This is a genomic window from Corynebacterium sp. KPL2680, assembly GCF_040225675.1.
GTDB classification, from domain to species: domain Bacteria; phylum Actinomycetota; class Actinomycetes; order Mycobacteriales; family Mycobacteriaceae; genus Corynebacterium; species Corynebacterium rhinophilum.
On the sequence record NZ_JBEHFM010000013.1, the window covers coordinates 1 to 56,499 of the forward strand.

The following is a 56,499-nucleotide window of genomic DNA, read 5'->3' on the forward strand; positions in this document are numbered from 1 at the left end:
GGCCAACAGACCAATCAACACACAACCATGCACACAAAAATAAAAAATAAGTACATTGGCACACTATTGAGTTCTCAGACATCGTCACCACACAACAGCTACATGCTCTAAAGCATGGAACTCGTTGCGAGTAAAAAGTTATTTTTTGTCAGGGCCTGTTTTCCTATCGCCGCTTCAGCCAGAAACAAATTCTTGTCTCTGTGGGGCGCTGTCGGTCGCGCTGACTCGTATTAAGTTACACACCGCTTTAAACTTTCACAAACTCGCTGGTCACTCCTGGTTTCGAACGCATTTATCTCATGCCAAGCCAGCCCGCAAAGCCTTTCCTCCACAGGCTGCTTATGCGGCGTGCATATATCGGCAGAGTTACGGCCCATACGGCGTAGATGCCAAGGCTTATAAACATCCCCACCGCGGCCGAGATATAGCCTTGGGCGAAAAGCCATAACAGTGCTGCGATACCGAGGAGGTACGCGACTAAAACTCCAAGGGTCCTCTTCTCTAGGAACTCGAGGTACATAAGTCCCGGGACGGTGACGCCCGCGATGGCGGTCATGCCGGCGGCGACCTCGATTGTGTTCCCCCAGAAGGAAAGGGCTAACCCTACGGCGGCGCAACCAAGGATGAGGATGAGCCCCGTCATTGCGGTCATGGAAGCCCAGCGCCGACGCGTGCCGCCGAGGGTGACATAATCCCTGAGCGTATCCCGCAATATGCCCATGGGCTGGCTGATGAAAACGGCGGAGAGTGACCAAGCAATGAAAGCGATGAATTCCATCGGTTCCCACAGCGTGCTCATTAGCGAAAGCACAACGTTGATGGCTAAGAATACGACGACCATCAGCCACATGCGGACCTGGCGGCGGTATACAGCCTGCGCGTCGAGCGTCGGCGGGAAACGCCCAAGCTTGGATGCAATTCCCAAAGGGGTCGTCGAGTACCCCGTCCTGGTTGGGGTTGGTTTCCGCCACAGCGCCCATGCCAAAGCCGCCGCATAAACAGCCAACGCCCACCAGCCCTGCCGTGCAGCCGCTCCTGCCATGGCCACAACAGCAAAAACCGTGACGATAATCCGGCGGTGTTCATTCCATATCTGTGAGCTCAGGCCAAGTACTTGGTATTTATCAAAACTGGGTTGATACGTCAGGATGGGCACAAGGGGCAAGAGCAAGGTGACAGTTCCCCACTTTTCGCCAAAAAGTACAGGATAAAGCGCAATGAAGAATAGGACTGTTACCCAGACCCATTCCGTTGTGTGCCATAAGAGTTTCATGACTGCTCCTCCAATGCTCGGACAGCCTTTTCAAGTGATACCTCTGCTACCCGGAGATGATGTTCGTTGGCATAGCGGAAGACGGGATCGGGCGAGGTAGTGCGGGCATCGACAAGCACTTGGTCTCCCAGGCTGGTTGAAGCGCGCTCCAATACCGGCAGGTCAAGGGCGGAAACGGCCGCGGAGATGGCCTCCTCGGGCCCGCTGATTTCCAGGAAGGAATCAACAAATTCATCCACTGGACCGCTGATAGGGCTCTCCCCCATGAGGGAAATAGTGTCCAACAACCCCTCTATTTCATTGAGGTGATGGGTGGATACCACGATGGTGCGACCGTGCTCTTCCCGGAGGACCTGGTAAAAGAGTTCGCGCCGTGGCAGGTCGAGACCCAGATAAGGCTCGTCCAAAAGCATTATTTCGCAGCCAGAGGCAACGGCGAAAACAAATCCCAATGCCGATTTCTGTCCACGCGAGAGCGCGGAATACGCCTTATTTGGGATGTCGAAGCCGGCGATGAGGTCGTCATATTGCTCCGCATTCCAGTTGGGCCATCGCGCCTGGCCGACGGCGCCGAGCTTCTTGCTACCCCACGAATCCGGCAGCGGATTGTCGATGCCCATGAGGATTACCCGGTTGAGTACGGATTGGTTATCAAAGGGCTGGCGGTCGAAGACCGTGATGCGACCGGATTGAATTTGGCCGGCAATTTTTCGCAATAAGGTGGTCTTGCCAATTCCGTTGCGGCCCACCAAGCCATGGGTAAGACCTGCGGAAAAGGTGAAATCGCGGGTAGTAATCATGAGTACATTCCTCTGCTTTCTGCAACCCGATCGAAAAGGTCATGGAGCTGGGCGCGGTTGTAGCCCAAGCGAACTGCTTCATCGACAAGCGGGGCCATATATTCCGCGGCAAAGTCGCCTCGCCTGCGCTCGCGGATGGCACGCGATGCACCCTCGGCCACAAACATGCCGATGCCCCGCCGCTTTTCCAGCACCCCTAGGTCCACCAAGAGGGTGATCCCCTTCCGCGCGGTTGCGGGGTTGATGTTGTGGAAATCCGCCAACTCATTGGTGGAAGGTGCCTTATCGCCCTCCGCCAGAGTGCCGTCCACAATGGTGTCTTCCACCAAGGACGCAATCTGCCGAAAGAGCGGCTGCGTGGAGTTATCCATCATCACCTTCGGCTCGTTAGTTACTTAGTTAGTTGTGTAACTAACCATATAACACACTTGCCGACGCCGCAATGGTCACCGAAAACTTTTCATTTGCGGCCAATATGCTGGGAATTAGCGAATTGTGATCGACGTTTCGGGGTGAATAAGGCACACTGGAGGTAACAAAGAATTTTATTTAGAACAATTAGAACGGAACTTAGGAGCCATGCTTGAACGCACACTTGTCTTTGTCGATGCCTCATACCTGCTCGCGAGCTTTTATAACTCCTGGGAAACGGGGGCCCGCGCGCAGCTAGAAATCGATCTGCCCGAGGTGGTCAGCACCATGGGCGGAATGATCGAGGAGCAATTAGGCAACCCGATTCAACGCCAATACTGGTACGACGGAATCCCGGATACCGGTCCGCACCGCTACCAACGCGCCCTTCGCACCTGCGAGGGCGTGCAATTGCGCACGGGACAACTCATTGAATGGGGCGAGCGACGCACCCAAAAGGGCGTAGACACCCGGCTCGTGGCCGATATGGTCATGGCCGCCGTGAAGAACCAGTTCACCGACTTTGTGCTGGTCAGCGGCGACGCGGACATGATTCCCGGCGCGCAGACCGCCGTGGACAATGGCATCCGCGTGCACCTGTACGGGTTTGGCTGGGATTCCATGTCCGCAGCGCTGCGCCATACGTGCGATTCCACCACCATCTTGGATCCGCGCGAGGACTTCGCGGATTCCATGGAGCTGCAGGTCCTCGAGGGACCGCTTCCCCCAGTGGTCCGCGATGCAGCGCAGAAGGCAGAGGAAGCAGAAGAGGAGCTTCCAGGAGCCGAGCACTGCGACGAGTGCGAGGAGCCCTCCGAGGTGGAAACCGCATTCGGCACCCCGGAAAAGCCGACGCCGGCGCCTGCCCCAAAGCCTGCGCCGCCTCAAAGCGCACAGCAGGCCGCAACCCCAACCCCACAAGAGCAAGACAAGCCCACTGCAGAAGCGGAGAAGGGCCCTGCCGAAGAGGCCGAGGCTACCGATCAAGCAGCACCAAAGCCTGCGCCGAAGCCGTCAATGATGGCACCGCGGCGCAAGCTGCGCTCGAAGTACGTCCCGCTGCCAGAAGAGGTCTGGAGCTCTGCCGGGTTCCAGTCCCCATTCGATGTGGGCCAGCAGTACGCATCGTGGTGGTTTGATAATGCCGCCAACTCAGAGCAGCGCGACCAAGCCCACTTACTGTCTGGCGGCGGATTACCGCCGGAAATCGACCGCCCGCTGCTGCAGTTCGCCTGCGAAACCCTGCATGAATACACCCTGACGGAAACCCAGCGCGTGAACTTGCGCGATGGGTTCCACTCAGGAATCCGCGGCGTGCTAATTAATATCCGCCGCGAGAATTAATCCCCGGATTCGATTTCCTTCTTCTTGGCCATATCGGCGCGCAGCGCATCTAGCCGCGCGCTGGCCTTCATGTCGTTGCCGGCCGCTTGAATCTCACTCATGCGGTCGCCACCGGTTGCCTGCTGCAACTCTTGTGCACCAAGCGCATCGGCATAGCGCTTTTCAATCTTGGAGCGGACGGAATCCAGGCTCGGCACGGAATCATCGGGCTTGAGCTCGTTCATGGAATCGAGTGCTTCCGCATTCTTTTCCTGCATTGCGGCCTGATCCGCCTGCGCTTCCAACTGGCTCACCTGTGCCAGCTGCTCCTTGAGTCGGGCCTCGGATTGTTTTTGCTGGTTCTTGGCTTGTTCAGCCGCCTGCTCCGCCGCCGCGTGCTGCTGCTTGACGTCTTCTAGTTCCTGCTCCACCGCGACGAGCTGGGAAGCCACTACCTCAGCGGCTTGGTTGTACTCATTCGCCTTCTGGGGGTCCTCAGCGGAATCCGCGAGCTCCAAGGCGCGCTCGGTTTGGGATTGGTAATCCTGCTGGGACTTCACCAGGCGGTTCATCTGCATTTCCAACTGAGACTTGTGCCCGATGATCTCTGCCGCATGATCCGAGATTTCCTGGTGCTGTTCCTTGGCGGCCTTGACCGCCTGCTGGATTTGGACCTTTGGATCGGCGTTCTCATCAATCTTTTGATCGAGAGAACTCATCACGTACTTCCAGCCCTTGCTGAAGGGGTTAGCCATCACTATCTCCTTTGGTCATAAAAAAGACGCTTTCTAGCGAGTTTAGCGATACTCACCAGAAAGCGCCGTGGAAGCTCTGAAAATTCAGATTCTATGCCTGCTGTGCGTTCTGCTCTTCAACCTGGCGGCGAACCTCAGCCATGTCCAGGTCTTTGACCTGCTTGAGCAGATCCTCCAGCGCTGCGGGCGGCAGTGCGCCAGCCTCGCGGAATACGAGGATGCCATCACGGAAGATCATCAGGGTAGGAATGGACTGAATCTGCAGCGCGGATGCAAGGCCCTGGTTTGCCTCGGTGTCCAGCTTGGCAAAGGTAGCATCGGTGTGCTCCTCGGATGCCTTCTCGTAGACAGGAGCAAAGCGCTTACATGGGCCGCACCAGTCCGCCCAGGCATCGACAAGCGTAATGCCTTCGCCGGTTACGGTCTGTTCAAAGTTCTCTTCAGTGACGTCGATAGTAGCCATACTCGTTGTAACTCCTTTACATTGTGGTTTATTCCCCACCGTACCTAAATTCCTCCCTTGCCTGATACCCCTAGGGGGTATAGCATGGAAGCATAAGCACCGAGAAAGGATGATAGTCATGGCAACGAAGAACTACACCGTAGAAGGAATGAGCTGCGGACACTGCGAAATGTCCATCCGCGAAGAGGTAGGCGAAATCGCCGGTGTTGAGGCAGTTTCTGCAGACCACACCACCGGCGCAGTGTCTGTCTCCGGTAGCGATTTCACCGATGAGCAAGTGGCAGCCGCCGTAGCCGAAGCCGGATACACCCTTAAGTAGGCGAATACTATGTCACACGTTGATCTCGGGGTCTCGGGCATGACCTGCACGTCCTGCTCTTCCCGGGTAGAACGAAAGCTCAACAAGGTAGACGGCGTTGAGGCGAGCGTAAACTTTGCCACCGAATCCGCCTCTATTGAGTTCGATCCGGAGACTTCTACGCCCGCGGATCTGATCAAGGTCGTCGAAGGCGCCGGATACAGCGCTTTCGATATGTCCGGCAGCGATGACGGCGACCAGGACGGGGACGCAGACGCAGAGGGCACGCCGGTTGATGATGCCCGCGCTGCCGAACAACAGAGCCTGCTGCGGCGCACCATCATCTCCGCGGTATTGTCCGCCCCCATCATGGTTGTCTCCATGGTGCCCGCCCTTCAGTTCCAGAACTGGCAGTGGGCCTGCGCCATGCTGGCCACCGTCGTCTTCATCTTTGGTGGCGCCCCCTTCCACTCCGCTACGTGGACCAACCTGAAGCACGGCTCGTTCACCATGGATACCTTAATTTCTATGGGCACTTCGGCCGCATACCTGTGGTCCCTGTACGCGCTATTCTTTGGCAACGCCGGCGAGCCCGGCATGACCATGAGCATGTCGTGGTCCTCCAGCTCGGCCGAGATGGACCATATCTACTTTGAGTCTGTGGGAATGGTCATTACCTTCCTGCTCCTCGGCCGCTGGTTCGAGGTCAAGGCCAAGGGACAATCGTCCGAGGCGCTGCGCACCCTGCTGTCCATGGGTGCGAAGGAAGCCTCCGTGCTGCGGGATGGCAAGGAAAAGCGCATCCCCATCTCCCAATTGCAGGTGGGCGATGTCTTCGTTGTGCGCCCGGGCGAAAAGGTTGCCACCGATGGTGAGGTCGTCTCCGGCAATTCCGCCGTGGATGCCTCCATGATCACCGGTGAATCCGTCCCGGAAGAGGTGGGCGTGGGCGATACCGTTACCGGCGCCACCATTAACGCTTCCGGCAAGTTGGAGGTCAAGGCCACCCAGGTGGGCGAGGACACGGTCCTTTCCCAAATGGCCACCTTGGTCACCAACGCGCAAGCCTCCAAGGCACCCGTGCAGCGCCTGGTGGACCGCATCGCGCAGGTCTTTGTACCGATAGTGATCGGCATTTCCGTCCTCACGCTGCTGGTACACCTCATCTTTGGCGGCGTGGCGCCGGCGTTTATCGCCGCCGTCTCCGTGCTGATCATCGCCTGCCCTTGCGCGCTGGGCCTTGCCACCCCGACCGCCATCTTGGTCGGCACCGGCCGCGGTGCCCAGCTGGGCTTGCTCATCAAGGGCCCGGAGATCCTCGAGTCCACCAAGCAGGTCGATACCATCGTGATGGATAAGACCGGCACGGTGACCGCCGGTGAAATGTCCGTTACGGCCGTGCATGGCGATGTCCTCGAGTACGCAGCCGCCGTCGAGCGGAACTCCGAACACCCCATCGCCCAGGCCATTGCGCGCGAGCGCGACGTGGAGCCCGGCACCGACTTTTCCACCAGCACCGCTGGCGTGGAAGCAACGGTGGATGGGGTCCGCGTGGGCGTCGGCAAGCCGCGTGGGGACCTAGGCCAGTACGCTGAGGCCTTCCGCAAGGCAGAGGGCGCGGGCGCTACCCCAGTGGCGGTGTACCTCGACGATGAGCTCGCTGGGCTCATTGAGGTCCGGGACACCGTCAAGCCCACCTCCGCTGAGGCCGTAGAGCAGATGAAGCAGCTGGGCCTAACCCCGCACCTGCTGACCGGCGATAATGAGGGCGCGGCCAAGCGCGTGGCAGAGGAAGTTGGCATCACCGAGGTCACAGCCGGCGTGGTTCCGGAGGAAAAGGTCGACGTCATCAAGAAGCTCCAGTCCGAGGGGCACAATGTGGCGATGGTTGGTGACGGCGTCAACGATGCCGCGGCCTTGGCCCAGGCGGACCTTGGCTTGGCGATGGGCGCCGGTACCGACGTTGCCATCGAGGCCTCCGATATCACGTTGATGAATGGGGACCTGCGGTCCGCAGCCGATGCCATTCGCCTATCCCGCCGCACGCTGCAAATCATTAAGGGCAACCTGTTCTGGGCCTTTGCCTATAATATTATTCTCATCCCCGTGGCGGCCTTTGGCCTGCTGAACCCGCTATTTGCCGGCATTGCAATGGCGTTGAGCTCCGTATTCGTCGTCTCCAATTCCCTGCGTCTCCGGAAATTTTCCACCCAGCGCTATGATTAGCGCATGCTCAGCCGCAATGAACGATTAGACCGGCTTCCGGTCACCAGCAAACACAAGCGCCTACTCTTGGGCTCCGGCCTAGGGTGGGCGCTCGATGCTATGGATGTCGGGCTCATTTCCTTCATCATGGCCGCCCTGGCCGTGCATTGGGATTTGAGTAGCACCCAAACCTCCTGGCTCGCCTCTGTTGGCTTCCTCGGCATGGCTCTGGGCGCGACATTCGGCGGGCTCCTTGCGGATAAATACGGCCGCCGCCACGTCTTCTCCCTCACCCTCTTGGTCTATGGCCTGGCCACAGGCGCTTCCGCCCTGGCCGGTGGGCTGACCATGCTTATCATCTTCCGCTTCATCGTCGGGCTGGGCTTGGGCGCGGAGCTGCCGGTCGCCTCCACACTCATCTCCGAATTCTCACCGCGCCGCATCCGCGGGCGCATGGTAGTCCTCCTCGAGGCCTTCTGGGCGCTCGGCTGGATCCTCGCCGCGCTCATCGGCACCTTCATCGTGGGCGCCGGCGAAAACGGCTGGCGCTGGGGCTTTGCCGTGGGTCTCATCCCCGCCGCTTATTCGGTCTACGTGCGCCTAGGCTTGCCGGAATCGGTGCGCTTCCTCGAATCCAAGGGCCGCCACGGCGAGGCCGAAGAGGTTGTGGCGTCCTTCGAGGAGGCCGCCGCGGGCCAGCCGCTTGACGATGTCCACCCAGAACCCACTGCCTCCACCGAGACCTCCATTTGGGGTCGGGGTTTGCGCCGCCGCACGGCGGCCCTGTGGACCATTTGGTTTTGCGTCAATTTCTCCTATTACGGCGCCTTCATCTGGATCCCGTCCCTGCTGGTTGCCGATGGGTTCTCGCTCGTAAAATCTTTCAGCTTCACCCTCATCATTACCTTGGCACAGCTACCGGGCTACGCCACCGCCGCCTGGCTCATTGAGGTCTGGGGCCGGCGAGTCACCCTCGCCGTGTTCTTGGTCGGCTCCGCCGTCTCGGCCGGGCTCTATGGCACCGCAAGCTCCGAAGTATTCATCATCATCGCCGGGTGCCTGTTGTCCTTCTTCAACCTCGGCGCCTGGGGTGCTCTTTATGCGATTGGTCGGGAGCTCTACCCCACCGCGCTGCGCGGTCGTGGTACAGGTGCCGCCGCCGGTTTTGGTCGCATCGCCTCCATCGTCGCACCGCTCGTTGTGCCGCCACTCATCGCGGCGACCGGCGCTGGATTCCTTTTCGTGCTCTTTGCGGCTGCCTTCGCCATCGCCGCCACAGCTGCATTTACTTTGCCTGAGCTTAAGGGTGAGGCCCTTGCTCGATAAATTAGCCCTTAGCGCGTGGATTGGCGTCATGGTGGCGCTGACCACCCTGAAAGCTTTCTTCCAGATTGGTTACCTGTGGAAGCCCGAAAACCAGCGCGTCCGCGAGCTCCATTTAGTTCCCCTCGATGAATTTTCCGGCAATAGTTGGTTTGCGCCGCTTTTCGAATACGCCGGCAATACCGCCTTCTTCATCCCCTTCGGGCTTTTGATATTCACGCTGTGCCGTTCCGTGAAGGTATCGGCTGCCTGGGGATTCGCGCTGAGTTTAACCCTGGAGACGGCCCAATATGTTTTTGCCCTAGGCCGCACAGATATCGATGATCTGCTCTTTAATACCCTCGGCGCGCTCATCGGTGCAGCGATCGCTCACTGGGGCGGGCAACGCTTCTTCCCGGTATGGCGGTGGCTTTCCTTGGTCGCGGCCGCGGTCTTTATCGTGCTGGTAATTCTGGGTCCCCGCTTAGGGGACCCCGCGGCCGTCGTGGACCTATAAGTCCTTTATCCGTGCGCCATGTTGACGAACTTGGAGTAGTGCAGCTGGTGGGCCACCTGAACCGTGTCAATGGGCCCGCCGCGGTGCTTGGCCAAAATAATATCCGCTTCTCCGGCTCGCTCGTTATCGCGGTCTTGCGAGTCTGGGCGGTATAGCAGCATCACCATATCGGCGTCCTGCTCCAAGGAACCGGACTCACGCAAGTCAGCCAATTGCGGCTTCTTGTCATTACGGGCTTCAGGTCCACGGTTCAGCTGCGAAATGGCAATCACCGGCACCTCAAGTTCCTTGGCCAATAGCTTGAGCTGGCGCGAGAACTCCGAGACCTCTTGCTGGCGCGACTCCACCTTTTTACCCGAAGACATCAGCTGGAGATAGTCCAAAACAATGAGGTCGAGGCCATGCTGCTGCTTGAGCCGGCGGGCTTTCGAACGGATCTCCATCATCGTGAGGTTCGGGGAATCATCAATGAATAGCGGCGCATCTTGAATGCGGTTAAGCGTGTCATCGATCTTCGCCCAATCCTCCGTGGAGACGCCACCACTGCGCATATCGGTGAGCTTGACCTCAGATTCCGCGGAGAGCAGGCGCATCACGATCTCCGAGGCTGACATTTCCAAGGAAAAAATGACGGAGGACTTGCCGTGCTGCAGAGAGCACGAGCGAATGAAATCCATCGCTAGCGTGGACTTACCCACACCGGGTCGCGCCGCCACGATGATCATCTGGCCTGCGTGCAAGCCATTGGTGAGCTTATCCAAGTCAATGAAGCCTGTGGGCACGCCCAATTCAACGCCGCCCGCCTGCTGTAGCGCCGCCAACTCATCAATGGTGGGATCAATCAGATCACCCAGCACGCGGTAGTCCTCAGCGGTCTTGCGCTGGGCGATGGCAAATACTTCCTGCTGGGCTCGGTCGATCACCGATTCGATCTCGGCATCCTCTGTGCCAGAAAATCCCAGTTGGACCACGCGCGTACCGGCATCCACAAGCCGGCGCAGGACGGCCTTTTCCGCCACGATTTCCGCGTAATAGCGGGCATTGGCCGCGGTGGGAACGGTAGCCAAAAGGGTGTGTAAGTAGGGCGCACCACCAACGCGTTCGAGGTTATTAAACCTATCCAGCCGCGAGGAAAGGATAAGGGGGTCGATGTCTTGCCCCGCCGCGTAGAGGTCCAGCATGGCACCATAAATTAAGGCGTGGGCCGGATAATAGAAGTCATCGGGTTCGAGCTCTTCAATTACCTCCATGACCGTATTGGGGCTGAGCAGCATAGCGCCCAATACGCCCTGCTCTGCTTCCCGGTCCGACGGCGGCTGGCGATACTCCTCGTAGCGCTGCGGTTGATCCTGTTGGTACCGCGGCCGGCGCGCTACGGCATTATCCGGCGCCGGTGGTTCCGGCGGAAGCTGTTCATCATCGAAGCTCGCGTTGGTCATGTGTCCCCCTTGGTGTCCGTAAAGAGACCGTGCGTAACGCTGTCCAAGTGTAGACGAGCTCCCGGACACTACCTGCCTGGGCATAACTCCCACAGTTATCCACAGGTGCTTGTGGAATTACCTGGTAGGCCGATCGTTGCATTTCATTTGCCGAGGTCACGACTGTGGATAACTTGGCATCACTGTGACCTGCAACGATAATAACCGCTGGTCAGGGCGATTATTTCGAAGTGTGAAAATTCCCACACAGTGGCGGAAAATAGGCCGTGACCAGCGGTAAAGTCGTGCAAAACTCTTGGTGAGCCCGTACCCTGAATTCCACATTCATCCACAGATTTTCACAGTTATCCACAGGCCAGTTGGGTAGGCAAAAGGCCCCAGGAATTCTCCACCTCACATAGAGAATTCTTGGGGCCTTAAGCCGTGCTGTTGTCTTTGGGTCTGTGGACCGTCGAGCGCTGCTTAAGCAGCGACGACCGAGAAGTTCACCTTGCCGAGCACGTCAGCGTGCAGCTTCAGCTCGACCTGGTAGTTGCCGGTCTTCTTGACCAGGCCCTTGGGCATATCAACGATACGCTTATCCAAGTTAGGGCCACCGGCCTTGGAGACGGCCTTGACAATGTCTTCTGCGTTAACGGAACCGAAGAGCTTGCCGGAAGTGGAGGTCTTAACCTTGACCTCAACGTTCGTCAGCTGCTCAAGCTGGTTGCGGACCTCGCGTGCGTGGTCCAGGTCGCGAATTTCGCGAGCTTCCTGGGCGCGCTTGATGCCCTCAATCTGCTTCTCAGCGCCGCGGGAAGCCACGATGGCCAAGCCGCGGGGAAGCAGGTAGTTACGTCCGTAGCCGTCCTTAACCTCAACAATTTCGCCAGCGGCGCCGAGGTTCTCAACGGCAGCGGTGAGGATCAGCTTCATGATCCCTGCCTTTCAATTGAGTTAGTTGAATAGTTGCGGGTGACAGACTTAGAACGGAGGTTCAGAATCAGCGCCTCCGAAGCCGCCTGCTGGCGGTGCGGAGTTCCACGGATCCTCTGCAGGAGCCTGGTTCTGCTGCTGCGACTGCTGCTGTTGCTGGCCTCCAAAGCCGCCCTGATTATTGTTATTCGAGCGCTGCTGCTGGCCGCCGCCGCCAAAGTTGCCGCCGCCCTCACGGGGATTGCGGTTTACCTGTGCGGTGGCGTAGCGGAGCGACGGACCGACCTCATCGACGTCGATCTCAAATACAGTGCGGTTTTCACCCTCGCGGGTCTGGAAGGAACGCTGCTTCAAGCGGCCGGTAACGATGATGCGCATGCCCTTGCTCAGGGTCTCGGCGACGTTCTCCGCCGCCTGGCGCCATACGTTGCAGGTCAGGAACATAGCTTCGCCGTCTTCCCACTGGTTCGTCTGCGAATTATAGCGACGAGGCGTGGAGGCGACGCGGAAGTTAGCTACCGCCGCACCCGCTGGGGTGAAGCGAAGCTCGGGGTCAGCAACTATGTTGCCCACCACCGTAATATTGGTATCTCCCTGTGCCATGTCTTTACTCCTTATCGGTTACGTGGATTGTGCTTGATCCCAGTATCCGCTACTTGCTGTCGGTGCGCAGAACCTTGGTACGCAGGATGGTGTCGTTCAGGTTCAGGCGACGGTCGAGCTCGGAAACCGAAGGGTGCTCGCACTCCAGGTTAACGACGGCGTAAATGCCCTCTTCCTTCTTCTCGATAGGGTATGCAAGGCGACGCTTGCCCCATACATCGAGGTTCTCAACCTTGCCGCCGTCCTTGCGGACGATGTCGAGGTACTTATCTAGGGACGGGGTTACGGTGCGCTCATCCTGATTAGGATCCAGAATGATCATGACTTCGTAGTGACGCACGGACCTCATCACCTCCTATGGTCTAGTCGTTTTCGGCTGCATCACCTTTGCGGATGCAGCAGGAGGGTGCGTTGCGTCAAGCAACCCCACCACAGTACCGCAAATGACCGGCGAAAAGAAATCTATCCCGTCGTAGTGGAGGCAAAAAAGATAGCACACGTCGCGGGAATGATGGTGAGAAAAACAATGGCAAGGATGCCCAAGATGATGGGCCCGCGCTTATCTTCCCTGTTATGAAACAGCCAAAAGGCCGCCATAACGCAGATAAAGCCCAACAAGATCGACACCATGCCGATTATGGTCACAATCATTGAAATACTCCCGCCACTGGGTCGCGGCCCGTATGCGCCGCACGCACTTTATCTTCCGTTTTATTCCACATTTGCCGCAGCACAATAACCGCCATGGCAATGATGAATCCATCGCGCACAAGGATCGCCACGTCCAAGAGCTCGTGTGGAATACCCTTATTATCGATGCCCAGCATGTGCCACATGAGCAGGGGCCATACGAGGGCATCGGCAAGCGCCCAGCCCAAAACCAACCGCCAACGCGGCACGGCCAAGGCCGCTGGAACTAGGAGCCAGAGCGAATACTGCGGGGACCAAACCTTATTGACCAGCAGGAAGGCCGCGACGATGAGGAAGACCAACTCCGCTACCCGCGGGGTAAGCGGGCTGCGCCAGCCGGCCAAGGCAATACCGGCGCACAAGAAGATGAATGCCACGAGCGAGAAAGTATTCAAAAAGTCCTGGCTGAAAGAAATGTCCAGATTCCGGCTAATCAGCGCATACAGGGTGGTCCATTCCGCGCCGCGTTCCTGGTTCAGGCGGAAAAATTCCGCCCAGGCGTCCGGGTATTTCAAGGCAACGGGAAGGTTGACCACGAACCAAGCGGCAGCCGTAGCGACGGCGACCTTGGCAAAAGCGTCCCAGCGGCGACTGCGCCAGGCAAGGACGAAAAACGCACCGAGCAGAAATATCGGCCATAATTTGAATGCGGTTCCAAGGCCGATGAGGATGCCGGCGAGCCAAGGGCGGTGGCGGCTAATGGCCAGTAGCGCGCCGACGGCAAAGGCGATGGCAGGTATATCCCAATTGCTAAAGGCATGGATGATAATCAACGGGCTGGCGGCTACCAGGATGGTGTCCCACGTGCGGTTTCCCACCAAGAGGTAAACCATGTAGATGACGCCGACCCAGGTGCAGGCCATGACCATGGCGGTGAGCCCAAAGTACCAGCCAGCGGCGGGCACCCCAGCCCATTCCACGAGCCCATAAGTATGGCGCGCAATCCAGCCCATCAGGCCCTGGAACATCCCCGCCAATACCGGGTATTCCATGTAGCGGGTCAGGCCATCTTCCTGCCAGGAAAAGGCGTAGGGAAAGCCCGGTTGATCTAATCCGCGGCCTTCATAAAGCGGGACGATGTCGTTATAGCAAAAAGAGGTGTACTGGCGGTTAGCGGACCAATCAAGATTGATGGTGCCGTCTTCGCCGCGAGTACCAGCGGCGCAATTTGCCTTGGATAAGAACCCACCGGCCAAGAAAATCCAGGCTACCGCGATGAGCGCGCGCAGCGGGGTCCACCACTGCGCGCGGCTATCCCGGGCAAAGCGTCCCCTCGGCCCGCCCAAGAACTCTATGACGCCTCGCGCCATTGGTTCGTCTGCGGCGGACAAGCGCTGGTCTTGGCTCACGCGTACCGCTCCTTGCTTAGCCTAAGAGGTCAGCCAGGCCGCCTTCGCGGTCAAGGATGTCATCTAAAGACGGAGCTTCGGGTGGGGCTGGCTCGTTATTGCCGCCGCCATTTCCCCTATTGCCGCCGTTTCCATTATTGCCTCCCTGGTTCTCCGGCTGCTGCGACGGGGCATCGCGACCCGCATCCGGGCTTTCCGCAGGTGCTGGGCTGGTCTCTTCTTCAGGGGTGCCATTTTGCGCTGGACCAGTGTAGTTCTGGGTGCTTTGCCCGCCGGCGCTACCACCTGGGTTGTAGGCCGGACCGCCGCCGGCAGAAACCGTGCCGAAGCGCACCGGGTAAGCAGTGGGGAATTGCTGGAATTCCTGGTCCGCCAAGGAGTTATCCAATACGGACTTCCAGATCTTCGTCGGTGCGCCAGCGCCGTACATGATGCCGCCATACTGGTCGAAAATGGCAGAGGTGTTATCGGCCGTACCTACCCACACGGCGGTGGCAAGCTGCGGGGTGGCACCGACCATCCATGCATCCTTATTGGTTCCCGAATCACCGAGCTGGGTCGTACCGGTCTTAGATGCCGAAGCACGTCCGCCCGCCAGCGAGCCGTTGGACCATGCTGCCACTGGCCCCATGGCCTCAAGGACGTTATTGGCCACATTGGCGGAAACGCGGCGCTCGCCCTCACCGTCTGGGTGTTCATACAGAACTTCCCCTGCGGCATTTTCTACGCGCTGCACAAAGTGCGGGTTGTGCCAGACACCCTGGTTCGCAAGAGTAGACATCGCGGTTGCCATGTCCAACGGACGGGACTGGTACTGGCCCAAGACCACACCTTCGAAAGGCTGCTTGCCGTTTTCAGTCAGCGTCTTTTCGATGCCCGGCAGCGAGCGGGCAACGCCCAAAGCGTGGGCCATATCCGCGGTGTCCTGGGTGCCGTTCTTCAGATCGCTCTGCAGGCGCAAATAAGAGGTGTTCAGGGACTGCTTGGTGGCCTCGCGCAGGTCGCATACGCCACAGCCGCCGCCCACGTTGGTGACCAGATCGGAGCCCGGCAGCTGGTACGGCGCCGAGGAGTAGTTGGTATCCAAGCTAATGCCCTGCTGCAGTGCAGCGGCAAGCGCCATAATTTTGAAGGTCGAACCGGTCTGCAACGGGGAGTTGGCGTAATCCCAACCGTTGGAATCATGCCCGCCAAAGTATCCGCGCACCGCACCCGTCTTCGGGTCAATGGTTACAGAAGCTGCGCGGGCATCCTCTTGTAGCGGCGCCAGCTGGTCATCGACTGCCTGCACCGTATTGTTTTGCACGTTCATATCGATGGTGGTGGTAATGCGCAGGCCGCCGGTAGAGACCTGATTTTCCGTAATTCCCACCTCTTCAAGCTCGCGGATGACCTGGTCCTTAATGTGGCCATTGGCACCCGGGGCTTCCGTATATGCCGAATACTCAGAGGGGTAGCGGGTCTCCGGGAAGACCATTCCATCGCGCTCTTCCTTGCTGAGATCGCCCATGTCCACGAGGCCATCAAGCACGTAGTTCCACCGGTTTTCGGAACCTTCCTGGTTCACGCGCGGGTCCAGGCCAGACGGCGACTGGATAAGGCCGGCGAGCATGGCGCCTTCCTCAGGGGTGAGGTCCTTGGCGTCCTTATCAAAATAGGCATTAGATGCAGCCTGGATGCCGTAGGCATTGCGGCCAAAGTAGACCGTATTCAGGTAGGCGTTGAGGATGTCTTCTTTTTCCCACTCATTGGTCATCTTGATGGAGTAGATGAGCTCGCGCGCTTTACGAACGTAGGAGTATTCGTTGCCCACCAGGGTGTTTTTCACGTACTGCTGGGTAATCGTGGAACCACCGCCGGCGGTGTCATTGCCGGTGACCTTACCCAGTACCGCGCGGCCCAAACCGGTGAAGGAAAAGCCGGAGTTTTCCCAGAAGTCGCGGTCCTCAGCGGCGAGCACGGAGTCCTGGACAAAGACGGGTACTTCATCCAAGGTCACGTGCGTGCGGTTGCCTTCCGGCGGTACCAAACGCGCCAGCTGGGTATCGTTATCGGAGGCATAGATGGTAGAGACCTGGTTATTGGCCAGCTCTTTGGGCTCCGGAACGGTGTATTGCGAATAGGCATAGCCAAAAAGGCCTGCAGGCAGTGCCACAAAAACCACTAGGAGAGCCACAACGACCCACGGCCAAATGCGGCGCTTTTTGGGTTCTTCGCCTTCTTTACGGCGGTCCACCTTAGTGGACTCGCCAGTAGATTCCTTCTCGGTCACTAATTCGTGTCCTCATTCATCCCTGGTAACAAACTAAATAATTGCAGCTTACTGCCTAAGGCGGTGCGTCGAAAACTAACACGCGTTAAAAGCCGTTGCAGAACGCAACAAATGATTCCACCGGCAGTGTCTGCAGACCTCCACCTCATGCACGGTAAATTCCAGGCCTTCACCAACAAATTCCGCTATTTCTTGCTCGCTGCGGGCGCTCCCGGCGCGCCGGCCTAGGCTCTCGCCGTACACCCACCGGGTCAGGCGCAGGTTCTCCCCGCAGACCGGGCAGGGTTTATCCATGGTGCGGCCGTGGTGCTCGGCGGCGGCCCGGAGGAGGAAGTCCGCATCGCACACCTCATCGCGCCCCAAGTGCCCGGCGCGGTATTCGCGGACGTGTTGGGTGCGCTCCCATTCGTGAGAAACCTCGTGCTTAAAGGCAACGGAATTCACCCGCATTATCTTAATTTCCTCTTCTTGATCGATCCATATGCCGTCGTGCTACCACCAGGCATAATTTCTGGCCTAACGTTGCGCAGGCACCACACAGCAACGAATTTATAAAGGAGCATAGTGTGTCTGACAAAGTAAAGGTCGCCATCGTCGGCGTCGGCAACTGCGCCACGTCCCTTATTCAGGGCGTGGAGTTTTATCGCAACGCCGCAGCAGAGGAAAATATTCCTGGCCTGATGCACACGCAGTTCGGTCCCTACCACGTCGGCGATATTGAGTTCGTCGCGGCCTTCGACGTCGATGGAGACAAGGTGGGCAAGGATCTTGCGGAGGCTACCCGCAGCTCCCGCAACTGCACCATCACCATCGCAGACGTCCCAGACCTCGGGGTCACCGTTAAGCGTGGCCCCACCATGGATGGCCTGGGCCGTTACTACCAGGAATCCATTACGGAATCGGATGAAGCTCCTGCCGATGCCGCAGCTGCCCTCCGCGAAGCGGGTGCCGAGGTTGTTGTTTCTTACCTGCCGGTTGGTTCCGAAGAGGCGGATAAGTTCTACGCTCAGGCCGCTATCGATGCCGGTTGCGCATTCGTCAACGCCCTGCCGGTCTTCATTGCTTCTGACCCAGAGTGGGCCAAGAAGTTTGAGGACGCCGGTCTGCCCATCGTGGGCGATGACATCAAGTCCCAGGTTGGCGCAACCATCACCCACCGCGTTATGGCGAAGCTTTTTGAAGACCGCGGCGTACGCCTGGACCGCACGATGCAGCTCAACGTGGGCGGCAACATGGACTTCAAGAACATGCTGGAGCGCGAGCGCCTTGAGTCTAAGAAGATTTCCAAGACCCAGTCCGTGACCTCCAACGTGCACAACTCCCCTATCGCTGGCAAGCGCGCAGACCGCAACGTCCACATCGGCCCGTCGGACTACGTGGAGTGGCTGGATGACCGCAAGTGGGCTTATGTCCGCTTGGAGGGTTCCGCATTCGGCGAGGTTCCGCTGAACCTGGAGTACAAACTCGAGGTCTGGGACTCCCCTAACTCCGCCGGCATTATTATCGATGCCGTCCGCGCCGCCAAGATCGCCTTGGACCGCAAGGTTGCCGGTCCAGTACTTTCCGCTTCCTCCTACCTGATGAAGTCCCCTCCAGTACAGAAGGCCGACGATGTCGCGCGCAACGAGCTGGAAGATTTTATTAAGGGAAGCTAATTTTTTCGTCGCGATACTACCGCTAGGCGGTAGTGCACGATAGAATTTAGTTCTATGACGCAACATCATGATGAGACGGCCCCAACGAAGTCCCCGTCCGAATACGAGGACGCGGTAGAGGTAGCGCGGGATATCCAACCGGCGCTCAATAAGTTAATTCTTATTTTCCAGCGCACCGCAGAGGGTTCATCGTTGACTACCTCGCAGGTCTCCATCATGAACCAGTTGCGCTTGCGCGGGCCTTCCCGCGTATCCACTATCGCCCAGGCGGAGCTCATCCGCATGCCCACTGCGTCCAACGCGCTCTACCAACTAGAGCGCCGCGGATTCGTGGAACGCCACCGCGATGAGGAAGATCGCCGCGGGGTGCTGGTTGCGCTCACCCAGCTGGGCGAGTCCGAATTGGCCATAGTTTCCGGCCAACGCGCCGCCGCCCTTGCGGAGATTATGCGGTGGCTCGAGCCCGAGGACTTGGCCACCGCCCGCGAGATGGGTGCGGTCATTTCCAAGCTTGCGGATGTCTACCGCCCCACCATGGATAGCGAATAGCAAGCTTGCGGCGGCGTGCAATTTTAGTTTTGCGGCCACAACAGACGATAATGAGCCTTAGTACTCATTAAACTTTCGCATACATATTCATTCTATGGGCAAAAAATCTAAACAACCGCTGCTGCCGACCCTGCATAAAGGCTCGGCCAAAGAGCCGTTGCGCATCCTCATTTCTTGGAGTCCTTCCTCTTCCGGTACGGAACCCCTCGACTTCGCCGCATGGTTATCGCGCACCGCGGTGATAGAGGTGCGCGTTATTTCCACGGTTTTCCAGCCCTGGACCACGACGTCTTTGTCCAAGCTGGGCGGGAAATACAAGAAGTGGTTCAAAGAGCAGAAGCAAGCATGCGTGACAGCCACCGCTGCGGCCCTGACGGAGGCAGGTATCCCGGAAAAGTACTGGGACGATACGCCCTCCGTGCTTGTCGATGGCCCCTCTCGCCCCCAGCTTCTTACTGAGATGGCCCAAGATTTTCAGGCCGATATTATCCTGTTAGGCCCTAACCAAGCCGCGCCCAAGGGCCGCTTTTTCCCCGGCTCAACTGCGGATACCCTCCTGCACTACTCGCCGCAATCCTTAGGGCTTATCCCCCGCAAGGCCAAGTTGTCGAAACACGGTGTGACCCGCTTTAATTTTGTCATTACAGAGCGCGGTGACCGTGCTGATAGGGAATTATTGGGCGCAGCCGCGCTGGCAGATCGCTGGGATCTGCCCCTGCGCATCTTGGCCTTCTCGGCGGATGACCTGTTGCATTCCCCGTCGAAGGATAAAAGCGATATTGCGCTCAAGCTCACCGCGGAGTGGCACGAGGATTCATTGGCCATGCTCGACCGGGCTCGCGACCACATCCAAGATTCCTTCCCCGAGCTCGAGGTCTCCTCCGAGATCGGCTCCGGGGCCGGGTGGTCCGGTGCGGTTGATTCGCTTAAGTGGAAAAAGGGCGATCTAATGTTGATGGCCTCTGCCCCACAAGGTCCCATCGCGCGGGTCTTTTTGGGTTCTACCGCAACCGAGTTACTCCCTCATATTCGCGTACCGGTACTCATTCACCCCGCGACCGACTAGGCTTTAAAGTATGAGCTCGCGCCCAGAGCACCCCGAAAACGACCTGACGACCGACGCCGATTATGCCAACTTGCGCCGGCCTGAGCCGCAAAGCTTCGATGATTTGGCAGACGAGCCCGATCCCGTCGAGGTAGCCGCCGCCAACCGGCGCTCCACGCGGCAAGCCATCTGGTACATGGTGTCCGTGCTGGTCATCTCCGCGCTGTACGGCTTCGGCGTCGCGCTCTTTTCGCGCCTTAGCGGCGGCCCACTGTGCGACGATGGCACCGCAAGCTGGCTGTGTACCGAGGGCCAAAGAAACTTCTTTGCCATCTCCACCATGATCATCCCGCTGCTGGGCATGATCGGCTGCGCGATCATTATGGTGCGCAAGCTGCGCCGCTACCTGCGCTGGCGCAGCTGGATGGCGATCTTTTGGGTGGTGGCCTTCAACTTCATGATCTGGGCTATTAGCGATATTCAGCTGCTATTGGTGCGCTAACCCCGCACCTAGCTGTCCAAGCTAGCTGGCAAGGCGAAGGGCCACTTCCTCACAATCCGGCCTCCCGCAATGCTGGGTTTCCACATTTTGGATGCAGTCTTCACAGATGAGCACCTGCTGGCGGCACGTGTTCTCATTAATGCAGTTGTGGAAGGTATTAGTTCCCTTGCCGCAGTGCACGCAGTGGCCCAATTGGATAAAGCCCGGGTCCTCTAGTCCTTGGCCAAACTCCTGGTGCATGCGCTTGTCAAAGACATACATGGAGCCTTCCCACAGCCCATCATTGCCGTACTTTTCGCCATAGCGCACGATGCCGCCATCGATTTGGTAGATCTCGTTGAAGCCACGGTTCTTCATTAGAGAGGAAAGGACCTCGCACCGGATGCCGCCGGTGCAATAGGATACGACCGGCTTGTCCTTCATCCAGTCATATTTGCCGGATTCCAGTTCCTCAATGAAGTCATGGGTGGTGCGCACATCCGGCACGACGGCATTTTTGAACTTGCCAATCTCTGCTTCCATGGCATTGCGGCCATCGAAGAATACGACCTCATCGCCGCGCTCTTCTACCAGCTTGTTGACCTCTTCCGGCTTGAGGTGCGTGCCGCCGCCCACGACGCCGTTTTCATCTACCTTCAGCTCGCCCGGCGCGCCAAAGGCCACGATTTCATCGCGCACCTTGACCGATAGGCGCGGGAAATCCTCGGCTCCACCATCGGACCACTTAAACTGCATGCGCTTAAAGCCCGGGTATTCACGGGTTTGGCGCACGTAGCGCTTGCAGGCATCCATGTCGCCGCCAACGGTGCCATTGATGCCGTGTTCCGAAATGAGGATGCGACCCTTCAAGCCCAAGGACTCGCACAGGGTGCGCTGCCACAGCATGACGGCGGTCGGATCCTCGATGGGGGTAAAGCAGTAATACAGGAGAACTTTGCCGATAGTCACGCCCATAATCTTAGGCCCGCTACCGGAAAGATCCCCAATTCCTTAGCGTTTCTGGTAGAGCGCTTTCTTGCGGGCGAAGGCCGGATCCGAGGTCACGAGCACGCCAAGGTTGCGGAAGATTCCCTCATCCACCGAGCCCAGGATGGTGGTGGTGTGGACGTCGCAGCCGGCGAGCTCCTTGATCTGCTCCAGCGCCTTGCGCGCATCCTCGTCCTTCGCGGCGGATACGGATAGCGCGATGAGCACCTCATCGGTGTGCAAGCGTGGGTTGGAAGATCCCAGGTGCTTCGTCTTCAGCGTTTGGATTGGCTCTATCGACTCCGGCGAGAGCAGGTGCGTTTCGTCATCGATGCCGGCTAAATACTTGAGGGCATTGAGTAGCATCGCCGCGGAGCACCCCAGCAGCGGGGAGGTGCGGCCGGTGATGATGGTGCCATCGTGCAGCTGCATTGCGGAGGCGGGTCCATCGGTTTCCTCCGCGCGCTTGCGGGCCGGGCCAACCACAGGGCGGTCATCGGCCTTAATGCCGGCCTTTGCCATGACGACGGCGGCGCGCTCGGACTGCTCATCGCCCAGCCCGGCGCGGGCTTCTTCTACTTTGGCCTTGAAATAGCGGCGGATGATTTCCTGCTGTGCGGCGGCGCGGCAGACCGCATCATCGGTAATGCAGTAGCCGGCCATATTCACGCCCATGTCCGTGGGCGATTCGTATGGCGTGGTGCCGGTGAGCTTTTCCAGCAGGGTCCGCAGCAGCGGGAACGCCTCGACGTCGCGGTTGTAGTTCACCGTGGATTCGCCGTGGGCGCTCAAGTGGAAGTGGTCAATAATATTGGAATCATTAAGATCCACCGTGGCAGCCTCATAGGCGAGGTTGACTGGGTGCTCGAGGGGAAGGTTCCAGATGGGGAAGGTTTCAAACTTGGCATAACCAGCGTTATTGCCGCGCTGGTGCTCGTGGTAGACCTGCGATAGTGCGGTGGCGAGCTTGCCGGAACCAGGACCTGGGGCGGTCACAACGACCAAATCCCGGGAGGTTTCGGCAAATTCGTTCTTACCAAAACCATCCTCAGAGACAATGAGGTCAGTATTCGTGGGATAACCAGGGATAACGCGGTGGCGGGCAACCTTGAGGCCGAGGCGCTCAAGCTTTTCGATGAACGCCTCTGCCTGCGTATTTCCGTCTTCCACCTGGGTCATGACGATGTTTTCGACCAAGAAGCCGCGGCTGCGGAATACGTCCACTAGGCGCAGGAGGTCGTCTTCATACAGGATGTCTAAATCGGCGCGTACCTTGTGGCGGGCAATGTCTTTGGCATTGATGCACGGGAGGATTTCAATGTCCTCTTTAATGCGCTCCAGCATGGCGATCTTGTTATCCGGGGTAAAGCCCGGCAGCACGCGGGAGGCATGCATATCATCGAAAAGCTTGCCGCCCATTTCCAGATAGAGCTTTCCACCGATTTCTTCGCGGCGGGCCTGGATGTGCTTTGACTGCAGCTCTATGTATTTTTCACGGTCAAAACCGATTTCATGCGTCATGATTTATCGACCCTTCAATAGAAATAAAATCAATCCGCGCTTTGAGTTTACTCTTTTTCATTCCCCGGCGCCACGCGCCCTAGTTGGGGGCGACCAACTATTTCACTACACTGAAGTTATGCCTGAAGGTCACGTGATCCACCGCCTAGCCCACACTCTCAACGCGGACTATCGCGGGATGCCGCTCAACCTGACCAGCCCGCAAGGCCGCTTCGCCGCTGAGGCGGCCATTCTGGACGGTACAGAAATCGACCACGCAGAGGCCTTTGGCAAGCACCTCTTCGTGCACTTCACCGCCGCGGACCCGGAGCATATCCTCTATATTCACCTGGGGCTCATCGGCAAGCTCAGCTTCGAACCGCGCGAGGAAACCCGCGGTCAGATCCGCATACGCATAGACAATGGGACGCAGGCCGCACAGCTGCGCGGGCCCCAATTTTGTCTGCTGCTTACGGAGGAGGACTACCAGGCCCGGCTGACCAAGGTAGGACAGGATCCGCTCCGCGCCGATGCCGACCCCGAAGCCCTGTGGGCCAAGGTACACAAATCCCGCCGCAGCATAGGCTCCCTCATGATGGACCAGCACCTGTATGCCGGTGTGGGCAATATCTACCGCGCGGAGGCCCTCTTTCGCGCCGGCCTCTCCCCTTTCACTCCTGGCAAGGATGTTTCCCGTGAAACATTCTTCGCCATCTGGAAAGACCTGGTAGAGCTCATGAACTACGGCGTGGAGCACGGCCGCATCGATACCGTGCGGGCCGAGCACTCCCCCGAGGCCATGGGCCGCGACCCGCGCAAGGATGATCACGGCGGCGAAGTCTACGTCTACCGGCGCGCGGGCCTATCCTGCTATGTCTGCGGCACGCCGATTGCAGAGCAGGTAATGGAGGGCAGAAACCTCTTCTGGTGCCCCACCTGCCAATCCGCTGCTTAAGGCCTATAGTGGCGGGCATGCGACCTGCCTATAGTGTATCCGCCGTTCGTTCCGCCGAGTCCGCGCTCCTCGCGCAGCAGAGCCACGATGATGAGCTCATGCGCCTGGCCGCGCAGGGCATTGCCGCCACGGCGAAATCCATGCTGACAGGCCCAGCGCCTCGCCGCATCTCCATCCTGGCCGGGCCTGGCGGCAATGGCGGCGATGGCCTTTATGCAGGCGCTTTCCTCGCCGAGGAGGGCTATGGCGTCGAAGCAATCCTCGTCGCCGGTTCCGCGCACGACCCAGCGTTGCAGGCCTTTAAGGCCGCCGGAGGAACCATTACTGAGCAACCGCGCGCGGAGGCCACAGGCCTGCTTATTGATGCCGTCGCTGGCCTTAACTCCACCCGCGGCCTCAGCGGAGCGGGTCTTGCCGCGTACCGCGCGGCCAAGCAGCACGATATCCCGGTGCTTTCGGTGGATATCCCCTCTGGCATCAACGCCGATACGGGCGTGGCCGCAGAGAACGCGGTCGAGGCAACGATTACCGTGAGCTTCGGTTGGGCGCGCGCCGGTCACGTCTTCGCCCCGGAATGCGGCACGGTGGTCCTGTGCGATCTGCAGCTGCCCAACGCGCCGCGGTCCTTCGCGGAGGAACTAACGGCCTCGGCGGAGCCAGCGGGCTATATCGCCAACGAGCCCACCATCGATCTCCCCTACCAGTGGCCTGCGGAGCCCGTGCTTGCCGATGTCCACTTGGGCCACGTCACCGCCCCCAAGCCCGTGGGCTGCACAGGGCCCATCGTGGACCCCACTCCCCACGCTTCAAGCACGAAATACACCGGCGGGGTCACCGCTATCTGTGCTGGCAGCAGCGCGTATCCCGGCGCGGGCATCCTGGCGGCTACCGGCGCGGTGCGCGCCACGCCGTCCATGGTGCGGGTGATAGATAACGATGCCGTGGTCCCCCACTTGCCCGAGGTGGTTCCTCACCCGAGCGCCGAGGACAAGGTACATGCCCAGGCGTGGGTAGTAGGCCCTGGCCGCGGCACCGATGAAGCAGCGGCGCGCGAGCTCCGCACCGTCTTAGATCGCGAGCTGCCCACCATCCTGGATGCCGATGCCCTGACGCTGCTCGCCCAGAGCGCTGAGCTGCGCGATCGTGTCCGCACCCACCCGCGGGTCATCCTTACCCCGCACGCCGGCGAGTTCCGCCGCCTGTACGAGGCCGCCCTCGGCCGCGAGCTCGATCTCAGCGAGGGCGTGGGCCCGCGCCAGCGCGAGCTGGCCGAGGACTTGGACTGTTTTATCCTGCACAAGGGCCGGATCACCACGGTGACCGCGCCCGACCAGGCCATCTATGGGATGAATGCCGGTCACTCTTATGCGGCCACCGCAGGCTCCGGAGACGTATTATCCGGCATCCTCGGCGCCACCATTGCGCAGGTAAACCACGCGAAGGCCGATGCCGAGTACATCATCATGGAGATCCTCCACGCCGCCGCCCTACACCAGCACGCCGCAGCCATTGCGGCACATACCCCCGATGGTTTTGGCATTTGTTCCGCTTCCCAGATTGCCGCGGCGATGCCCCAGTCCATCGCCCGCCTGCTAGTTATGCACCGTTAACGTCCTGCTTGCTCACGCGGCCGTCTTTGACCTCGACCACGTGGTCGGCGAAGGTGAGCAAGGAACGATCGTGGGTGACCAGCACGGTGGCGGTGTGCAGCTCCTGGGTAATATCGCGCAGCAGGCGGATGATTTCCTGCGAAAGGTGGGAGTCGAGGGCGGAGGTGGGTTCATCGGCAAGCAGCAGGTTCGGCTCATCCATTAAGGCGCGCGCGATATTGACACGCTGGCCCTGGCCGCCGGAAAGCTGGCCGATGCGGCGATTGCCCATGCCCTTAAGGGCAACGAATTCTAGCAGCTCATCGGCGCGATCCTTGCGCAGCTTGCGCCCGGCCATGTGGTCCATGATGAGCAGCTGATCGCGCACCTTGAGCGAGGACAGCAGGTTGGACTGCTGGAAGATGATGGAGTTCGTGCCGTCGACCTCGACGGTGCCGGAGTCCGGCGTGATGAGCCCGGCGCCGACGGAGAGCAGCGTGGACTTACCGGAACCGGACTCGCCCACGATGGCGGTGAGGGTATCGGAGTCGGCGCTAAAGGTGGCATTATCAAGCGCCGTGGTCGTCGTCGTACCGTCCTGGAAGGTGACGGTGGCGTTGCGAATATCAAGAATGGTGGACATTTTAGGCATTTCCTCCCAATGCATCGAGGGGGTTGGCTTTGGCTACGCGGCGGGTGGAGACTAGGGCACCGGCCATGCCCAGGATCCAGATGCCGACCGCGGGAACGATGATGGTGCGCACGGTTACGTCGAAGGGGACGGTGCCAGAGGCCAACAGGCCCAGTAGCCAGCCGACGAATGCGCCGAGGATGGTGCCGGCCGCCAAAATCAGCGCGGCTTGGGCCAGGGCATCGCGCAGCAGGTAGCGCACCGAGGCGCCTAAGGCGCGAAGGATGGAGAGATCGCGGGTGCGCTGCAGGGTCCACACCGTCAGGAAGGCGACGGTGACCAGGGCGGAGATGCCGTAGAGGAAGCCCTGCATGGTCAGCAGCGAACCGCGCTCGGACTGGTAAGCGGGCAGGCCGGAGAAGGAATCAGACATCTCGACCGAACCGGGTACCTCTTCGGAGTGCAGGGCAACCGTGCCGACTACCCCCTCTGGGGCATGGCTTACCTTTTGCCAGGTCTGGGTAGATACCCACACCACAGGCGAGTGGGAGAACTGCGTTTCGGCAACGGTGCCCTCTACGGAAAGGTCTACTCCGCCGATATTCACGGTGCCGGAGGCATCAATCGTGTCAGACAGGACGGCGCCATCTTCCGGAATGGTGGCGTTAGTATTGGGGATGGTCGTACCGGCCGGAAGGCCCATCACGCCTACCGCGCCCTCGCCCTCCAGCTTGGTTTGCGCGGTGCCCAAGGCAATCGCATCCCCGGAAAGATCCTTTTCATGGATCTCGGACTCGTTATAGGCGGGCTCTTCGGTAGAAAAGCTGACGTAGGGGTGATCTTGCGCCACGGCCTCAAGCGCCGAGGTATTTTGCTTGGACAGGCCCTCCGTCAGGCCGGAGAGCATAACCAAAAGCAGGGTAATAAGCGCTACGGTGCCGCCGATGAGCCCGAAGCGGCCGCGCGCAGCGGTGATTTCACGAATAGCTAAGAACATACTTCTATAGTCCCTTTGTGCAGGTCAGAAGTAATCGACGGCCTAGTTGAACCTCCAGTCAACCAACTGGTTGATCCCTCATCCACCCTCCGGCAGATACTGTAGGAAATTGTGTTTTCTGGACAGAAATTATGGCTCTGGGGCCTACACGCCATGTTCGCGTTTCTGCTGCTTTTCGGCGTGGCCCGCGCCTATATCGATGACCGCTTGGACGCCCGCGCCATCCTTTTGGCCATCGGCCTAGCCGCGGTGTACGCGGCCGAGCGCTGGCTTCCCACCTGGCTCTGGCTCACTGGGCTGTGCCTGCTCTGGTTGGGGCTGATGGTCCACGCGCAGGATTTCATGTGGCTCGAGTTCCCGCTCATCTTCGTCTTCCTGCGCGCCTTGCCCAAGTGGCCAGGCCTTATCTCCATCACGGTGCTGTGGGCGGCGGCCGCCTTCATCCCCGCGTGGCTGCATCCGGATGGCTGGTCCATCGCCGCGGCCATGGGCCCGCTTATCGGCACGACCTTTGCAGCGGGCGTGTTTTATATCCAGCGCCGCTTGCAGGCGGAGGCGGCGCATCACAGGGACATCGCCAAGCAGCTGCAGGAAACCCAGGCGGAGCTTGCAGCCAGCGAGCACCAGGCCGGGCGCCTAGAAGAGCGCGAGCGCCTCTCCCGGGATATCCATGACACCGTGGCCCAAGGGTTGAGCTCCATCCTGTTGCTATCCCGCGCCGCCCGCACGACCGATGATCTAGAGACCAAGGACGAGCAGCTCGCCGTCATCGAGGACACCGCTGGTGAGAACTTGGCCGAGGCCCGTCGCTTCGTCCGCGAGCTCGCCGGTCCCGATGAGCGCCTAGAAACCCAGCTGGATTCCATCCTGTCGCAGATGCGCCGACGCGCGGAGGCTTTGGGCGAGGACACCACCTTCGACCTCGTCGTTTCCGGTAGCGGCAGCGTTCCCAGCGATATCAAGCAAGTGGTCGTGCGCGCCGCGCAGGAGGGCCTTAATAACGTGATCAAGCACGCGCACGCCTCCCGCGCGGTGGTCACCCTGGGCCTTTTTGAGGATGCAGTCACCCTGGACGTCGTGGATAATGGGCACGGTGTAGTTGAGCCCCCGCGCCACGGCGGCGATAGCGGCTTTGGCTTGCAAGGATTGTCCCAGCGCGTGGAGAGCGTCGGTGGCTCCCTGAGCCTCGAATCCGGCGATGGCACCGCCCTTGCCATTAGAATCCCCCTCAAGGAGCAGCCCCATGGTTAATGTCATGCTTATCGATGACCACCCCGTCGTCCGCGCCGGGCTGCGCGCGATACTCAATACGTTTGCCGATGTCCGGGTGGTCATGGAAGGCGATAATGGCGCGGACGTGGACAAGCTCTGTGCCGATGACGCCCCCGAGGTCGACGTCGTGGTCTGCGATATCCAGATGCCGGGCGTCGATGGCATCACCGCCACCAAAAAGCTGACCGAGGCCGGCGGCCCACCCGTGCTCATCCTCACCACCTATGACACCCAGGCCGATATCCTGGCCGCAGTTGAGGCCGGCGCGATGGGATACCTGCTCAAGGATTCACCCGAGGAAGAGCTGCACGAAGCGGTGCTCAATACCGCCGCGCGCCGGCGCACCCTCGCCCCAGAGGTGGTCAACCTCCTGGCGCAGCGCGTGGGCCAGCCCGAGCAGTCCCTGTCCACGCGCGAGCTGGAGATCCTCCGCGCCCTCGCGACCGGCTCTTCCAATAAGGAACTAGCCAACCAACTCTTTATTTCTGAGGCCACCGTGAAGACGCACCTCATTCACATCTATCAGAAGCTGGGCGTGGACACCCGCACGGCCGCGGTGACCGTAGCCCGCGAAAGAAAGCTCATTTAATGCTCGATTGCATCGTTATCGGCGGCGGGCAAGCCGGCCTGGCCACCAGCTATTACCTGCGCAAGAAGGGGCTCGACTTCCAGATCCTCGATGCCGAGCCCTCCCCCGGCGCGGCCTGGCGCCACGCGTGGCCGTCGCTCACGCTATTTAGCAATAGCGCCTCCTCCAACCTGCCCGGCTGGCCGATGCCCCACCACGAGGGTTTCCCGCCCGCCAGCCACGTCATCGATTACTTCGCCCGCTACGAGCAGCGCTATGACCTTCCCGTACGCCGGCCGGTGTGGGTCCAGGAAGTCACCCACGATGGCGAGAACTTTCATGTCACCACCGATGACGAACACCTCACCGCGCGCACGGTGGTGGCAGCCACGGGCACGTGGTCCTCGCCGTTTATCCCCTACTACCCCGGTTCCTTTGCCGGGCGGCAATGGCACTCGGCGGTCTACCCCGGCCCCGATCCCTTCCGCGGTGAGTCCGTCGCCGTTGTTGGGGCGGGCAATTCCGGGGCGCAGATTGCCGCAGAGCTCGTGCTCTCCGGCGTAGAGGCCACTTGGTTTACGGCAAATCCGCCGCGGTGGATGCCCGATGACGTTGACGGCCGCGTGCTTTTCCAGCGCAACCGCGCCCGCCTCAACGCCATGATGCGGGGCGAGCCCGATCCCGGCGCGGATACCAACTTGGGCGATATTGTCGTCGTTCCTCCCGTCAAACGCGCCCGCGATGAGGGCTTGCTCGAGGCCTCCCCCATGTTCTCTAACCTCGATGAGGTGAAGGCAGATCACCTCATCTGGTGCACCGGGTTCCGCCCGGCGCTGGGGCCTTTCCGCGCGCTTCTCGATGGCCGCACCCCCACCGTCGAAGGCCTGTTCCTCGTCGGCTACGGAACCTGGACCGGCCCCGGTTCCGCAACCATTACCGGGGTGAGCCCCTTTGCCAAGCAGACCGCGGGGGACATCGCCAAGCTCTGCTCCCCCGACCTTTAGCCGCCCAAAAATGGTTGCATCACAATTCACGTATCATGGTGAGCATGAGCACGCTACTTGTTACCCGTAACGAAGACAAATCCGTCACCACCTCTTTTGAGGAAGGGGAATTCCTCGGCGAGGGTGACCTGACCGTTGACGTCTCTTATTCCTCGCTGAACTACAAGGACGCGATGGCGATTACCGGCGATCCCGGCGTCGTCCGCACCAACCCGCTGGTGCCCGGTATCGACGTGGTCGGCACTGTATCCGAGTCCAACGTGCAGCGCCTGCCGGTGGGCACCCTCGTTGCCTCCTTCGGCGATGGCCTTGGCGAATTCCGCCACGGCGGCTACACCCCAAAGCAGCGCGTCAATTCTCGCGCCACCGTTGCCCTGCCAGCAGATTTCACCGCGGAACAGGCCGCTGCCGTCGGTACCGCCGGTTACACCGCGGCGCTGTGCGTTAACTCGCTGCGCGGGCTTCCCGAGGGCCCCGTCCTCGTCACCGGCGCCACCGGCGGCGTCGGCTCCATCGCCGTCAACCTTCTGCGCAATGCCGGCTACGAGGTCCACGCCATGACCGGCCGCCCCGACGATTACGCCAACTACCTCCACGAGCTCGGCGCGCACGAGATCATCGATCGCGCCGAATTCACCGAACCGGGCAAGCCCCTGCAAAAGGCCATCTACGCCGGCGCCGTGGATACCTCCGGCTCCCAGGAGCTGGCAAACGTCTTGGCCCGTACCAAGTGGGGCGGCACCGTTGCCGCTACCGGTATGGCAAGCGGCCCTGACCTGCCCGCCACCGTGATGCCCTTCATCCTGCGCAACGTGCACCTGGCTGGCGTGAACTCCGTCGATGCCCCACTGCACTATCACCAGAATGCTTGGCAGCTCCTCGCCCGCACCTTGGACTTGTCCATCTTGGAGTCCTTGACCAATACCCTTCCACTGGAAGATGCGGTGGAGGAAGCACAATCGCTCATCAACGGCAGCCACCACGGCCGCACGGTGCTGAAGATTTCCTAAGGCCTAAGCCCTTTAGGGCCTACAGCCACAAAGGCACCCCGTCACTCCTGGCGGGGTGCCTTTTCTGTGCGCCGGGGCTCTTGGATCCTAGGCATCGCCCGCCAAGTGCCGCGTGATTTTTCTCGAGATAGACCCCAACTGCCGCAGCTCCTCTTCCGTCAGGACGGAAACCACCTTTTCCTCCACTTTCGCGGTATGACTGTTCAAGGCTGCGGCAAATACTTCCTCACCTATTTTCGTCACTGTGACTTCAATAGCCCGGGGTCCTAGCTCCTCCGCGTGCCGCCTTGAAACCAAATCGCGCCGCTCCATCCGGACAAGCTGTCGGTGCAGCCGCGATTTCTCCCACCCAAGTTCCACAGCCAGCTCATGCGGGCGGGTGCTCTGCCCACGGCGGCGCTGCAGAACGGCCAGCACCGCATAGTCAGCCTCACTCACATTTGCGGCTGCGTGCAGTGCGTTGGCCAACTCCCTATGCAGCTCGCGCTGCATCGCTACAAAGTCCGCCCACGCCGCACTTTCTTCTGGGCGCACAGTTTCCCCCTTTGGCTTTGACTTAAATAGCATTATATACTGCACAGTTGATTACTCAACCGAGAATTGAGTAGAGCGGTTGATCCATCAACCCCCACCATTTATTAGGGCGTGGGATTTGGACTTCCAATCATTCATAATGGCCATATTTTTGCCAATTTAAACCCATATACTTTGCTTTTCATAATCTATTTATTGGTCCTGACGTTTGCTGGATACTATCTATCATTAGGACTTAATAAGTATCTATCGGCCGGATTTCGAGCCGGCTGCGACCCCCGTCGGGTAGGCGGCTGTCTATGATGGCGGACATGGATAAACTTTTTAGCGCCTGCGGATTCGACTTCCTGGACACGGAGGAACTCATCGCGGAGCTTCCCACGGAGCGGACCCTGTGGGACGCACCGGCTTTTGATCAAGTGCTCTACTATGCGGACCCCTCCGGGATCGCCGTCACGGCGATGGAGTACGAGGGGGAGTGGACCGTCTTGCCGTCATTCCGAGGCGGGGAAGACGTGGAGGCAACGCTATATCGCGCCATGCCATTTATTGGCATCCTGGAAATGGAGGATCTCCGGTGGGCGGTGCTTAGCGATGCCCCCTTCACGCTTCCCACCGGCAACCCCGTGGGCGGTGAAAAACTGCGCGGCCGGGTGCGACCCGCAGTCGTTGCGTTGGACTATGAATTAACGGAACCGGCGGAGTTCTCGCTGCAATCCCCAGCGACGGAACGGTTCTATCAAAACTACAAGCCCAGCCTGCTCAACCCGCAGGTCGAGCTAGCTGGCACCGTGAATAATGTCGAGAAAAAGACCAATGAATTTGGGGGAGGGGAGTTCTGGGTAAGCGAAATCGACGGACTCCCGCTCATTGTTGATGCCCCAGTTGAAGCGGGACAGGGAATCCGGGCGCACGGCATCGCGCTATGCGCCACGGAGTACTGGGATTAACCGCCTCGCTGATTGGAGAAGGTAGCTCCTACTGTTGCGGAGCCGCAGGTACCAAGGCTACAAGGCGCTCGAGGTAGTCCTTTACAAACTCGATGGTGCTGGACGGCTCGATCTTTCCGTCTTCACCAATGAGCTGGGGTGAATTGCCCAAGAATACCTCGGGCTGACCGGGCATCGGCATGTCGAAGTAGGACAGTGCTAGGCGCACGTTCTTGTGGGAGGAATACCCACCCATGCGGCCCACGGAGTGGCTAATGATGCCAGCTGGCTTATTCTTCCAGGACACATCGGAATTGGGTTTGGATCCGATATCGATGGCATTTTTTAAGCACGCCGGGATGGTCCGGTTGTTTTCGCTGGTGACGAACAAAATCGCGTCCGCATCCTTAATTGCATTGCGGAAATCGGTGTACGCTTCCGGCGTGGGTTTATCCGCCACGCCAGGATCGTCGTAGTCGAAATCATAGAGCGGGAGGTCACGCAGGTCGTAGCGCTGGCACTCAACGTGCTCGGGGACCAGTTCCATGGCATGGTTGGCGATCTTTTTCGCAATGCTTTCCCGCCGCAGGCTGCCGACGAGTACAAGAAGTTTCATGATATGTGTCCTTTCGTGTGGAGACTTAGTGGTTTTAGAAATCCCAGTCGGCATCGGAGGTCTCTACAGCTTTGCCGATGATATAAGAGGACCCCGAACCCGAAAAGAAATCGTGGTTTTCATCCGAACCTGGCGTGAGTGCCGCGAGGATTTTTGGGTTGACCTGACATTCCTCGTACGGGAAGAGGTTGGGATAGCCCAAATTCATCAAGGCTTTATTGGCGTTGTAGCGCACGAACGTCGCGACATCATCCATAAGCCCGTACGGTTCATAGAGCTCGCCGGAATAGCGCATCTCCAGGTCATAGAGCTCGCGCACCAAGTCAAAGGTAAATTCCCGCATGTCCTCGCGGCGAGCTTCCGTGGCGTGATCCAATCCCCGCTGGAACTTATATCCGGAGTAGTAGCCGTGGACCGCCTTATCCCGCAGGATGAGCCTGATCATGTCTGCCGTATTGGTCAGCTTTCCGTGCACGCTAAAGTGCAGCGGAAGATAGAAGCCGGCGTAAAGCAGCAAGGAGGACAAGAGGGTCGAGGCAACCTTGCGCTTTAGTGGGTCATCGCCATAGTAATGCACCATGACACTGGTCGCGCGCTGTTGCAGCACTGGGTTATCCACGGCCCACGCATAGGATTTCTCAATCTCTTCGGTGCTGGCCAGGGTAGAAAAGATTGAGGAATAGCTCCGCGCGTGTACCGCCTGCATGAAGGCGATATTGGTATAAACGGCCTCCTCATGCTCAGTCCGGGCATCTTGAATCTGGCTGATTTCTCCCACGGTGGCCTGCACGGTATCCAGTAGCGTCAGGCCGGTAAAAACGCGAATGGTGAGATCGCGTTCGGCTGGATCCATGCGCGACCAGTCATTGCGGTCATTGGAGAGCGGGACCTTTTCCGGCAACCAGAAATTCGAGGTCAGGCGGTTCCACACCTCCAGGTCCTTGTCATCCCAGATGCGATTCCAATTCACCGGGCGTAACGGGGTGGAAGCATCGTGGCGAAAATGCGGCGGGGTTTGGGATCGCTCAATGAGCTCTTGATATTTCATCGATGTTTTCTCGTTTCTTTTTCTTAGGCGTCCTTAGACATCAGGGAATGGACGCGTGTGCGGTGGACTCGTGTGCGGTGGGGTAGAGGTGGTGCGCAAAGAAGTCCTGCAAACCCTCCCGTACGCGGGCAACATCGCGGTCAGTACCGAGCAGCTCAAAGCGGTAGAGCTCTGGCACCCCGCACTTTCGGGCGATTTGTGGCCCAGCGCAGCAAAAGGCCTCGCCAAAATTGGTATTTCCTGAGGTAATGACGCCGCGCAAGAGTGCACGGTTTTCCGGAACGTTGAGGAATTGGCGCACCTGCACCGGAATTGCCGCCTTGATATTGCCGCCGCCGTAGGTGGGGACGATGAGCACAAAAGGCTCGGTGACATAGAGCATTCCTTCACGCTTCGGACGCAGAGGGATGCGTGCCGCTGGAAACCCCAGCTTGTGGACGAAACGGTGGGTATTTTCACTGACCGAAGAAAAATACACAAGATTAGCGGCGGTATTAATGCCGCAGGGTGGCGTCGAGGCTTTAGTCATCTCGCTCCTTAGTGGCTGCGCCGAAGCGCACTTTCTGCTACAACTACAGATCTAACGTACTTTTAACTACGTCGCAACTAACCACTATTGACATGCGCAAATACCCCTCCCTTCAGAAGGGAAGGGGCAGGAAAGTTATATGCGCACCCACACGGCGCGGGCTGCCTGGGAGCTCAGGGAGAAAGCCGCGGCATCTTCATTCTGGGCATGCTCGTTCTGGTTGCCCTCTACGCGCACGGCCATTCCGCCGGAATACGGCTGGCTGCCTTGCACGCTCACGGCAGCGCCGATGGTCAGGTTATTCTCGCTAAAAAAGCGCAGCAGATCGGCGTCCACATCACTAATGCGATCGACTATGCCCGCCTCACCGGGCTCCAGATCGCTGAGTTTGCGCAGATCCCCTGGCTCGGATGCCGGGGTCGCGGCATAGTCCGCGGGGTAGCCGCCCGCGGCGCTGGGGATGGGGTCTCCATGCGGATCGCGGCGCGGAAATCCCAGCTCAGCGTCTATGCGCTCTAGGAAGAAATCGGAGACGCAGTGCTCCAATTGCTCGGCTTCCGCGTGGACCTGGTCCCAGCGGTAGTGCAGGGATTCCACCAGGAAGGTTTCGATGAGGCGGTGCCGCCGCACCATGGCGAGGGCAAAGGCACGCCCCTCGGTACTCAGCCCGATGGCGCCATACGGCATATGGGTGACGAGGCCCTTTTTCTCGAGCCTCCGCACCGCATCAGACGCGCTGGAGAGCCGTACGCCTATGTGCTGGGCGAGCATCTTTACCGTCACGGGGTCGTCGTGCCATTCGCCCAGCTTAAACAGGGCCTTGAGGTAGTCCTGATTGGATGGCGAAAGGCCCGAGACGTCCACGCTCATTGGTTACTTAACCACCAGGTTCACCATCCGGCCGGGAACGTAGATCTTCTTCACCACGTTCTTGCCGGAGGTAAGGTCAGCCACCTTGGCATCGGCAAAAGCAGCCTCGAATACGGTGTCTTGGTCAGCATCGACCGCGACGTTGATGCGGGACTTAACCTTGCCGTTGATCTGGACTGGCACCTGAATCTCATCATCTACCAGGTATTTCTCCTCAAAAGAGGGGAGTGGCTCGTAGGTGATGGTCTCATCGTGGCCAAAGCGCTGCCACAGTTCCTCCGCAATGTGCGGGGCGATGGGAGAGACCAGCTGCGCGATGGGCTCCACCGCCGCGCGCGGAGCCTCGGTGCGGTAGGTCTTGGTCAGATAGTTGACGTACTCGATGAGCTTGGCCACGACCGTGTTCAGGCGCAGGTTCTCGTAATCATCGCGCACGCCAGCAATGGTGCGGTGCAGCTGTTTTAGGTCATCCTGGGTGAGCTCGGCATCGGTAGTAGCCAATTCACCGGTGTCCTCATTGATGGCCAGGCGCCACAGGCGCTGCAGGAAGCGCTGCGAACCGACGACGTCCTTGGTCGCCCACGGGCGGGAGGTATCCAACGGACCCATGGACATTTCGTACACGCGCAGGGTATCGGCACCGAAGTCGCGGCAGATATCATCCGGGGCCACGGCGTTTTTCAGGGACTTGCCCATCTTGCCGTACTCCTGGTTGACCTCCTCGCCGTTGTAGTAGAACTTGCCGTCCTTTTCCTCTACCTCTGCGGCAGGGACATACACACCGCGGGAATCGGTGTAGGCGTAGGCCTGAATATAGCCCTGGTTGTACAGGCGGCGATACGGCTCCTGCGAGCTGACAAAGCCCAGGTCAAAAAGCGCCTTGTGCCAGAAGCGGGCGTAGAGCAGGTGCAACACGGCGTGCTCGACGCCGCCGACGTACAGATCTACACCGCCCGGATCGTTCGCACCGTGCTCATCTGGGCGCGGGCCGGTCCAGTAGCGCTCGTTTTCAATATCGCAGAAGGCCTCGCTATTGCGGGGATCGATATAGCGCAGCTGGTACCAGGAAGAACCCGCCCACTGGGGCATAACGTTGGTATCGCGGTAGTAGGTCTGCGGGCCATCGCCCAAGTCCAGCTCTACCTCTACCCAGTCGCGGACCTTGGCCAACGGCGGCTGTGGCTCCGAGTCCTTATCTTCTGGATCGAAGGAGGCCGGCTTGTAGTCTTCCACCTCGGGCAGCTCAACCGGCAGCATCGACTCTGGCAACGGGTGGGCCATGCCATCCTTGTCATAGACGATGGGGAAGGGCTCGCCCCAGTAGCGCTGGCGAGCGAAGAGCCAGTCGCGCAGCTTGTACTGAATCTTGCCGCGACCGGAGCCGTCCTTTTCCAGCCATTCGATGGCCTGGGCGATGGCCTCCGCCTTATTCAGGCCATTGAGATCCAGGCCCCTATCGTTGGCGGAGTTCACCAATGCGCCGTCCTCGGTCCAGGCTTCTTCTTCGATATTGCCGCCGGAGACAACCTCCGTAATCGGCAGCCCAAAGGCCTGGGCAAACGCATAGTCACGCGTATCGTGCGCGGGCACCGCCATAATGGCGCCGGTACCGTAGCCGGTCAACACGTAGTCCGCGATGAAAATCGGGATCTGCTTGCCATTGACCGGATTGGTGGCATAGGTGCCCAGGAATACACCGGTCTTTTCCTTATTTTCCTGGCGCTCCAGGTCCGACTTCGCCGCGATATCCGCGCGGTAGGACTCGACGGCTTCCTTCGGGTCATCGTTGCCGTAGGTCCAGCGCTCGTCCACGTCATCGTCGTAAGGGATGGGGGACAAGAGGGCATCGACAAGCTCATGCTCCGGCGCCAAAACCACGTACTCCGCGCCAAAGAGCGTATCTGGGCGCGTGGTAAACACGTCGATGCCGTAGCCTTCCGCGGGGAAAGTTACCTCCGCGCCGCGGGAACGGCCAATCCAATTGCGCTGCATGGACTTAACCTTCTCCGGCCAATCCAGCAGCTCCAGATCATCGAGCAAACGATCCGAATACGCGGTAATGCGCATCATCCACTGGGACAGGTTCTTGCGGAAGACCGGGAAGTTGCCGCGCTCAGACTTGCCCTCCGCGGTGACTTCCTCGTTGGCCAAGACGGTACCCAAGCCCGGGCACCAATTCACCGTGGAATTGGACAGGTAGACCAGGCGGAACTCATCGACTGCCTGGGCTTTTTCCTGCGGGGACAAATCCTCGTAGTAGCGCCCGTCCTTGGTGGTGCGCTTATTGGCCTCTAATTCCTTGATGAGCTCAGCAATGGGGCGAGCCTTTTGCTGCTCTTCATCGAACCAGGAGTTATAAATCTGCAGGAAGATCCACTGGGTCCACTTAAAGAACTCAGGATCCGTGGATTCCACCGAGCGCCGCGGATCGTGGCCCAAGCCCAGCATGCCCAGCTGGCGGCGCATGTTGTCGATATTGGCCATCGTGGTGGTCCGCGGGTGCGTACCGGTCTGGATGGCGTACTGCTCGGCCGGCAAGCCGAAGGCATCGTAGCCCATGGTGTGCAGCACGTTCTTGCCCAGCATGCGGTTATAGCGGGCATAGGTATCGGTGGCGATATAACCAAACGGGTGCCCCACGTGCAGGCCCGCACCGGAAGGGTAGGGGAACATGTCCTGCACGTTGAGCTTTTCCTTGGGCAGCTCGCCCGCACCCGTGGCTAGCGAACCGACTGGGTTCGGCGCGTTAAAGGTCTCGTGGTCCTTCCAATACTGCTGCCAAGTCTTTTCGATCTGGTTCGCCAGCTCAGGGGTGTAGCGGTACGACGTGGAATCGCTCGGTTTAGTCATAAACACACAGTGTAATAGCCCCAACCCGGCGCGGGGTAGGCAGAGGTGGGTTTTGCTTCACTAATTCGGCGCCGTACCGGTAGCCAGGCGAAATTCCTTGACACGACTCCTGCGGTGAGTGCGGGGGAGTGGGGCAAAGAGTAAGGCGCGCTACGGGATGTTCCGGCAGTGTTTAGGAACTATTAACGCGCAGTTCCTTTCGTGGTTGAATCGCGCCTTTATCTTCAACTCAAGGCTTTGCACCCAGCCATGTCTGGGTGATTTCTCTCTTGTTTGCAGGGCCACCATCTCTTCGTCTCTCACCTCCATAAAAAACAATTCATGCGCACTTCTCTCCGCATTGGCGCCGCTGCCGTAGCCACGACCGTAGCTACCGCTGGCGCAATTGCTCCAGCCACCGCCGCCGAATCCCAGGGCCCAAAGAACATCATCTACATGATTGGTGATGGCATGGGCTACGGCCACGTGGCGTTTAATAACCTCTACGAAACCGGCCAGTCCAAGTACCTGGTCGATGGCGCATTTAGCGCCGAAGGACCAGAAGAACTCGATGGCGAATCCGTGCAGCGCTTCGAAGACTTCAACCGCCTGTCCATGACCACTTACCCAAATAACTCTTCCTATGACCCACAAAAGGCGTGGGCAACCCACGAGTACGTGGATAAGGGATACACCGATTCCTCTGCCGCCGGCACCGCCATGTTCACCGGCGTGAAGACCGATAACGGCAAGCTGGGCGTGAACGATTACGGCCACGAGCAGGAAAACACCTCCGAGCGCGCCAAGAAGGCCGGAAAGTCCGCCGGCGTGGTCTCCTCCGTGCCGTTTAGCCACGCCACCCCGGCTGCCTGGGCGGCACACAACATTTCCCGCGGTAACTACCTGGAGATTGCGGATGAGATGTTCAACTCTGATCTCGATGTCATCATGGGTGCCGGCCACCCGTTCTACGACGATGACAATAAGAAGAAGGATGAGGCCAAGTACAAGTACCTATCTGAAGAGGTCTACAACAAGCTATCGTCCGGCGAGTCCGACTGGAACTACGCAGAAACCAAGGAGCAATTTGAGGCTTTGGCCCAAGGCGATGTCGCCGCGGGGGAGAAGTACTTCGGCCTGGCCCCTGTGGCCTCTACCTTGCAGCAGGGGCGCACCGGCGAGTCCGCGGAACCTTTTGACATTCCCTTCAACGAAGTCGTGGATCTTCCCACCATGACCACCGGCGCCCTCAACGCACTGGGCCAAAATGACGAGGGCTTCCACGTCATGATCGAAGGCGGTGCCATCGACTGGAGCGGCCACGGCAACGAATCCGCCCGCGATATCGAAGAGGTACAGGACTTCAATAAGTCCGTCGATGCCGCCATCGACTGGGTAGAAGAAAACTCCTCCTGGGACGAGACCCTGCTGGTCGTTACCGCTGACCACGAAACGGGATACCTCTCCGGCGCCAATGAGCGCTCAGACGGCAAGTTCAACTCCATGAATGGTGGCGGTGGCAACACCCTGCCCTCTGGTCACCAGTGGTACTCCACGCAGCACACCAATCAGCTCGTCCCATTCTTCTTCAAGGGTGCTGGCTCTGAGGCCCTTCGCGCGAAGGCCACCCACACCGACCCCGTGCGCGGTGACTACATCGATAACACCACCTTGGCCAAGCTCACCTTGAATGAATGGTGGATAAAGCATGATGACCAGGGCGGAAACGAGCAGGCAGACGATTCTGCATCCGATCAGCCCCGGCAACAATGACAACGGCGGTGACGGCTCCTCCAAGAGCGGGCTCCTCGCCGGCATCGCGGGTGCCGGTATCGCCTCTCTAGCCATCGGGGCCATTGCCTTCTTGGCGCAAAGCTGGGCATCATCACCATCAACCCGAATGCTTGGCGGAACTTCTTCCACTAGTCCACGCGATCAATCGCGCGCAAAGGCTTTCATCACCCTCGGTGGTGAAAGCCTTCTTTTTGCCCCCTGCCTGCAGAATCCACATCTTTTCAAAAATGATCTAGGCTGGTGTAAATGAGCCAGGAGAAGTTTCGTAGCCAGCTATCATCTTTTCTAGACGCGGCGGTTTTTCAGGGGGTTCCGCATCTTCACCTCGCGCCGGATACCGATACTTTAGAGCTTTACCTGCCAGCCGTGAGCGCGGCCTATGAACCGGAAGACCCCCAATGGACCGTGACCACGCAGTTGCTGGATGGCACGGAGGTCAGCCGCAAGTTTTATTACGTCGCCAGTGAGGAACCTGGCCTGTGGGTGTCCATGCCGCAGGCCTTTACCCACCTTGCCGTAACGTTTGCGGAACAAACGCTGGAGTTTGCGGGTATTGCCAATGGCGGCCTGCTGCTCGATTCCGCGCACCGGCCCGTCGATAGCACGCAGCCCATCCCGCAGGGCGCGTATACCTTCATCGCGCCGAACGGCACGCAGCTAACACCTGCCCCGGAGAACCAGCCGCGCCCGCATGGCGCGTGGGAAGGCTGGTCCATCCTTGAGGTAGCGGCAGAAGATTCCTTCTCCATCGCTGTGCCGCGCCAAGACAAGGCCACCATCACCGTTGCGGAGAGCGCGGATTTTTCCTGGGATATGGCGGTCAAGTCCCTGCCCAACGCGCGCGGGCTGGACGGCGAGCTGGTGTACACGAAATCCCCGCGCCTCTTGGTCAATACCCCACTTCACCTGCAGCTGACCTATGTCCCCATCGGTGGGGAAGAAGAAGAAATCTTAGAAGATGAGCTGCCGGAGGGAATCCATGAAGTCCTACCCGGTGACGTCTTCGAAGACCCTTGGGTGGGCCGGTATCGCTTTAGCCTGTACAAGGGCGAGGAGCTTGTCGATGTCCACTATCTCAACTTTGCCGAAACCCTCCACATGCGCTCCAAGAACGAGGGGCCCCGCGGCACCAACTTCCGCTTCATCGACGCCCTGGGTAACCTCTCGCCGTTTAGCTATGCCTTGGCCTCGTCCCCCGATAAGCCCATTCACATGGAGAAGGGCCAACGCGTATTTGGCGAAGACGAATCGGTGCGCGAGGAAACCATCAGCAGCGAGGCCGGCTACGAGCTGACCTTTGAGGTCATTCCGGCGACCATCCGCACGCGCGTGAAGCGCACCGCGGCCGAGCCCGTGGATTATATGGATAAGCAGGTCATCCTGGCGGATCAGCTGGATGCGGATGCGCTGTTTACGGTGCACTCGCCGGAGCCGCTACCCCTGTCGAAATTCGTGGTCATTGATAAGAACCAGAAGATCCGGGATCTTGTGACCGCCAATGGTTCGACGGAGGCGACGACCACGCTCTCCGTGCCGAATCGCGCCCTCAAGGCCGCGCTGACCAAGAAGTCCTCGCTGGAGCTCTACCTCCTGTGGTCCACACTGTCCTATGAGGAGTATTTGGAGGGCCTGCCGGATAAGGAGCGCGCGGCGCACCTCAAGCGCAGCATGGACCGCCGCGTGATGGAATACGAGGCAACCGCGGCAAACGATCTGATCTATGCCGCCATCGCCACGGTGCGCAAGGCGCCGCTGGTCGCCCGCGCCACCATCGAAGATGGCATCTTGATACCCGAGCAAACCCACGAAGAAGAAGTGGAGCTTTTGGCCTGGGCGTGGCCGCTTGGCAACCCCGCCAGCGAGCCGCTGCCCTTGGAGCCGGTGGAGGAGGGCTTCGAGCTACCGGAGGAATTGCACGAGGCTGGCGATCTCATCGTGGACTTCCGCGAGGATGAACCGGCCAGCGATCTCGCCGCCCCGCAGTACCCACCGGCAAGCTCGCTTATCATCTTCCACGACGGCGAGAGCGAGAATACCGCCGGCACGTGGGAGAACTATGCCGCCCTGCGCCGCCTCGCTCCCAAGGCCAAGGAGACCTTCGAGGGCGTTATCAAGAACATCGAGGCCGATCCGCGCGCCAGCCTTGATGCGCTCATGCAGGTGGACTTCGAGCGCGGCCAGCGCATGCGCGCGTTGGTGCGCACGGGCCTGATTACCCGTTCCTTTAGTAGCGATGGGAAAGAGGCCGCGGAACCTTCTTCCGTGCTCACCGCGCTTGCCGATGCCAACCAGGCCCACGTGGAACACTCCGGTTCCCCCTCGCTGTGGCGGACGGCCACCACGGGAGTAGACGATGTCACCCGCCCTATGCTGCTCATGAGCGCCACCGGCGAGGCCCCAACGCCCGCTACTGACAGCGCGCAGCTGTGCGATGACGCCCACCGCATCGCCGCGCTGCGCGAATGCTTCGATAACGACTTGGCGCTGACCCGCCTGGGGACCATGTCCAACCTGCGCACTACCGCGCTGCAATTGCGGGTGACGCTGCAGCAATTGGGCGTAGATAAGTCGGTATTGCACACGCTGCTCGCCCTGGACGCCTTTGGGGATGGAAACACTGATCTTGGCGGCTCTGCCTGGATGCCGTTTATTTCTTATGTCTTTGCCATCGCCGCACGTGGGGTGGCCAATGGGAAGCTGACGGATGCGGCCGTGGCCTCCGCGCTAGATAATGCCCTCCCGCAGCTCGCGGAGGCGGTCTCGCTGGCTCCTGAGCTGTTTTACCGGGATATTCTCACTGCGGAGGCCCTTACCCGCGACTACAGTGACTGATATGCAGGTTATTTCCACCAACGTCGCCGTACGCAGGCCGGATCCGAGCGGGAGGCATGAGTTTTCGGGCATCGACAAGCGCCCGCAAGACTTCATCGATATTTCCGCACCTGGCCCCAATTACGGCGATGGCTCTGGCGTGCGCGGCGATTCTATCGGCGATAGCGAGCACCACGGTGGAAGTGACAAAGCGGTCTATGCCTATGCCCGCGAGGAACTGGATTATTGGGAGGATTCGCTGGGCCGCACGCTGGATTCAGGGGCCTTTGGGGAAAACCTCACTACGCGCGGCATTGATCTCTCTGCGCTGCTTATCAACCAACGCCTCCACATCGGCACGACCACGCTCGAGGTCTCCGTACCCCGCCAGCCATGCGCAACCTTTTCCGGCTGGGTCCAGGAAAAGGGCTGGCTCAAGCGGTGGACCGCGCGCGGCGATTGCGGCGTGTACTTCCGCGTCATTTCGCCCGGGCGCATTTCTGCTGGAGATGCCATCACCTGCGGCCCCGCTCCCGCGCACGATATCACCATGCGCATGGCTTTTGCGGCCAAGATGGGGGACCGGGCACTGGCTCGGCGCGTGGTCGATGCCAAGTGCTTGCCGCCCCAGCACGCAAAAAAGCTCCGGGTATAAACCCGGAGCCAAATACCTGTGCCGCTTTAGGCCGCCTGCGCGCCCTCTGCGGCGCTGATAACGGGCGCCTTCGCCTTGGGGTAGCGGCCGTGCACCATGTAGTAGTACACCGCCGCGACGACGATGAGGCCGGCGAGGATGAGGTACATCGTATCGAAGCCAGTGGCACTCACGATGGGGCCAAGCCCGAAGGGGGCGAGGCCGATGCCGAAGTCCATCAAGAGGAACATCGTGGAGATGCCCGCGCCTATCTGTGCGGCCGATACAGAGCGCACCGAGATGGCCTGGCAGGCGGGGCTTAGCGTGCCGTATCCCATGCCCGTAAATGCACCCGCGACCACGAGCATGACGTCATTGCTGGGAAAGCCCATGATGATAAGGGCGATGGCGAAGGACACCAGGCCCAGGTACATGACCGAATTATCGCCTTTGTGGTCCTGGATGCGGCCCAAGAAGAAGCGCATGATGAGCATGACTACGGCGTAGCCGATGAAAAAGAGGCCGGCGCCGGTGGCCAGGTCCTCTTCGCGCGCATAGGCGTTGAGATAGGTGACCACGCCGGAGTAGGCGATGCCCACCAGGAGCATGAAAATACCAATGGGCACCACGTTGGGGTGCACGGCATTGCGCAGCTTGAAAGCGGGCTTTTCTTCATCGAGCTCCGCCGGGTAGCGCAATACGAGCGCCAGCACGAGGGAGACGATATTGGATCCCAGGGCGACCCCAAAGAGGGTGTTGTAGCCAATATTATTGGCCAAGAACAAGCCCACTGCCGGGCCAAAGGCGGTGGCAAGTGTAGTGCCGAGGGCGAAGTAGCCGGTGCCCTCCGCGCGGCGCTGTTGGGGGATGACGGACTGCGCAACGGCCATGAGCGCCGTAGAGGTCAACGCATAGCCTGCGCCGTGAAGCAGCCGCACGAGGATGAGGACGGCCACGTTATGGACCACGAAATAGCCCACCGTCACGATACTGACAAAAGCCAGCGAGGTCAGGGCGGCGCGCTTTTGCCCCACGCGGTCCACCAACCAGCCAGAGAAGATGCGCATGAACGTCGCACCCAAAACAAAGGCGCTAGAGGCAAAGCCGCTGACGGTATCGGAGGCCCCGAAGCTTTCGACGGCATACAGGGCCATGGTCGTTACCGTTAAGTAGAAGACAAGAAACTGGCCAAAATTAGCCACCCACGCCAACAGGAACGTGGGTGTAACCAATGGCGGCTGAGCCGCTGAATTCGTTGTTGACAAGACTCACTCCAATTAAAAATAAAAAATCCTCCCAACCGCGCACGGCCCCAAAAGGGCCGCGTGCGGGGAGAAGGAAAGCAATCACAATTATGCGGGGAGTGAGTATACGCCGCTGGCACTTAAATGTTTAATCAAACACGGTTATAAGCGCGCTCTAAACAGTGATTGCGTTGCCGATTGAAGGCCTAAGCGTTGGCATAAGGGTCGCGGATGCCCAGGTACTGCACGGAGGTGTATTCCTCGATACCTTCCGCGCCACCCTCGCGGCCCATTCCGGATTGCTTGACGCCACCGAAGGGGGCAGCGGCGTTAGAGATAACGCCGGCGTTGAAGCCCATCAGGCCGAACTCTAGGCCATCGGCGATGCGCCACAGGCGGTCGGAATTCTCGGTAAAGACGTAAGACGCCAAACCGTACTCGGTATCGTTGGCGATCTCGAGCGCTTCTTCCTCGGTGCTGAAGGCGATAATCGGGGCGACTGGGCCGAAGATCTCTTCCTGGGCGACGCGTGTTTCACGTGAAACATTGGTAATCACTGTTGGCTCGTAGAAGTAGCCGGCGCCATCCCCGCGCTTACCGCCGGTGGCGATGGTAGCGCCCTTTTCTGCAGCATCGTCCACCAGTGCCGCAATGCTCTCCAAAGCCTTGGACTCGACGAGCGGACCGCAGGTAACACCTTCGTCCATGCCATTGCCCAAATTGAGCTTCTCGAATTCCGCAACGAGCTTCTCGGAGAACTCCTCGGCAACAGACTCGTGGACCAAGAAGCGGTTAGCCGCGGTGCAGGCCTCGCCAATATTGCGCATCTTGGCGCCCATCGCACCCTGGACTGCTTGGTCAATATCTGCGTCCTCAAAGACAATGAATGGGGCATTGCCGCCCAGTTCCATGGAGGTACGCAGCACATTATCGGCCGCGCCCTTCAAAAGGGTCCGACCCACTGGGGTAGAACCAGTGAAGGAAAGCTTGCGCAAGCGGTCATCGGCAAGCAATGGCTCCGAAATTGCAGATGCAGACTTACCGGCAACGACGTTAAGCACGCCCTTTGGAAGCCCAGCATCGATCATGGTCTGCGCAAAGTACTGCGCAGTCAGGGGAGTCAGCTTGGCCGGCTTGAGCACCATCGTGCAGCCTGCTGCCACCGCGGGAGCGACCTTGCGGGTAGCCATGGCCAACGGGAAGTTCCACGGGGTGATCAAGAGGCAGGGACCCACCGGCTTGCGGCGAGTGATCATCCGCAGCGTGCCTTCTGGAACGGTCGCGGCGCGACCGTAATCGCGCACCGTTTCCTCACTGAACCAACGCAGGAACTCGCCGCCATAAGTGACCTCACCCTTAGCTTCCGCGAAGGGCTTACCCATCTCTAGTGTCATCAGTGCTGCGAATTCATCCGCCCGCTCCTGTACTAGATCGAATGCTCGGCGCAGAATCTCCGCGCGCTCGCGCGGTGTGGTGCGTGCCCATTCATCCTGCACGGCACAGGCAGCGTCGAGGGCAGCAATCGCATCATCCGAGTTTGCGGAAGACAGCGTCGCCAGCGTCTCGCCCGTCGCTGGGTTTTCTACGTCAAAAGTCTCACCGGAGGTGGAATCGCGCCACTCACCACCGATAAGCAATTGGGTGGGAACCTTTGCAATTACCTCTTCGATATTAATACTCACTTATCGTCACCTTTCTTGAAGATATAGACCTGCACCACATTACCCTTAACGGACGCGAAGACCACTTATTAGATACCGATTGAATATTTTTCACTTGTTTCTTCCGCGCTATAGAAATTTAGGCTAGGCTAGTGCCCATGAAGAAAATGACTACTCGTTGGTGGTGGCGCGCGTAACTCGCGGGCCTTTCTTCGCAACCCATTTTTAGGCTCGCATTCTGCGGGCCTTTCGGCGTTTTCAGTGCCTTTGCTCGCGGATACCTCGGGTCCCTCGCACTCCGTTCCTCAGTTACTCCTGAAAGGGCACTGCAATGACATACACCGCCACCCGCGATATTGCCTATTGCCGGGATGCCTCAGCGCTATTTCATAGCTTGGCGCGATCGAGCGATTCCTTATTATTGGAAAGCGCTGATATTGAAACCAAGAAGAGCCTCACGTGCTTGGCCGTGCTTGATGCCGCGGCAAAAGTCACCTGCACCGGCCAGCGGGTTCGCGTCCTGGCGCTCAGCCCAGCGGGGGAGCAGCTCATCACCATGCTGCAATCGCGCTTTACAGACCGGATTGTTTCACGTGAAACCACGGAAATTGTTTTTGAGTTCTCGCCCTCCAACGAGTCCGATGAACGGCAACGGCTCCTAGATGAATCGACGGCGGATATCCTCCGCGCGCTGCAGCGCGATGATTCCTATTCCTCGCCCCTATTGCCCTTCGTCGCCGGCGGGTTTGCCTATGACTATTTGGCCACTTTTGAAAACTTACCTGAGGTAGGCGAGGGGCCCAATAAGTTTCCCGATTATGAATTCCTCGTCGCCCAAACCGTCCTCGCGGTGGACCACCTAACGCAGACGGCGCACGTAGAGGGCTGGGATATCGACCGAGCCCGCTTGGAAGACACGCTCGATGCGCTCGCCGGGACACCCGTGGCCGAGGTAAAGAATCCAGCGCCCAACCAGCCCGCGGGAACCTTGACTGCAACCGCGGATATTGACGATGCCGCGTTTTGCGAACAGGTAACGCGGCTCAAGGGCAATATTGATTCCGGCGATATTTACCAAGTTGTCCCCGCCCGCGCATTCACCGTGGACTGCCCCGATGCCTTCGCGGCCTACCGCCAGCTCCGTGAGACCAATCCTTCGCCGTATATGTTCTATCTCCGGGGAGAAGATTACGAGCTTTTCGGCGCATCACCGGAGTCCAATTTGAAGTTTGACCCAGAGACGCGGCAGGTTGAGCTCTATCCCATTGCCGGAACCAGACCCCGCGGGCTCAACCCGGACGGCACCATCAATGATGAATTAGATATTCGCAACGAACTCGAAATGCGCACGGACACCAAGGAGCTAGCCGAGCACACCATGCTGGTAGATCTCGCCCGCAATGATCTCGCCCGCGTAGCAGAACCCGGCACGCGGCGGGTAGCAGACTTGCTCCAAGTAGACCGCTACTCGCGGGTCATGCACTTGGTCTCCCGCGTGACCGCCACCTTGCACAAAGACTTCGATGCCCTCGATGCCTACCGCGCCTGCATGAACATGGGAACGTTGACCGGCGCGCCCAAGCTACGCGCCAGCGAGCTCATCCGCCAAGCCGAACACAAACGCCGTGGCTCCTACGGCGGCGCAGTGGGGTACCTGCGCGGCGATGGCGCCATGGATACCTGCATTGTCATTCGCTCCGCCTTCGTGCACCGCAGTACGGCTGCTGTTCAAGCCGGTGCCGGGGTGGTGCACGATTCCGTCCCGCAATCCGAAGCCGATGAAACCCTGCACAAGGCCTATGCCGTTCTCCACGCCATTGCCCTCGCGCACAACGCCACCCTGGAGGTACAGCGATGAATTCGCCGCATGTGGTTCTGCTCGATAACCACGATTCCTTTGTCTATAACCTCGTCGACACCCTCGCCGGCTACCGCACCACCGTCTACCGCAACAGCGTCTCCGTCGCGGAGGTGCTCGCAGCCGAGCCCGATATTATTGTGCTTTCCCCGGGCCCTGGGCATCCGCGCGATGCTGGCTGCATGATGGAGCTTATCGATGCCACCTTGGGCACCATCCCCATCCTCGGCGTCTGCCTAGGTTTCCAGGCGCTACTGGAATACCACGGGGGCGGGGTAGGGCCCTGCGGGCCGGTGCACGGTAAGTCCATGCCCATGACGCTTACCGATGCCGGCACCGCCCACCCAGTCTTCGCCGGCCTAGCCACCGATGCCGACCCCGCCCAGCCCGGCGTCCCCGGTACCCAGGTCCCGGTGGCGCGGTATCACTCCTTGGGGTGCACGCAGGTGCCGGCCGGCATGCGGGTGCTCGCGGAGACGAAGGCGGGTATCGGCACCATCGCGATGGCGGCCGAAACGGACGATGGCATGGCGCTGGGGATGCAATTCCACCCAGAGTCGATTCTTTCTCCTCGTGGCCCAGACATGCTGAACCGTTGCATTCACCGACTATCCACTCACCCCACTATGGAGCTAAAAGACTAATGACGAACCAGAGCCCGCTGAAAACACTGCAAGCCTTCCTGGATAATCCCGCGCCCACCGTGGAGGAGGCCACCGAGGTCTTCACCCCAGTTGCCGTGGGCGATTACGACGATATTCAAATCTCCGCGCTGCTTACACATATCCGCACCCGCGGCGAGACCCTCGCGGATATTACGGGCGCCGCCAAGGCGTTCCTGAAAGTTGGCCACCCATTTCCCATTACCGGAAAGGGACTCATGGACTCCGCGGGGACGGGCGGCGATGGCGCGAATACCATCAATATCACGACAGCCGCCTCCTTAGTCGCCGCCGCTGGGGGAGTGAGGATGGTCAAGCACGGCAATCGATCCGTCTCCTCCAAGTCCGGTTCTGCCGACGTGCTTGAGGCACTGAATATTCCGCTGGACCTCGACGTGGATCGCGCCGTCCGGCAGTTCGAAGCCTCCAACTTCACCTTCCTCTTTGCTCCGGCCTACAACCCGGCCGTGGCCCACGTGCAACCGGTGCGCAAGGCGCTCGGGGTCTCCACCATTTTCAATACCTTGGGGCCCTTGCTCTCCCCGGGCCGCCCCGAGCTTCAGATCATGGGCATCGCCAACCCAGCACAAGGCCCCATGATCGCGGAAGTTTTCCGGGAGCTGGGGCGCACACGGGCGCTCGTCGTCCACGGTGCGGGTACCGATGAAATCGCTACCCACGGCACCACACAGGTCTGGGAACTAAAGGACGGCGAAATTTCGCACTATGAGCTAACGCCGGAGGCGCTGGGCATCGCCAAGCATGAGCTCAGTGAGCTCGCCGGCGGCGACGGACAAGATAATGCCGAGCACGTGCGCGCCATCTTTAATGGCTCGGGTAAGCCGGCGCACTATGATGCGGTCGCGGCATCGGCTGGAGCGATGTTTTATCTGGGTGGCACCGCGGCAACGATTGCGGAGGGCGTCGCGCACGCCAAGGGGCTCATCGATAGCGGGGACGTGGACCGCTGGCTGCGCACCCACGAGGAAGCCGAATACTAAAGAAACCACACTAGGGATAAGAAATGACAGAAGAGAAACTGCCGACGGTGCTCGAGGGGATTGTGGCTCAGCGCCGCACAAACCTTGCCGGCATTCGCGAACGCATCGCGCACGTAGACGTAGACAGGCTTGAGCCGTCCCGTTGTTCGCTTTTTGCCGCGCTCAATGGCACTAACCGCTTCATCATGGAGTGCAAATCTGCGTCGCCATCCCTCGGAATGATTCGCGAGGATTACCGCCCCGGCGATATCGCGCGCATCTATTCCCGCTATGCGGATGCAATTTCCGTACTGTGCGAGCCCGAGCGGTTCGGCGGGGATTACGATCACCTCCAGACCGTGGCCCAGTCCACACACCTGCCGGTATTGTGCAAGGATTTCATCGTCGATCCGATTCAGGTTTATGCCGCGCGCTACTACGGCGCGGATGCAATTTTGCTCATGATGTCCATCGTGGATGATGAGACCTTTGCGCAGCTGAAGGCTTTGGCAGATAAGTTAGGGCTCGACGTTCTCACTGAAGCCATCACCAAGGAAGAGGTGGACCGCGCCCTGTCCTTCGGGGTGGAGATCATCGGTATTAATAACCGCAACCTCCATGACTTGAGCATCGATCTCTCCCGCACCGAGCAACTCGCCGGGTACGTGCCTGACAATAAAGTGGTCGTTTCCGAATCCGGCATTCGCGATAACCACACCGTCCGACGTTTAGGCGCCCACGCCAACGCCTTCCTCGTCGGCTCCCAACTGACCTCCCACAAGGACATCGACCGCGCCGCCCGGGATCTGCTCTTCGGTGCGAATAAGGTCTGCGGACTCACCGCCGCCTCCACCGCCCAAGCCGCCCGCGCCTCCGGTGCCCGCTACGGAGGGCTCATCTTCGCCCCAGATTCCCCGCGAAATGTTTCACGTGAAACCGCCGAGGAAATCATCGCCGCCGAACCCGACTTGGATTTCGTAGCAGTGAGCCGCAGCGACGACCCCGCCGAATTGCGAGAGATAGCGGCAACCCGTGGGCTGTCCGGAATTCAGTTGCACGCCCCATTCCAAGGCAGCGTGGATGGAGAGCTAGCTTTCATCGACCGTACCCGCGCGGCCCTCGCGGACACCGACGCAGAATTAGTCTGGCGGGCCATCGATATGACCAACCCCCAGTGGGTAGAAATGGCGCCGCAGCTTGCCGGACGGGTTGACCGCCTCGTGCTCGACTCGGGTAGGGGAGGGACCGGACGCAGCTTTGATTGGTCAGAAATCCCGGACGACATCAAAGCCCACAGCTTGTTGGCCGGTGGCCTCAACCTCGACAACCTGGATGGCGCGCTCCAAGTGGGAACAGCGGGGCTCGACCTGAACTCGGGATTAGAAACACACCCCGGGGACAAAGACGCCGCCCTGATTTCTCAAGCCTTCCGCACCATCCGATTATTCAATGAACCTGACAAGAAAGATTAACCATGCCCGATTCACGTGAAACACTCCTTCCCGCATACTTCGGGGAATTCGGCGGACAATACGTTCCGGAATCCCTCATCCCCGCATTGGATCAATTGGAGCAGGCTTTTGTCGATGCCCAGAATGATCCCAGCTTCCGCGAAGAACTCGCCGGATTGCTGCGCGATTACCTAGGCCGTCCGACCCCCGTCACCGAGGTTAAGAAGCTCGGCGGCAATGCGCGGATTTTCTTGAAGCGCGAGGACCTCGTCCACGGCGGGGCCCATAAGACGAACCAGGTGCTTGGCCAAGCCCTTTTGGCTAAGCGCATGGGCAAGAAGCGAATCATCGCCGAGACCGGCGCGGGCCAGCACGGCACGGCGACCGCTTTGGCCTGTGCGCTGCTCGATCTCGAGTGTGTGGTCTACATGGGCGCCAAGGATGTCCAGCGCCAGCAACCCAACGTCTTCCGCATGGAACTCATGGGCGCAAAGGTCATCCCCGTCGATACCGGCTCCGGGACGTTGAAGGATGCCGTCAACGAGGCGCTGCGCGATTGGACCGCTACTTTCCATGAATCGCACTACCTACTCGGCACCGCCGCCGGCCCACACCCATTTCCCACGATTGTGCGTGAATTCCACCGCGTCATCTCCACCGAGGCCAAGGCGCAGCTCCTCGAGAAGACGGGCAGCCTGCCCGATCTCGTCGTCGCCTGTGTGGGCGGCGGTTCCAACGCAATCGGCATGTTCGCAGATTTCATCGACGAAGAAGAAGTGGAATTGGTAGGTGCTGAGCCAGGCGGCGCGGGCCTCGATTCCGGGGAACACGGTGCCACCATTAACAACGGCACCGTGGGCATCCTCCACGGCGCGCGCAGTTACCTCATGCGCAATTCTGACGGCCAGGTGGAAGAATCCTATTCCATTTCCGCCGGCTTGGATTACCCCGGCGTGGGCCCACAGCACGCGCACCTGCACGCCACCGGTCGCGCTAAATATGTGGGGATCACAGATGCAGAGGCTCTACAGGCCTTCCAACTGTTGTCCAAAAAGGAGGGCATCATTCCCGCCCTCGAATCCTCCCACGCCCTGGCCTATGCACTGAAGCGCAAGGACGAGGACATCACCATCCTCGTATCACTTTCCGGCCGGGGCGATAAGGACATCGACCATGTCCGCCACACCCTGGATTCCCAGCCCGAACTGCAACTCAAGGAGAACTAATCATGGGCAGCCGTTACGATAAACTTTTTGCCGCGTTGAGTGAGAAGAAGGAAGGCGCGTTTGTACCTTTCATCATGCTGGACGATCCAACTCCTGAGGCTAGCCTGGATATCATCCGCACCGCAGTCGTCGCCGGGGCGGACGCCCTGGAGCTCGGCGTCCCCTTCTCCGATCCAGTGGCGGATGGCCCAACCATCCAGGCCTCCCATATCCGCGCCCTCGATGGGGGAGCAACCCTTGATAGTGCTTTGGAGCAGGTGCGGACGATTCGCACGGAGTTCCCTGATCTGCCCATCGGCATGTTGATCTATGGCAACGTTGCCTTCGCCCGCGGGGTGGAGCAATTCTATGCGGAGTTCGCGGAAGCTGGTGCCGATAGCATTTTGCTTCCCGATGTCCCCGTGCGCGAAGGCGCCCCTTTCATTGCCGCGGCAAAGGAAGCTGAAATCGACCCCATCTTCATCGCACCCGCGCGGGCCGCTGAACGCACGCTTGCCGGCGTCGCCAAGCATTCACAGGGATATATTTACGCGATCTCCCGCGATGGCGTGACGGGAACCGAGAAAGAATCTGAGACCACTGGCCTCGATGAGGTGGTTGCCAGCATTCAGCGCTTCGATGGTCCACCGGTGCTGCTCGGTTTCGGTATTTCTTCGCCACAGCACGTCGCCGAAGCCATCGCTGCAAACGCTGCGGGCGCCATTACCGGCTCCGCCATTACCAAGATTATCGACCGCCATGTTTCACGTGAAACCGGTGCCGCCGGGACGATCAATGATGCGAATGCCTTGCATGCGGAGCTGACCGAATTCATCGCCGGGATGAAGGAAGCGACCAAGAAATAGGGCGCGTCCGAACGGTGGCGCCACAAAAAGCCCCCTGGCTTCCTCCCAAATTTGTTGGGTGGGGAAGCCAGGGGGCTCAATTGTTTCACGTGAAACTAGGCCGCAGTCTCTGCCTCTTCTTCATTGAGAGTATCGACCTTATCGCGGGCAAACTTATCAACGACCATCGCGATGGCACCATCGCCAGTAACGTTTGCCGCGGTACCAACGGAATCGATCGCGATATAAGCGGCGATCATCAACGCCACCATTCCGTCATCAAAGCCCATCATGTCCGCCAATAGACCAACGGCCACCATAACGGCACCACCCGGCACACCTGGTGCGGCGATCATCATGATTCCCAACAGGAAGATAAAGCCTAGGCCGGTACCAGTGCTGATATCCATATTGGCCATAAAGACAATGGCGAATGCGTAAAGCGTCAGCTTCATCATAGAGCCGGACAGGTGGATCGTCGCGCACAGCGGGATCACGAAGCTCGCGACCGGCTTCGAAATGCCGTTGCGCAAGCTGGACTCCAGGGAGACCGGAATGGTTGCCGCAGAAGAAGACGTGCCCAATGCCGTGAAGTAAGCCGGAAGCATATTCCGCAGCGCCTTAAAAGGGTTCTTCCCTGCGATTGCACCGGCAACCACGTACTGGAGCACGAGGTACACCAGCGTCATAACCACTGCCAGGATCAGTACCTTCGCGAAGGCAGAGAGGACATCTCCAATATTGCCATTCATACCCAGGCCAAGGAACATGCCGAAAATGTAGAACGGCAAAATGGGAATGACGAATCCCCAAATGACCTTAACCACCACATTTTCCAGTTCCTTAGTGACGGTGTAGAGCGTATCGGACTTCACCGTCGTCATAGCGACACCAATGCAGAAGGAGAGCAATAGCGCCGTCATCACCTCAAACGGTGGTGCCATCTCCACCTCGAAATAAGGGGAGAGGGAGCCTTCGTCCACGTCCGACACGTTGGTTACTAGGGTTTGGCCCGCCAACATCGAGGGATAGAGCCACTGTGCCAAGCCATAGGCAATCAACCCCGCAAGAATGGTGGAGCCATAGGCGATGCCCGCCGTAGCCCCCAACCATTTTCCAGCGCCCTTGCCTAGACCGGCGATCGCCGGGGCGACAAGGGCAAAAATCAAGACAGGAATGAAGAAATTGAGGAAGTTACCAAATAGCCCGTTAAACGTGGCAAAGGCTCGACCGAACCATTCGGGCGCAAAAAGGCTAACGACGATGCCAAGCACGATGGCGAGAACGATGCGGAAAAGGAGAGAGTCCGCTATTTTCTTGAGATTCATGCAATCACAATCAGGTTAGGTGTTCCCAGTCCGAGAACGCACGTGGGTGCGGTCCAGCGGAAGGAGAAACAACGTGGTGCAGGTGCAAAACCGAGCGAATATCTATCGATCGATCCAAATTGAATATTACCCGAGCCGCCTTATATTTAAGACACAAGCCCCGTAGCTTAATTTCCAATATGGTGTTGCAGGATTAAACTAAGGATATGGTCGCAGTGGGAATCATATTTTTAGTCCTTGCCGTTTTCCTTATCGCGGTGGGCGCACTCGCCGCCACCAAGCGGTTGCCAGGCAATAAATACATCGGCTTGCGTTTACAAGAAATCCGAAAGTCGCGAGAAGCGTGGGATAATGCCCACGCGGTCGCCGGTCCCTTCTGGGCCCTAGGCGGAGTATCGCTGCTTTTCGGTGGCGTCGTAGCTTTCCGCGCGGAGGGTTGGATGTGGCTCATTCCGGTCACCACTTTCGTCATCGCGATCCTCGCGCTTTCCGTCGGTTCGAACCTTGGATCGCGCGCAGCATTTCTTTACGAGCAAGCACATGCCGGCGAAGATGGTTGTGGCGATAGCTGCAACTGTGGCTCCGGCGGCTGCGGTGGGGAAGAGGCCGCCACTGACTCCGCCACCCAACCCGAGGTTGATCTGGGCGCACTCCGCCAGGCCGCCCGACACTCTGATAATTAAATAATAAGCTTTCGCGTTCCTTTTCTCCCTCCCTTTCCTGTCCGGCAATCGCCACACACAGGGACAGGGGAGGGAGATTTTTTATGACACAGTGACGTTATTGTTCTAAACGAGCAATCATGCTCGTTTCGTCACAACTAAAATAAAAACCCAATTCGGTTATAACATCCATATTGGTTTTTAGCTATAGTGGTTCCACTCCACTAAATGCAATTCCTGTGGAAACTCATAGAACTCACATAAAGGTTCCGCACAGTGCCACTCAGCCGCTACACCTAACACAGGCAAGGGTAGACAATGGGTGGCATGAAGAAAACAACAGCTCTCGCCGCAATCGCCGTGTCCACTTTTAGCATCGGTTCTTATGTCGCCGACTCCCAACGCGTCAATCCGGAATCACAAGCCGCAGGAAGGGAGGGCCCGCATCCCATTGTTAATGACCTAGGCCTCGATTCCGGCACCTATGAACTCACACCTACCGAGTCTGGTTCCGTCGCCACCTGGAACGGTAACTTTTCCTAATTGTATGTTTCACGTGAAACCTGCACCTGATACTTCCACATTATGATTTCCGCACAAGTATTACTACCCGCCGACGAAATCATATTCCGACCTTAAACCATTCAGGATAGAGTAGGGGCTATGGCTATTTGTTCGCGTCGCATGTTTTTGCTCGGATCCGCTACGACTTTCGCAGGTGCGTACCTCGCGGCCTGCGGCTCAGAACCGCCCGCGGAGATCGCGGCTACGGACATTCCCGTAGGCTCCGGGATCATCGTCGATGGGGTTATCTTCACACAGCCGCAAGAGGGAGAGTTTAAAGCCTACTCCCAAACCTGCCCGCACCAACAAAACCCCATTACAGAAATCGATGGTATGACTGCCACCTGCACTGCGCATCATACGTCCTATAACCTGCAAGACGGTTCGGTGATCGACGGGCCCGGCCGAGACCCACTCAAAGAGTTTGAGGTAAGCCAAGAGGGCGGAAAGGTCACTACCGCGTAAATACCCGCGGATGTCTCACCTTCTACCCGCATGGTTTCACGTGAAACTATGCGGCTTAAGAGGGGTACACGGGAGAAAATTATCTCCACAACCTTTCGTGGAACCACGCGCGACGGTTTACA

54 protein-coding genes are annotated in these 56,499 nt (G+C 59.3%); 28 read left to right on the top strand and 26 right to left on the bottom strand.

Annotation, left to right across the window (positions count from 1 at the left end; translation table 11 throughout):
• Positions 1-292: 292 nt before the first annotated feature.
• Genes ABRP66_RS07635 through ABRP66_RS07645 form a run of 3 tightly spaced genes read right to left on the bottom strand, consistent with a single transcriptional unit; the run spans position 293 to position 2,444 of the window.
• Complete coding sequence (locus ABRP66_RS07635; RefSeq protein ID WP_349838536.1) at positions 293-1,273, bottom strand: hypothetical protein; 981 nt, start codon at positions 1,271-1,273, stop codon at positions 293-295.
• On the bottom strand, positions 1,270-2,073 hold the full coding sequence (locus ABRP66_RS07640) for an AAA family ATPase (RefSeq protein ID WP_284771251.1): 804 nt from the start codon (positions 2,071-2,073) through the stop codon (positions 1,270-1,272). The genes ABRP66_RS07635 and ABRP66_RS07640 overlap by 4 nt, the downstream gene beginning before the upstream one ends.
• Positions 2,070-2,444: a GntR family transcriptional regulator gene (locus tag ABRP66_RS07645; protein ID WP_035108334.1), complete on the bottom strand. Its 375-nt coding sequence runs from the start codon at positions 2,442-2,444 to the stop codon at positions 2,070-2,072. Before ABRP66_RS07645 ends, ABRP66_RS07640 begins: the two co-directional genes overlap by 4 nt.
• 208 nt (positions 2,445-2,652) lie before the next feature.
• Between ABRP66_RS07645 and ABRP66_RS07650 the strand changes: the two genes are divergently transcribed.
• Positions 2,653-3,828: an NYN domain-containing protein gene (locus ABRP66_RS07650; RefSeq protein ID WP_284771252.1), complete on the top strand. Its 1,176-nt coding sequence runs from the start codon at positions 2,653-2,655 to the stop codon at positions 3,826-3,828.
• On the opposite strand, the gene ABRP66_RS07655 is transcribed toward ABRP66_RS07650, so the two are convergent.
• Together ABRP66_RS07655 and trxA are read right to left on the bottom strand one after the other, a co-directional pair.
• Entirely contained in the window at positions 3,825-4,562 is a 738-nt protein-coding gene (locus ABRP66_RS07655; protein WP_284771253.1) for a PspA/IM30 family protein, read from the bottom strand. The genes ABRP66_RS07650 and ABRP66_RS07655 overlap by 4 nt on opposite strands.
• A gap of 91 nt (positions 4,563-4,653) precedes the next feature.
• Positions 4,654-5,025 (bottom strand): thioredoxin, encoded by a 372-nt coding sequence (gene trxA / locus ABRP66_RS07660; protein WP_005275779.1) that lies wholly within the window; start codon positions 5,023-5,025, stop codon positions 4,654-4,656.
• Positions 5,026-5,143: 118 nt separating this feature from the next.
• Here trxA and ABRP66_RS07665 point away from each other — a divergent pair, with 118 nt between their 5' ends.
• From ABRP66_RS07665 to ABRP66_RS07680, 4 genes are read left to right on the top strand one after another with little or no spacing between them, the layout of a single operon-like run.
• Complete coding sequence (locus tag ABRP66_RS07665; protein ID WP_005280400.1) at positions 5,144-5,344, top strand: heavy-metal-associated domain-containing protein; 201 nt, start codon at positions 5,144-5,146, stop codon at positions 5,342-5,344.
• Between the two features lie 9 nt (positions 5,345-5,353).
• Positions 5,354-7,549, top strand: a complete 2,196-nt coding sequence (locus tag ABRP66_RS07670; protein ID WP_284771254.1) for a heavy metal translocating P-type ATPase — start codon at positions 5,354-5,356, stop codon at positions 7,547-7,549.
• Between the two features lie 3 nt (positions 7,550-7,552).
• Complete coding sequence (locus ABRP66_RS07675) at positions 7,553-8,854, top strand: MFS transporter (RefSeq protein ID WP_349838537.1); 1,302 nt, start codon at positions 7,553-7,555, stop codon at positions 8,852-8,854.
• 28 nt (positions 8,855-8,882) lie between these two features.
• Positions 8,883-9,347, top strand: coding sequence for a VanZ family protein (locus ABRP66_RS07680; protein ID WP_284796906.1), 465 nt, complete (start codon positions 8,883-8,885; stop codon positions 9,345-9,347).
• Positions 9,348-9,352: 5 nt separating this feature from the next.
• Here ABRP66_RS07680 and dnaB read toward each other — a convergent pair whose 3' ends face one another.
• From dnaB to ABRP66_RS07720, 8 genes are all read right to left on the bottom strand, one after another.
• Positions 9,353-10,786: a replicative DNA helicase gene (dnaB, locus tag ABRP66_RS07685; RefSeq protein ID WP_005275794.1), complete on the bottom strand. Its 1,434-nt coding sequence runs from the start codon at positions 10,784-10,786 to the stop codon at positions 9,353-9,355.
• Between the two features lie 462 nt (positions 10,787-11,248).
• Positions 11,249-11,701 (bottom strand): 50S ribosomal protein L9, encoded by a 453-nt coding sequence (gene rplI / locus ABRP66_RS07690; protein ID WP_005275797.1) that lies wholly within the window; start codon positions 11,699-11,701, stop codon positions 11,249-11,251.
• 48 nt (positions 11,702-11,749) lie between these two features.
• Positions 11,750-12,304, bottom strand: coding sequence for a single-stranded DNA-binding protein (locus tag ABRP66_RS07695; protein WP_284771256.1), 555 nt, complete (start codon positions 12,302-12,304; stop codon positions 11,750-11,752).
• Between the two features lie 49 nt (positions 12,305-12,353).
• Complete coding sequence (gene rpsF, locus ABRP66_RS07700; RefSeq protein WP_023016353.1) at positions 12,354-12,644, bottom strand: 30S ribosomal protein S6; 291 nt, start codon at positions 12,642-12,644, stop codon at positions 12,354-12,356.
• Positions 12,645-12,766: 122 nt separating this feature from the next.
• Positions 12,767-12,955 carry a hypothetical protein gene (locus ABRP66_RS07705; RefSeq protein ID WP_284771257.1) on the bottom strand — a complete coding sequence of 63 codons (189 nt, stop codon included), beginning with the start codon at positions 12,953-12,955 and terminating at the stop codon, positions 12,767-12,769.
• A complete protein-coding gene (locus tag ABRP66_RS07710; RefSeq protein WP_284771258.1) occupies positions 12,952-14,343 on the bottom strand; it encodes a glycosyltransferase family 87 protein in 1,392 nt (463 codons plus the stop codon). The genes ABRP66_RS07705 and ABRP66_RS07710 overlap by 4 nt, the downstream gene beginning before the upstream one ends.
• A gap of 16 nt (positions 14,344-14,359) precedes the next feature.
• Positions 14,360-16,615 (bottom strand): transglycosylase domain-containing protein, encoded by a 2,256-nt coding sequence (locus ABRP66_RS07715; protein ID WP_349838538.1) that lies wholly within the window; start codon positions 16,613-16,615, stop codon positions 14,360-14,362.
• Positions 16,616-16,690: 75 nt separating this feature from the next.
• Complete coding sequence (locus tag ABRP66_RS07720) at positions 16,691-17,065, bottom strand: DUF5318 family protein (protein ID WP_284771260.1); 375 nt, start codon at positions 17,063-17,065, stop codon at positions 16,691-16,693.
• Between the two features lie 116 nt (positions 17,066-17,181).
• Between ABRP66_RS07720 and ABRP66_RS07725 the strand changes: the two genes are divergently transcribed.
• The 4 genes from ABRP66_RS07725 (at position 17,182) to ABRP66_RS07740 (ending at position 20,366) form a co-directional block, all read left to right on the top strand.
• Positions 17,182-18,270 (top strand): inositol-3-phosphate synthase, encoded by a 1,089-nt coding sequence (locus ABRP66_RS07725; protein WP_284771261.1) that lies wholly within the window; start codon positions 17,182-17,184, stop codon positions 18,268-18,270.
• A gap of 54 nt (positions 18,271-18,324) precedes the next feature.
• Complete coding sequence (locus ABRP66_RS07730) at positions 18,325-18,819, top strand: MarR family winged helix-turn-helix transcriptional regulator (RefSeq protein WP_284771262.1); 495 nt, start codon at positions 18,325-18,327, stop codon at positions 18,817-18,819.
• Positions 18,820-18,913: 94 nt separating this feature from the next.
• Positions 18,914-19,885, top strand: a complete 972-nt coding sequence (locus tag ABRP66_RS07735) for a universal stress protein (RefSeq protein ID WP_284771263.1) — start codon at positions 18,914-18,916, stop codon at positions 19,883-19,885.
• 10 nt (positions 19,886-19,895) lie between these two features.
• Complete coding sequence (locus tag ABRP66_RS07740) at positions 19,896-20,366, top strand: hypothetical protein (protein WP_284771264.1); 471 nt, start codon at positions 19,896-19,898, stop codon at positions 20,364-20,366.
• Positions 20,367-20,387: 21 nt separating this feature from the next.
• Here ABRP66_RS07740 and trhO read toward each other — a convergent pair whose 3' ends face one another.
• Both trhO and ABRP66_RS07750 read right to left on the bottom strand, forming a co-directional pair.
• Positions 20,388-21,314 (bottom strand): oxygen-dependent tRNA uridine(34) hydroxylase TrhO, encoded by a 927-nt coding sequence (trhO, locus tag ABRP66_RS07745; RefSeq protein ID WP_349838539.1) that lies wholly within the window; start codon positions 21,312-21,314, stop codon positions 20,388-20,390.
• 42 nt (positions 21,315-21,356) lie between these two features.
• Positions 21,357-22,853 (bottom strand): DUF1846 domain-containing protein, encoded by a 1,497-nt coding sequence (locus tag ABRP66_RS07750; protein ID WP_284770827.1) that lies wholly within the window; start codon positions 22,851-22,853, stop codon positions 21,357-21,359.
• A 118-nt stretch (positions 22,854-22,971) separates the two neighbouring features.
• Between ABRP66_RS07750 and ABRP66_RS07755 the strand changes: the two genes are divergently transcribed.
• Together ABRP66_RS07755 and ABRP66_RS07760 are read left to right on the top strand one after the other, a co-directional pair.
• Entirely contained in the window at positions 22,972-23,787 is an 816-nt protein-coding gene (locus ABRP66_RS07755) for an Fpg/Nei family DNA glycosylase (protein ID WP_284770826.1), read from the top strand.
• A gap of 17 nt (positions 23,788-23,804) precedes the next feature.
• A complete protein-coding gene (locus tag ABRP66_RS07760) occupies positions 23,805-25,397 on the top strand; it encodes a bifunctional ADP-dependent NAD(P)H-hydrate dehydratase/NAD(P)H-hydrate epimerase (RefSeq protein ID WP_284770825.1) in 1,593 nt (530 codons plus the stop codon).
• On the opposite strand, the gene ABRP66_RS07765 is transcribed toward ABRP66_RS07760, so the two are convergent.
• Both ABRP66_RS07765 and ABRP66_RS07770 read right to left on the bottom strand, forming a co-directional pair.
• Positions 25,384-26,019 (bottom strand): ABC transporter ATP-binding protein, encoded by a 636-nt coding sequence (locus tag ABRP66_RS07765; protein ID WP_284770824.1) that lies wholly within the window; start codon positions 26,017-26,019, stop codon positions 25,384-25,386. The genes ABRP66_RS07760 and ABRP66_RS07765 overlap by 14 nt on opposite strands.
• Position 26,020: 1 nt before the next feature.
• Positions 26,021-27,004 (bottom strand): ABC transporter permease, encoded by a 984-nt coding sequence (locus tag ABRP66_RS07770; RefSeq protein WP_284770823.1) that lies wholly within the window; start codon positions 27,002-27,004, stop codon positions 26,021-26,023.
• A gap of 153 nt (positions 27,005-27,157) precedes the next feature.
• Here ABRP66_RS07770 and ABRP66_RS07775 point away from each other — a divergent pair, with 153 nt between their 5' ends.
• From ABRP66_RS07775 to ABRP66_RS07790, 4 genes are read left to right on the top strand one after another with little or no spacing between them, the layout of a single operon-like run.
• Positions 27,158-28,255: a sensor histidine kinase gene (locus ABRP66_RS07775; protein WP_284770831.1), complete on the top strand. Its 1,098-nt coding sequence runs from the start codon at positions 27,158-27,160 to the stop codon at positions 28,253-28,255.
• Positions 28,248-28,865: a response regulator gene (locus ABRP66_RS07780; RefSeq protein ID WP_284770822.1), complete on the top strand. Its 618-nt coding sequence runs from the start codon at positions 28,248-28,250 to the stop codon at positions 28,863-28,865. The genes ABRP66_RS07775 and ABRP66_RS07780 overlap by 8 nt, the downstream gene beginning before the upstream one ends.
• Positions 28,865-29,848, top strand: coding sequence for an NAD(P)-binding domain-containing protein (locus tag ABRP66_RS07785; protein ID WP_284783151.1), 984 nt, complete (start codon positions 28,865-28,867; stop codon positions 29,846-29,848). The genes ABRP66_RS07780 and ABRP66_RS07785 overlap by 1 nt, the downstream gene beginning before the upstream one ends.
• 35 nt (positions 29,849-29,883) lie before the next feature.
• Positions 29,884-30,858, top strand: coding sequence for an MDR family oxidoreductase (locus ABRP66_RS07790; protein ID WP_349838540.1), 975 nt, complete (start codon positions 29,884-29,886; stop codon positions 30,856-30,858).
• Between the two features lie 87 nt (positions 30,859-30,945).
• Here ABRP66_RS07790 and ABRP66_RS07795 read toward each other — a convergent pair whose 3' ends face one another.
• Positions 30,946-31,392 (bottom strand): MarR family winged helix-turn-helix transcriptional regulator, encoded by a 447-nt coding sequence (locus tag ABRP66_RS07795; protein WP_284783149.1) that lies wholly within the window; start codon positions 31,390-31,392, stop codon positions 30,946-30,948.
• Between the two features lie 311 nt (positions 31,393-31,703).
• Between ABRP66_RS07795 and ABRP66_RS07800 the strand changes: the two genes are divergently transcribed.
• Positions 31,704-32,342: a hypothetical protein gene (locus ABRP66_RS07800; protein WP_284783148.1), complete on the top strand. Its 639-nt coding sequence runs from the start codon at positions 31,704-31,706 to the stop codon at positions 32,340-32,342.
• A gap of 28 nt (positions 32,343-32,370) precedes the next feature.
• Here ABRP66_RS07800 and ABRP66_RS07805 read toward each other — a convergent pair whose 3' ends face one another.
• The 5 genes from ABRP66_RS07805 to leuS form a co-directional block, all read right to left on the bottom strand.
• The gene (locus ABRP66_RS07805; protein WP_284770818.1) at positions 32,371-32,937 is read right to left on the bottom strand and encodes an NADPH-dependent FMN reductase; all 567 of its coding nucleotides are present in this window, start codon (positions 32,935-32,937) and stop codon (positions 32,371-32,373) included.
• Positions 32,938-32,971: 34 nt separating this feature from the next.
• Positions 32,972-33,985 (bottom strand): class 1b ribonucleoside-diphosphate reductase subunit beta, encoded by a 1,014-nt coding sequence (nrdF, locus tag ABRP66_RS07810; RefSeq protein WP_284770817.1) that lies wholly within the window; start codon positions 33,983-33,985, stop codon positions 32,972-32,974.
• Positions 33,986-34,025: 40 nt separating this feature from the next.
• Positions 34,026-34,514: a class Ib ribonucleoside-diphosphate reductase assembly flavoprotein NrdI gene (nrdI, locus tag ABRP66_RS07815; protein WP_284770816.1), complete on the bottom strand. Its 489-nt coding sequence runs from the start codon at positions 34,512-34,514 to the stop codon at positions 34,026-34,028.
• A 135-nt stretch (positions 34,515-34,649) separates the two neighbouring features.
• Positions 34,650-35,384, bottom strand: coding sequence for a metal-dependent transcriptional regulator (locus tag ABRP66_RS07820; RefSeq protein ID WP_349838541.1), 735 nt, complete (start codon positions 35,382-35,384; stop codon positions 34,650-34,652).
• 3 nt (positions 35,385-35,387) lie between these two features.
• Positions 35,388-38,234, bottom strand: coding sequence for a leucine--tRNA ligase (gene leuS, locus ABRP66_RS07825; RefSeq protein WP_284853898.1), 2,847 nt, complete (start codon positions 38,232-38,234; stop codon positions 35,388-35,390).
• A gap of 321 nt (positions 38,235-38,555) precedes the next feature.
• On the opposite strand from leuS, the gene ABRP66_RS07830 reads away from it, so the two are divergent.
• From ABRP66_RS07830 to ABRP66_RS07840, 3 genes are all read left to right on the top strand, one after another.
• The gene (locus tag ABRP66_RS07830) at positions 38,556-39,986 is read left to right on the top strand and encodes an alkaline phosphatase (RefSeq protein WP_284785343.1); all 1,431 of its coding nucleotides are present in this window, start codon (positions 38,556-38,558) and stop codon (positions 39,984-39,986) included.
• A 267-nt stretch (positions 39,987-40,253) separates the two neighbouring features.
• Positions 40,254-42,839, top strand: a complete 2,586-nt coding sequence (locus ABRP66_RS07835; protein WP_349838542.1) for a hypothetical protein — start codon at positions 40,254-40,256, stop codon at positions 42,837-42,839.
• Position 42,840: 1 nt separating this feature from the next.
• A complete protein-coding gene (locus ABRP66_RS07840) occupies positions 42,841-43,473 on the top strand; it encodes an MOSC domain-containing protein (RefSeq protein WP_284783142.1) in 633 nt (210 codons plus the stop codon).
• A gap of 26 nt (positions 43,474-43,499) precedes the next feature.
• Here the strand turns inward: ABRP66_RS07840 and ABRP66_RS07845 are convergent, their stop codons facing one another.
• Together ABRP66_RS07845 and ABRP66_RS07850 are read right to left on the bottom strand one after the other, a co-directional pair.
• The gene (locus ABRP66_RS07845; protein WP_284783176.1) at positions 43,500-44,663 is read right to left on the bottom strand and encodes an MFS transporter; all 1,164 of its coding nucleotides are present in this window, start codon (positions 44,661-44,663) and stop codon (positions 43,500-43,502) included.
• 239 nt (positions 44,664-44,902) lie between these two features.
• Entirely contained in the window at positions 44,903-46,378 is a 1,476-nt protein-coding gene (locus ABRP66_RS07850) for an NAD-dependent succinate-semialdehyde dehydrogenase (protein WP_349838543.1), read from the bottom strand.
• A 310-nt stretch (positions 46,379-46,688) separates the two neighbouring features.
• On the opposite strand from ABRP66_RS07850, the gene ABRP66_RS07855 reads away from it, so the two are divergent.
• The 6 genes from ABRP66_RS07855 to trpA are packed head-to-tail and all read left to right on the top strand — an operon-like array spanning position 46,689 to position 53,379.
• Positions 46,689-48,215, top strand: coding sequence for an anthranilate synthase component 1 (locus ABRP66_RS07855; RefSeq protein WP_284852478.1), 1,527 nt, complete (start codon positions 46,689-46,691; stop codon positions 48,213-48,215).
• On the top strand, positions 48,212-48,859 hold the full coding sequence (locus ABRP66_RS07860; RefSeq protein WP_284783140.1) for an anthranilate synthase component II: 648 nt from the start codon (positions 48,212-48,214) through the stop codon (positions 48,857-48,859). Before ABRP66_RS07855 ends, ABRP66_RS07860 begins: the two co-directional genes overlap by 4 nt.
• Entirely contained in the window at positions 48,859-49,878 is a 1,020-nt protein-coding gene (gene trpD, locus ABRP66_RS07865) for an anthranilate phosphoribosyltransferase (protein WP_284770807.1), read from the top strand. The genes ABRP66_RS07860 and trpD overlap by 1 nt, the downstream gene beginning before the upstream one ends.
• Positions 49,879-49,901: 23 nt before the next feature.
• A complete protein-coding gene (trpCF, locus tag ABRP66_RS07870) occupies positions 49,902-51,329 on the top strand; it encodes a bifunctional indole-3-glycerol-phosphate synthase TrpC/phosphoribosylanthranilate isomerase TrpF (protein WP_284770806.1) in 1,428 nt (475 codons plus the stop codon).
• A gap of 2 nt (positions 51,330-51,331) precedes the next feature.
• A complete protein-coding gene (gene trpB / locus ABRP66_RS07875; protein WP_284783135.1) occupies positions 51,332-52,534 on the top strand; it encodes a tryptophan synthase subunit beta in 1,203 nt (400 codons plus the stop codon).
• Positions 52,535-52,536: 2 nt separating this feature from the next.
• On the top strand, positions 52,537-53,379 hold the full coding sequence (gene trpA, locus ABRP66_RS07880) for a tryptophan synthase subunit alpha (protein ID WP_284783133.1): 843 nt from the start codon (positions 52,537-52,539) through the stop codon (positions 53,377-53,379).
• Between the two features lie 95 nt (positions 53,380-53,474).
• Here trpA and ABRP66_RS07885 read toward each other — a convergent pair whose 3' ends face one another.
• Positions 53,475-54,686 (bottom strand): dicarboxylate/amino acid:cation symporter, encoded by a 1,212-nt coding sequence (locus ABRP66_RS07885; RefSeq protein WP_349838544.1) that lies wholly within the window; start codon positions 54,684-54,686, stop codon positions 53,475-53,477.
• 206 nt (positions 54,687-54,892) lie between these two features.
• Between ABRP66_RS07885 and ABRP66_RS07890 the strand changes: the two genes are divergently transcribed.
• The 3 genes from ABRP66_RS07890 (at position 54,893) to ABRP66_RS07900 (ending at position 56,377) form a co-directional block, all read left to right on the top strand.
• Positions 54,893-55,369, top strand: coding sequence for an SdpI family protein (locus tag ABRP66_RS07890; RefSeq protein ID WP_284770802.1), 477 nt, complete (start codon positions 54,893-54,895; stop codon positions 55,367-55,369).
• A 306-nt stretch (positions 55,370-55,675) separates the two neighbouring features.
• The gene (locus ABRP66_RS07895; RefSeq protein WP_284770801.1) at positions 55,676-55,891 is read left to right on the top strand and encodes a catechol 1,2-dioxygenase; all 216 of its coding nucleotides are present in this window, start codon (positions 55,676-55,678) and stop codon (positions 55,889-55,891) included.
• 120 nt (positions 55,892-56,011) lie between these two features.
• On the top strand, positions 56,012-56,377 hold the full coding sequence (locus tag ABRP66_RS07900; protein WP_284770800.1) for a Rieske (2Fe-2S) protein: 366 nt from the start codon (positions 56,012-56,014) through the stop codon (positions 56,375-56,377).
• Positions 56,378-56,499 lie beyond the last annotated feature (122 nt).

What these genes read in the sequence shown, in the direction of transcription:
- ABRP66_RS07735 (WP_284771263.1), top strand. Translation starts at nt 18,914, where the DNA reads ATGGGCAAAAAATCTAAACAACCGCTGCTGCCGACCCTGCATAAAGGC.
- ABRP66_RS07790 (WP_349838540.1), top strand. Translation starts at nt 29,884, where the DNA reads ATGGTGAGCATGAGCACGCTACTTGTTACCCGTAACGAAGACAAATCC.
- ABRP66_RS07670 (WP_284771254.1), top strand. Translation starts at nt 5,354, where the DNA reads ATGTCACACGTTGATCTCGGGGTCTCGGGCATGACCTGCACGTCCTGC.
- ABRP66_RS07830 (WP_284785343.1), top strand. Translation starts at nt 38,556, where the DNA reads ATGCGCACTTCTCTCCGCATTGGCGCCGCTGCCGTAGCCACGACCGTA.
- ABRP66_RS07860 (WP_284783140.1), top strand. Translation starts at nt 48,212, where the DNA reads ATGAATTCGCCGCATGTGGTTCTGCTCGATAACCACGATTCCTTTGTC.
- ABRP66_RS07635 (WP_349838536.1), bottom strand. Translation starts at nt 1,273, where the DNA reads ATGAAACTCTTATGGCACACAACGGAATGGGTCTGGGTAACAGTCCTA.
- ABRP66_RS07665 (WP_005280400.1), top strand. Translation starts at nt 5,144, where the DNA reads ATGGCAACGAAGAACTACACCGTAGAAGGAATGAGCTGCGGACACTGC.
- leuS (WP_284853898.1), bottom strand. Translation starts at nt 38,234, where the DNA reads ATGACTAAACCGAGCGATTCCACGTCGTACCGCTACACCCCTGAGCTG.
- ABRP66_RS07775 (WP_284770831.1), top strand. Translation starts at nt 27,158, where the DNA reads ATGTTCGCGTTTCTGCTGCTTTTCGGCGTGGCCCGCGCCTATATCGAT.
- ABRP66_RS07840 (WP_284783142.1), top strand. Translation starts at nt 42,841, where the DNA reads ATGCAGGTTATTTCCACCAACGTCGCCGTACGCAGGCCGGATCCGAGC.
- ABRP66_RS07655 (WP_284771253.1), bottom strand. Translation starts at nt 4,562, where the DNA reads ATGGCTAACCCCTTCAGCAAGGGCTGGAAGTACGTGATGAGTTCTCTC.
- ABRP66_RS07760 (WP_284770825.1), top strand. Translation starts at nt 23,805, where the DNA reads ATGCGACCTGCCTATAGTGTATCCGCCGTTCGTTCCGCCGAGTCCGCG.
- ABRP66_RS07765 (WP_284770824.1), bottom strand. Translation starts at nt 26,019, where the DNA reads ATGTCCACCATTCTTGATATTCGCAACGCCACCGTCACCTTCCAGGAC.
- ABRP66_RS07885 (WP_349838544.1), bottom strand. Translation starts at nt 54,686, where the DNA reads ATGAATCTCAAGAAAATAGCGGACTCTCTCCTTTTCCGCATCGTTCTC.
- ABRP66_RS07695 (WP_284771256.1), bottom strand. Translation starts at nt 12,304, where the DNA reads ATGGCACAGGGAGATACCAATATTACGGTGGTGGGCAACATAGTTGCT.
- ABRP66_RS07820 (WP_349838541.1), bottom strand. Translation starts at nt 35,384, where the DNA reads ATGAGCGTGGACGTCTCGGGCCTTTCGCCATCCAATCAGGACTACCTC.
- ABRP66_RS07780 (WP_284770822.1), top strand. Translation starts at nt 28,248, where the DNA reads ATGGTTAATGTCATGCTTATCGATGACCACCCCGTCGTCCGCGCCGGG.
- ABRP66_RS07900 (WP_284770800.1), top strand. Translation starts at nt 56,012, where the DNA reads ATGGCTATTTGTTCGCGTCGCATGTTTTTGCTCGGATCCGCTACGACT.
- ABRP66_RS07740 (WP_284771264.1), top strand. Translation starts at nt 19,896, where the DNA reads ATGAGCTCGCGCCCAGAGCACCCCGAAAACGACCTGACGACCGACGCC.
- ABRP66_RS07730 (WP_284771262.1), top strand. Translation starts at nt 18,325, where the DNA reads ATGACGCAACATCATGATGAGACGGCCCCAACGAAGTCCCCGTCCGAA.
- ABRP66_RS07890 (WP_284770802.1), top strand. Translation starts at nt 54,893, where the DNA reads ATGGTCGCAGTGGGAATCATATTTTTAGTCCTTGCCGTTTTCCTTATC.
- ABRP66_RS07640 (WP_284771251.1), bottom strand. Translation starts at nt 2,073, where the DNA reads ATGATTACTACCCGCGATTTCACCTTTTCCGCAGGTCTTACCCATGGC.
- trpD (WP_284770807.1), top strand. Translation starts at nt 48,859, where the DNA reads ATGACGAACCAGAGCCCGCTGAAAACACTGCAAGCCTTCCTGGATAAT.
- trpCF (WP_284770806.1), top strand. Translation starts at nt 49,902, where the DNA reads ATGACAGAAGAGAAACTGCCGACGGTGCTCGAGGGGATTGTGGCTCAG.
- ABRP66_RS07835 (WP_349838542.1), top strand. Translation starts at nt 40,254, where the DNA reads ATGAGCCAGGAGAAGTTTCGTAGCCAGCTATCATCTTTTCTAGACGCG.
- ABRP66_RS07650 (WP_284771252.1), top strand. Translation starts at nt 2,653, where the DNA reads ATGCTTGAACGCACACTTGTCTTTGTCGATGCCTCATACCTGCTCGCG.
- ABRP66_RS07675 (WP_349838537.1), top strand. Translation starts at nt 7,553, where the DNA reads ATGCTCAGCCGCAATGAACGATTAGACCGGCTTCCGGTCACCAGCAAA.
- ABRP66_RS07645 (WP_035108334.1), bottom strand. Translation starts at nt 2,444, where the DNA reads ATGGATAACTCCACGCAGCCGCTCTTTCGGCAGATTGCGTCCTTGGTG.
- trpA (WP_284783133.1), top strand. Translation starts at nt 52,537, where the DNA reads ATGGGCAGCCGTTACGATAAACTTTTTGCCGCGTTGAGTGAGAAGAAG.
- ABRP66_RS07755 (WP_284770826.1), top strand. Translation starts at nt 22,972, where the DNA reads ATGCCTGAAGGTCACGTGATCCACCGCCTAGCCCACACTCTCAACGCG.
- ABRP66_RS07705 (WP_284771257.1), bottom strand. Translation starts at nt 12,955, where the DNA reads ATGATTGTGACCATAATCGGCATGGTGTCGATCTTGTTGGGCTTTATC.
- rplI (WP_005275797.1), bottom strand. Translation starts at nt 11,701, where the DNA reads ATGAAGCTGATCCTCACCGCTGCCGTTGAGAACCTCGGCGCCGCTGGC.
- ABRP66_RS07680 (WP_284796906.1), top strand. Translation starts at nt 8,883, where the DNA reads ATGGTGGCGCTGACCACCCTGAAAGCTTTCTTCCAGATTGGTTACCTG.
- ABRP66_RS07895 (WP_284770801.1), top strand. Translation starts at nt 55,676, where the DNA reads ATGAAGAAAACAACAGCTCTCGCCGCAATCGCCGTGTCCACTTTTAGC.
- ABRP66_RS07720 (WP_284771260.1), bottom strand. Translation starts at nt 17,065, where the DNA reads ATGCGGGTGAATTCCGTTGCCTTTAAGCACGAGGTTTCTCACGAATGG.
- ABRP66_RS07800 (WP_284783148.1), top strand. Translation starts at nt 31,704, where the DNA reads ATGGATAAACTTTTTAGCGCCTGCGGATTCGACTTCCTGGACACGGAG.
- ABRP66_RS07770 (WP_284770823.1), bottom strand. Translation starts at nt 27,004, where the DNA reads ATGTTCTTAGCTATTCGTGAAATCACCGCTGCGCGCGGCCGCTTCGGG.
- ABRP66_RS07855 (WP_284852478.1), top strand. Translation starts at nt 46,689, where the DNA reads ATGACATACACCGCCACCCGCGATATTGCCTATTGCCGGGATGCCTCA.
- trpB (WP_284783135.1), top strand. Translation starts at nt 51,332, where the DNA reads ATGCCCGATTCACGTGAAACACTCCTTCCCGCATACTTCGGGGAATTC.
- dnaB (WP_005275794.1), bottom strand. Translation starts at nt 10,786, where the DNA reads ATGACCAACGCGAGCTTCGATGATGAACAGCTTCCGCCGGAACCACCG.
- ABRP66_RS07805 (WP_284770818.1), bottom strand. Translation starts at nt 32,937, where the DNA reads ATGAAACTTCTTGTACTCGTCGGCAGCCTGCGGCGGGAAAGCATTGCG.
- ABRP66_RS07785 (WP_284783151.1), top strand. Translation starts at nt 28,865, where the DNA reads ATGCTCGATTGCATCGTTATCGGCGGCGGGCAAGCCGGCCTGGCCACC.
- trxA (WP_005275779.1), bottom strand. Translation starts at nt 5,025, where the DNA reads ATGGCTACTATCGACGTCACTGAAGAGAACTTTGAACAGACCGTAACC.
- nrdI (WP_284770816.1), bottom strand. Translation starts at nt 34,514, where the DNA reads ATGACTAAAGCCTCGACGCCACCCTGCGGCATTAATACCGCCGCTAAT.
- ABRP66_RS07750 (WP_284770827.1), bottom strand. Translation starts at nt 22,853, where the DNA reads ATGACGCATGAAATCGGTTTTGACCGTGAAAAATACATAGAGCTGCAG.
- nrdF (WP_284770817.1), bottom strand. Translation starts at nt 33,985, where the DNA reads ATGAAATATCAAGAGCTCATTGAGCGATCCCAAACCCCGCCGCATTTT.